The 57,671-nt window shown below is 68.5% G+C and carries 50 protein-coding genes (2 of these 50 cut by a window edge); 31 read left to right on the forward strand and 19 right to left on the reverse strand.

Translation table 11 applies throughout. The features are described from left to right. The 5 genes from ABZ823_RS05360 to ABZ823_RS05380 all read left to right on the forward strand — a co-directional run. Positions 1-63, forward strand: the 3' end of a protein-coding gene (locus tag ABZ823_RS05360) for a phage holin family protein (protein WP_361653869.1). The gene continues 318 nt to the left of window position 1, outside the view; 63 of the gene's 381 nt are visible here — the last part of the coding sequence; the start codon falls outside the window, past its left edge; the stop codon is at positions 61-63. Between the two features lie 9 nt (positions 64-72). Next, positions 73-564, forward strand: coding sequence for a low molecular weight protein-tyrosine-phosphatase (locus ABZ823_RS05365; protein WP_361653872.1), 492 nt, complete (start codon positions 73-75; stop codon positions 562-564). Continuing rightward, complete coding sequence (locus ABZ823_RS05370) at positions 561-1,724, forward strand: cystathionine gamma-lyase (protein ID WP_361653875.1); 1,164 nt, start codon at positions 561-563, stop codon at positions 1,722-1,724. The genes ABZ823_RS05365 and ABZ823_RS05370 overlap by 4 nt, the downstream gene beginning before the upstream one ends. 258 nt (positions 1,725-1,982) lie before the next feature. Beyond that, positions 1,983-2,888 (forward strand): LysR family transcriptional regulator, encoded by a 906-nt coding sequence (locus ABZ823_RS05375; protein WP_361653877.1) that lies wholly within the window; start codon positions 1,983-1,985, stop codon positions 2,886-2,888. A 161-nt stretch (positions 2,889-3,049) separates the two neighbouring features. Next, entirely contained in the window at positions 3,050-3,532 is a 483-nt protein-coding gene (locus ABZ823_RS05380; protein WP_361653879.1) for an NUDIX hydrolase, read from the forward strand. Between the two features lie 34 nt (positions 3,533-3,566). Here the strand turns inward: ABZ823_RS05380 and ABZ823_RS05385 are convergent, their stop codons facing one another. Further along, the gene (locus tag ABZ823_RS05385) at positions 3,567-5,276 is read right to left on the reverse strand and encodes a globin domain-containing protein (protein WP_361653882.1); all 1,710 of its coding nucleotides are present in this window, start codon (positions 5,274-5,276) and stop codon (positions 3,567-3,569) included. A gap of 576 nt (positions 5,277-5,852) precedes the next feature. Between ABZ823_RS05385 and ABZ823_RS05390 the strand changes: the two genes are divergently transcribed. The 3 genes from ABZ823_RS05390 (at position 5,853) to ABZ823_RS05400 (ending at position 8,013) form a co-directional block, all read left to right on the forward strand. Then, complete coding sequence (locus tag ABZ823_RS05390; protein ID WP_361653885.1) at positions 5,853-6,719, forward strand: GNAT family N-acetyltransferase; 867 nt, start codon at positions 5,853-5,855, stop codon at positions 6,717-6,719. Between the two features lie 328 nt (positions 6,720-7,047). After that, entirely contained in the window at positions 7,048-7,551 is a 504-nt protein-coding gene (locus ABZ823_RS05395; protein ID WP_361653888.1) for a MarR family transcriptional regulator, read from the forward strand. Positions 7,552-7,560: 9 nt separating this feature from the next. Then, positions 7,561-8,013 (forward strand): GNAT family N-acetyltransferase, encoded by a 453-nt coding sequence (locus tag ABZ823_RS05400; protein ID WP_361653891.1) that lies wholly within the window; start codon positions 7,561-7,563, stop codon positions 8,011-8,013. A gap of 99 nt (positions 8,014-8,112) precedes the next feature. Here the strand turns inward: ABZ823_RS05400 and ABZ823_RS05405 are convergent, their stop codons facing one another. After that, positions 8,113-9,498, reverse strand: coding sequence for a serine hydrolase domain-containing protein (locus tag ABZ823_RS05405; protein WP_361653894.1), 1,386 nt, complete (start codon positions 9,496-9,498; stop codon positions 8,113-8,115). 118 nt (positions 9,499-9,616) lie between these two features. Then, positions 9,617-11,092, reverse strand: a complete 1,476-nt coding sequence (gene dnaB / locus ABZ823_RS05410; RefSeq protein WP_361653897.1) for a replicative DNA helicase — start codon at positions 11,090-11,092, stop codon at positions 9,617-9,619. Between the two features lie 458 nt (positions 11,093-11,550). Between dnaB and ABZ823_RS05415 the strand changes: the two genes are divergently transcribed. Next, complete coding sequence (locus tag ABZ823_RS05415) at positions 11,551-12,888, forward strand: MATE family efflux transporter (protein ID WP_361653900.1); 1,338 nt, start codon at positions 11,551-11,553, stop codon at positions 12,886-12,888. A gap of 134 nt (positions 12,889-13,022) precedes the next feature. Here the strand turns inward: ABZ823_RS05415 and rplI are convergent, their stop codons facing one another. The 4 genes from rplI to rpsF form a co-directional block, all read right to left on the reverse strand. Then, a complete protein-coding gene (gene rplI, locus ABZ823_RS05420; protein WP_361653903.1) occupies positions 13,023-13,469 on the reverse strand; it encodes a 50S ribosomal protein L9 in 447 nt (148 codons plus the stop codon). A gap of 18 nt (positions 13,470-13,487) precedes the next feature. After that, complete coding sequence (gene rpsR, locus ABZ823_RS05425; protein WP_003949403.1) at positions 13,488-13,724, reverse strand: 30S ribosomal protein S18; 237 nt, start codon at positions 13,722-13,724, stop codon at positions 13,488-13,490. Positions 13,725-13,805: 81 nt separating this feature from the next. After that, a complete protein-coding gene (locus ABZ823_RS05430) occupies positions 13,806-14,375 on the reverse strand; it encodes a single-stranded DNA-binding protein (RefSeq protein ID WP_361653906.1) in 570 nt (189 codons plus the stop codon). A 76-nt stretch (positions 14,376-14,451) separates the two neighbouring features. Then, on the reverse strand, positions 14,452-14,742 hold the full coding sequence (gene rpsF / locus ABZ823_RS05435; RefSeq protein ID WP_004985983.1) for a 30S ribosomal protein S6: 291 nt from the start codon (positions 14,740-14,742) through the stop codon (positions 14,452-14,454). Between the two features lie 275 nt (positions 14,743-15,017). Between rpsF and ABZ823_RS05440 the strand changes: the two genes are divergently transcribed. The 3 genes from ABZ823_RS05440 to ABZ823_RS05450 all read left to right on the forward strand — a co-directional run bounded on the left by ABZ823_RS05440 (position 15,018) and on the right by ABZ823_RS05450 (position 17,774). Further along, positions 15,018-15,338 carry a hypothetical protein gene (locus tag ABZ823_RS05440; protein WP_361653909.1) on the forward strand — a complete coding sequence of 107 codons (321 nt, stop codon included), beginning with the start codon at positions 15,018-15,020 and terminating at the stop codon, positions 15,336-15,338. A 161-nt stretch (positions 15,339-15,499) separates the two neighbouring features. Further along, positions 15,500-16,618, forward strand: coding sequence for a peptidoglycan bridge formation glycyltransferase FemX (femX, locus tag ABZ823_RS05445; protein WP_361653912.1), 1,119 nt, complete (start codon positions 15,500-15,502; stop codon positions 16,616-16,618). 124 nt (positions 16,619-16,742) lie between these two features. Beyond that, on the forward strand, positions 16,743-17,774 hold the full coding sequence (locus ABZ823_RS05450; RefSeq protein ID WP_361653915.1) for an alanine racemase: 1,032 nt from the start codon (positions 16,743-16,745) through the stop codon (positions 17,772-17,774). Positions 17,775-17,855: 81 nt separating this feature from the next. On the opposite strand, the gene ABZ823_RS05455 is transcribed toward ABZ823_RS05450, so the two are convergent. Beyond that, positions 17,856-19,373 carry a glycosyltransferase 87 family protein gene (locus ABZ823_RS05455; RefSeq protein ID WP_361653918.1) on the reverse strand — a complete coding sequence of 506 codons (1,518 nt, stop codon included), beginning with the start codon at positions 19,371-19,373 and terminating at the stop codon, positions 17,856-17,858. Positions 19,374-19,493: 120 nt separating this feature from the next. Beyond that, positions 19,494-22,154 (reverse strand): transglycosylase domain-containing protein, encoded by a 2,661-nt coding sequence (locus ABZ823_RS05460; RefSeq protein WP_361653921.1) that lies wholly within the window; start codon positions 22,152-22,154, stop codon positions 19,494-19,496. A 374-nt stretch (positions 22,155-22,528) separates the two neighbouring features. Between ABZ823_RS05460 and ABZ823_RS05465 the strand changes: the two genes are divergently transcribed. The 4 genes from ABZ823_RS05465 (at position 22,529) to ABZ823_RS05480 (ending at position 26,307) form a co-directional block, all read left to right on the forward strand. Continuing rightward, positions 22,529-23,209, forward strand: a complete 681-nt coding sequence (locus ABZ823_RS05465; protein WP_361653924.1) for a helix-turn-helix transcriptional regulator — start codon at positions 22,529-22,531, stop codon at positions 23,207-23,209. Between the two features lie 44 nt (positions 23,210-23,253). Continuing rightward, complete coding sequence (locus ABZ823_RS05470) at positions 23,254-24,336, forward strand: inositol-3-phosphate synthase (RefSeq protein ID WP_361653927.1); 1,083 nt, start codon at positions 23,254-23,256, stop codon at positions 24,334-24,336. Between the two features lie 79 nt (positions 24,337-24,415). Next, on the forward strand, positions 24,416-25,678 hold the full coding sequence (locus tag ABZ823_RS05475; protein ID WP_361653930.1) for an MFS transporter: 1,263 nt from the start codon (positions 24,416-24,418) through the stop codon (positions 25,676-25,678). Between the two features lie 116 nt (positions 25,679-25,794). Next, a complete protein-coding gene (locus ABZ823_RS05480; RefSeq protein ID WP_361653933.1) occupies positions 25,795-26,307 on the forward strand; it encodes a hypothetical protein in 513 nt (170 codons plus the stop codon). A 104-nt stretch (positions 26,308-26,411) separates the two neighbouring features. Here the strand turns inward: ABZ823_RS05480 and ABZ823_RS05485 are convergent, their stop codons facing one another. After that, on the reverse strand, positions 26,412-27,881 hold the full coding sequence (locus tag ABZ823_RS05485) for a CCA tRNA nucleotidyltransferase (protein ID WP_361653936.1): 1,470 nt from the start codon (positions 27,879-27,881) through the stop codon (positions 26,412-26,414). A 243-nt stretch (positions 27,882-28,124) separates the two neighbouring features. Here ABZ823_RS05485 and ABZ823_RS05490 point away from each other — a divergent pair, with 243 nt between their 5' ends. The 7 genes from ABZ823_RS05490 (at position 28,125) to trxA (ending at position 37,918) form a co-directional block, all read left to right on the forward strand. Continuing rightward, positions 28,125-30,551, forward strand: a complete 2,427-nt coding sequence (locus ABZ823_RS05490) for a DUF6049 family protein (protein ID WP_361653939.1) — start codon at positions 28,125-28,127, stop codon at positions 30,549-30,551. Positions 30,552-30,597: 46 nt separating this feature from the next. Next, on the forward strand, positions 30,598-32,898 hold the full coding sequence (murJ, locus tag ABZ823_RS05495; protein ID WP_361653942.1) for a murein biosynthesis integral membrane protein MurJ: 2,301 nt from the start codon (positions 30,598-30,600) through the stop codon (positions 32,896-32,898). A 118-nt stretch (positions 32,899-33,016) separates the two neighbouring features. Then, positions 33,017-34,723, forward strand: coding sequence for a protein kinase family protein (locus tag ABZ823_RS05500; RefSeq protein WP_361653945.1), 1,707 nt, complete (start codon positions 33,017-33,019; stop codon positions 34,721-34,723). Between the two features lie 28 nt (positions 34,724-34,751). Then, the gene (gene sigM / locus ABZ823_RS05505; RefSeq protein WP_361653948.1) at positions 34,752-35,465 is read left to right on the forward strand and encodes an RNA polymerase sigma factor SigM; all 714 of its coding nucleotides are present in this window, start codon (positions 34,752-34,754) and stop codon (positions 35,463-35,465) included. Next, positions 35,462-36,388 (forward strand): hypothetical protein, encoded by a 927-nt coding sequence (locus tag ABZ823_RS05510; RefSeq protein ID WP_361653951.1) that lies wholly within the window; start codon positions 35,462-35,464, stop codon positions 36,386-36,388. Before sigM ends, ABZ823_RS05510 begins: the two co-directional genes overlap by 4 nt. Positions 36,389-36,572: 184 nt before the next feature. Next, positions 36,573-37,544 (forward strand): thioredoxin-disulfide reductase, encoded by a 972-nt coding sequence (gene trxB / locus ABZ823_RS05515; RefSeq protein WP_361653954.1) that lies wholly within the window; start codon positions 36,573-36,575, stop codon positions 37,542-37,544. A 41-nt stretch (positions 37,545-37,585) separates the two neighbouring features. Then, entirely contained in the window at positions 37,586-37,918 is a 333-nt protein-coding gene (gene trxA, locus ABZ823_RS05520; protein ID WP_361653957.1) for a thioredoxin, read from the forward strand. An 85-nt stretch (positions 37,919-38,003) separates the two neighbouring features. Here trxA and ABZ823_RS05525 read toward each other — a convergent pair whose 3' ends face one another. From ABZ823_RS05525 to rpmH, 9 genes are all read right to left on the reverse strand, one after another. After that, positions 38,004-38,621 (reverse strand): GNAT family N-acetyltransferase, encoded by a 618-nt coding sequence (locus tag ABZ823_RS05525; protein WP_361653961.1) that lies wholly within the window; start codon positions 38,619-38,621, stop codon positions 38,004-38,006. Between the two features lie 345 nt (positions 38,622-38,966). Then, the gene (locus ABZ823_RS05530; RefSeq protein WP_361653964.1) at positions 38,967-40,070 is read right to left on the reverse strand and encodes a ParB/RepB/Spo0J family partition protein; all 1,104 of its coding nucleotides are present in this window, start codon (positions 40,068-40,070) and stop codon (positions 38,967-38,969) included. After that, complete coding sequence (locus ABZ823_RS05535; protein ID WP_361654754.1) at positions 40,067-41,140, reverse strand: ParA family protein; 1,074 nt, start codon at positions 41,138-41,140, stop codon at positions 40,067-40,069. Before ABZ823_RS05535 ends, ABZ823_RS05530 begins: the two co-directional genes overlap by 4 nt. A 396-nt stretch (positions 41,141-41,536) precedes the next feature. Continuing rightward, positions 41,537-42,253, reverse strand: a complete 717-nt coding sequence (gene rsmG / locus ABZ823_RS05540; RefSeq protein ID WP_361653967.1) for a 16S rRNA (guanine(527)-N(7))-methyltransferase RsmG — start codon at positions 42,251-42,253, stop codon at positions 41,537-41,539. 164 nt (positions 42,254-42,417) lie between these two features. Further along, positions 42,418-42,930 carry a R3H domain-containing nucleic acid-binding protein gene (locus tag ABZ823_RS05545; protein WP_361653970.1) on the reverse strand — a complete coding sequence of 171 codons (513 nt, stop codon included), beginning with the start codon at positions 42,928-42,930 and terminating at the stop codon, positions 42,418-42,420. A 15-nt stretch (positions 42,931-42,945) separates the two neighbouring features. Then, a complete protein-coding gene (gene yidC, locus ABZ823_RS05550) occupies positions 42,946-44,229 on the reverse strand; it encodes a membrane protein insertase YidC (RefSeq protein WP_361653973.1) in 1,284 nt (427 codons plus the stop codon). A gap of 3 nt (positions 44,230-44,232) precedes the next feature. After that, complete coding sequence (yidD, locus tag ABZ823_RS05555) at positions 44,233-44,586, reverse strand: membrane protein insertion efficiency factor YidD (protein ID WP_361653976.1); 354 nt, start codon at positions 44,584-44,586, stop codon at positions 44,233-44,235. Then, the gene (rnpA, locus tag ABZ823_RS05560) at positions 44,583-44,957 is read right to left on the reverse strand and encodes a ribonuclease P protein component (protein ID WP_361653978.1); all 375 of its coding nucleotides are present in this window, start codon (positions 44,955-44,957) and stop codon (positions 44,583-44,585) included. Before rnpA ends, yidD begins: the two co-directional genes overlap by 4 nt. A gap of 18 nt (positions 44,958-44,975) precedes the next feature. Further along, positions 44,976-45,113 carry a 50S ribosomal protein L34 gene (rpmH, locus tag ABZ823_RS05565; protein ID WP_003956500.1) on the reverse strand — a complete coding sequence of 46 codons (138 nt, stop codon included), beginning with the start codon at positions 45,111-45,113 and terminating at the stop codon, positions 44,976-44,978. 422 nt (positions 45,114-45,535) lie between these two features. Between rpmH and dnaA the strand changes: the two genes are divergently transcribed. The 8 genes from dnaA to ABZ823_RS05605 form a co-directional block, all read left to right on the forward strand. After that, a complete protein-coding gene (dnaA, locus tag ABZ823_RS05570; protein ID WP_361653981.1) occupies positions 45,536-47,416 on the forward strand; it encodes a chromosomal replication initiator protein DnaA in 1,881 nt (626 codons plus the stop codon). Positions 47,417-48,462: 1,046 nt separating this feature from the next. Then, positions 48,463-49,593: a DNA polymerase III subunit beta gene (gene dnaN / locus ABZ823_RS05575; RefSeq protein ID WP_361653983.1), complete on the forward strand. Its 1,131-nt coding sequence runs from the start codon at positions 48,463-48,465 to the stop codon at positions 49,591-49,593. A gap of 177 nt (positions 49,594-49,770) precedes the next feature. Continuing rightward, entirely contained in the window at positions 49,771-50,646 is an 876-nt protein-coding gene (gene gnd, locus ABZ823_RS05580; protein ID WP_361653986.1) for a phosphogluconate dehydrogenase (NAD(+)-dependent, decarboxylating), read from the forward strand. Positions 50,647-50,699: 53 nt separating this feature from the next. Continuing rightward, entirely contained in the window at positions 50,700-51,821 is a 1,122-nt protein-coding gene (gene recF, locus ABZ823_RS05585) for a DNA replication/repair protein RecF (RefSeq protein WP_361653989.1), read from the forward strand. Continuing rightward, positions 51,818-52,351 (forward strand): DciA family protein, encoded by a 534-nt coding sequence (locus ABZ823_RS05590; protein ID WP_361653992.1) that lies wholly within the window; start codon positions 51,818-51,820, stop codon positions 52,349-52,351. The genes recF and ABZ823_RS05590 overlap by 4 nt, the downstream gene beginning before the upstream one ends. Positions 52,352-52,736: 385 nt before the next feature. After that, entirely contained in the window at positions 52,737-54,788 is a 2,052-nt protein-coding gene (gyrB, locus tag ABZ823_RS05595) for a DNA topoisomerase (ATP-hydrolyzing) subunit B (protein ID WP_361653995.1), read from the forward strand. A 42-nt stretch (positions 54,789-54,830) separates the two neighbouring features. Next, entirely contained in the window at positions 54,831-57,425 is a 2,595-nt protein-coding gene (gene gyrA, locus ABZ823_RS05600) for a DNA gyrase subunit A (protein WP_361653998.1), read from the forward strand. 18 nt (positions 57,426-57,443) lie between these two features. Then, positions 57,444-57,671: the start of a DUF3566 domain-containing protein gene (locus tag ABZ823_RS05605; RefSeq protein WP_361654001.1), read on the forward strand. It continues 489 nt past the right edge of the window; only the first 228 of its 717 coding nucleotides appear in the window; it begins with the start codon at positions 57,444-57,446; the stop codon falls past the right edge of the window.

Below are 57,671 nucleotides of genomic sequence, written 5' to 3' on the forward strand. Positions count from 1 at the left end.
GCCCTGATCGTCTCGATCGTCTCCTGGGCGCTGAACCTCGTACTCCCCGACGGCGAGGACTGAGTGAGCCGTATGACCTATCGCGTCTGCTTCGTCTGCACCGGCAACATCTGCCGCTCACCGATGGCGGAGTCCGTTTTCCGCGCCCGCGTGGAGGAGGCCGGCCTCGGCGACCTGGTCGAGGTCGACAGCGCGGGCACGGGCGGCTGGCACGAGGGCGACGGGGCCGATCCGCGCACGGTGGCCGTCTTGGAGGAGAACGGCTACGGCAGCGACCACACTGCACGCCAGTTCCAGCTCTCCTGGTTCTCCCGGCTCGATCTCGTGATCGCCCTGGACTCCGGCCATCTGAAGGCCCTGCGCCGTCTGGCTCCCACCCCTGAGGACGAGGACAAGGTCAGGCTTCTGCGCTCGTACGACCCGGCCGCCGGCGAGGACCTCGACGTGCCGGACCCGTACTACGGGGGGATGGACGGTTTCGAGGAGTGCCTTGAGATGGTGGAAGCGGCGAGCCCAGGCCTGCTCGCCGCGGTACGAGAGCATGTGGAGGGACGGGCGGCATGAGCACAGGGGACACATGGGATGCCGGTGCGTCCTCCGAGGGGATCGGCGACGGGACGCGTGCGGTGCGGGCGGGGCTGCCCGAGCCGGTCAAGCACGAGCCGACGCTGCCTGGCCCGGTCTTCGCCGCACACTTCCACCTGCCCGGCGAGCCGACCGGCCCGTATGCCTACGGACGGGACGAGAACCCCACCTGGACGCATCTGGAGCGCGCCATCGGCGAGCTCGAGGCGCCCGGAGACGAGGGCGCCGAGACGCTCACCTTCGCCTCCGGCATGGCCGCGATCTCCGCGGTCCTCTTCTCCCAGCTGCGCGCCGGCGACACCGTGGTGCTGCCCTCGGACGGCTACCAGGTACTGCCGCTGGTGGGCGAGCAACTGACCGCGTACGGCATCGAAGTGCGCACCGCGCCGACCGGTGCCGACGCCCAGCTCGGTGCCCTGAAGGGTGCGAAGCTGCTGTGGATCGAGACCCCGTCGAACCCGGGGCTCGACGTCTGTGACGTGCGACGGCTCGTGGCGGCGGCCCACGCGCAGGGCACCCTCGTCGCCGTCGACAACACCCTGGCGACACCCCTTGGCCAGCGGCCCTTGGAACTGGGCGCCGACTTCTCGGTCGCGAGCGGGACGAAGATGCTCACCGGGCACGGGGACATCCTGCTCGGATATGTGGCGTCCGGGAATGCCGAGCTGATGACCGCCGTGCGGCGCTGGCGCAAGATCGTCGGAGCGATCCCGGGTCCCATGGAGGCCTGGCTCGCGCATCGCTCGCTGGCCACCCTGAGGCTGCGCGCGGACCGGCAGTCGGCCAACGCGCTCCTGATCGCCGAGGCACTGCGCGGTCGGCCCGAGGTGACCGCGCTGCGGTATCCGGGCCTGCCCGACGACCCCTCGCACAAGATCGCCGCGCAGCAGATGCGGCGCTTCGGGTGCGTGGTGTCGTTCTCGCTGCCCACACGCGCGCGTGCCGACCGTTTTCTGGACGCACTTCGCATCGTCGACGACGCGACCAGTTTCGGAGGCGTACGGTCCACCGCCGAGCGGCGGGGACGCTGGGGCGGCGACGCGGTCCCGGAGGGCTTCATCCGCTTCTCCGTCGGTGCCGAGGATCCCGAGGACCTGGTGGCCGATGTGCTGCGCGCGCTCGACGAGTCGGCGGAATGACCACGTCCTGAGCCGCGGCCCCGGCCTCGGTACGCACATCCGGGGAGGCGATGCTGCTTTCCGGGCGGCCCCTCTACGGACAATGGGCGGTCCGAGCCTCCCCCCTCGTGGCTCGGACCGCCACGGTTCTCCACTCGAAGAACCGCGCAGCCAAGGCTAGTTGACTCTATGTCAGTGTCCAATCACGGTAGCGACAGAGAGCTATCGACTTATTTATAGTTGGGATGGTCCCGGGGTGCCGTGAGGGGAGGGAGCACCATGGATCTGGCCCTGTTGCGCACCTTTGTGACGGTGCACCGGGCCGGTTCCTTCACCCGCGCCGCGGCACTCCTCGGCCTCTCGCAGCCGGCAGTCACCTCCCAGATACGCACCCTCGAACGGCAGCTTGGCCGCCCCCTCTTCCTGCGCCAGGCCCGCGGGGTGACCCCCACGTCCATCGGCGACGAACTCGCCCACAAGGCCGCTCCGCATCTCGACGCCCTGGTCGAGATCGCCGAGACCGGTCTGGACGAGCAGTCGTCGTTGCGCACCCTCCATCTGGCGGGGCCTCCGGAGTTCACCGCCGAGCGTGCCCTGCCCGCGCTGGCCGAGCTGACCGGCGGGGACGGCCAGGGTCTGGCCCTGCGCGCCTCCTTCGGGAAGGCCGAGGAGACGCTGGAGGGGCTCGCCGCCGGACACCACGACCTGGCCATCACCACCGCCCGGCCACGCGGCGCCCTGCTCACGGCGACCCCGCTCTGCGACGAGGAACACGTCCTGGTCGGGGCCCCCCGCTGGGCCGCCCGTATCGGCCCCGGCAAGGTGCGCCGCAGAGGCGCACACATGCTGGAGAACCTTCCGGTGGTGGAGGTGCACGAGTCGCTGCCCTTCGTCTCCCGCTACTGGGCCTCCGTCTTCGACTCCCGACCGGCCGCCTCCGGCACCGTCGTCGTCCCCGACCTGCGGGCGGTGCTCGCCTGCGCCATCACCGGAGCCGGACTCGCCGTACTTCCGCGCTACCTCTGCGCCTCCGCTCTGGGGCGGGGCGATGTCGTGGCACTTCATGAACCGGCGGTGCCCCCGCTGCGGACATACTTCCTCGTGGTCCGCACCGGGACTCTGGCCATGCCCCATATCGCTCGCGCCCACGAGTGGCTGTTGCGGTCCGCGGCCGCCTGGGGCTGAGGACGGCGCGGTCCGCGGCCGCCTGGGGCTGAGACCCGGGGGAGGACGAGGCGGTCCGCTGGCCGGGCCCCGCGCCGGGGCCACCCAGCGTTCACTCGGGCGTCGGCTCCATGTGGGGTGTGGGAGGTTTCACGTGGAACGCGCTGGGCCACATTTCACCCATGACCGTTCGCCCCGTGGTCAAGCGCACTGCCCGCGCCATCCTGCTGGATGGTGACGACCTGATTCTGATCAAGCGGACCAAGCCCGGAGTCGATCCCTACTGGCTCACACCGGGCGGCGGGGTCGAGCCGACAGACGCGACCGTTGTCGACGCTCTCCACCGTGAAGTGCACGAGGAACTCGGGGCCAAGATCATCGATGTGGTGCCCTGTTTCGTGGACACGGTCGAGCACATCGGCGAGAACGGCGGGGCCACCGGTGTGAAGGTCCAGCACTTCTTCGTCTGCCGTCTCGAGTCCATGGACGAGCGTCTGCGACACGGCCCCGAGGTCGAGGAGCCCGCCGGCGAGTACGAGATCGTACGGGTGCCCTTCACCCGCGTCGGCATCGCGTCCGTCCATCTCGTACCGCTGTCTCTACGGCACTACCTGGACGGGAACATCGAGGGAGTACGCGCGATGCACGCGCCCGACCTCGGCTGACGCCGCGTCCATGGTCCGGGCGGCTCCGCGAGGGCTACGCCTCGGCCAGGACCAGCTCCTCCACCGCGTCGTGACGGATGCGTGCCGACGGGACACCGATGTTTCGCAGCGCGTGCACACCGCTGCGGATCATGCCAGGCGGACCCGAGAGATACACGTCGTACTCGTTCCACGGCCCGTACTCGCGGATGACGTCCGGCAACTGCAGATGTGCCTGCTCATCGATGATCGGGCGGACGGAAAGCCAGGGGTGGCTCTGTTGCAGTCGCAGCATGGTGTCGATGTCGTACAGGTCGTGGCCGGTCCGGGCGCCGTAGAAGACCTCGACGAGGCGCCGCTCACCGTGCTCGGCGACATCCTCGACCAGGGCCTTGATGGGCGCTATGCCGGTGCCGCCGCCGAGGCAGAGCAGTCCGCTGTCCGTCGTGTGGTCGACGGTCATCGTGCCGACGGGCGGACCGAGCCGGACGATGTCCCCGGGGCGGGCCCGGTGGACCAGCGCATTGGACACCCAGCCCGCCGGGACCGCCTTCACATGGAACGTGAGCAGTCCGTCGGAGCGCGGTGCCGAGGCGAAGGAGTAGTGGCGCCACACCCGCGGCCACCACGGGGTCTCCACGCTCGTGTACTGACCGGCCAGGAACGGGTACGGCTGGTCGGGGCGGACCGTGATCACCGCGATGTCCGGGGTCCGGAGGTCGTGCGAGACGACTTCCGCGTACCACCAGGCCGGGGCCCGCAACTCGTCCGCCGCCGCCGCGTCGATCATCACCTGGGAGATGGTCGTGTATGTCCGCACCCAGGCGGCTTCGGTCTTCTCGTCCCAGATCGCGGAGGCGTACTTGCTCAGTGCTCCGATGAGGCACTCCCCGACGGCCGGGTAGTGCTCGGCCCGGGTGCCGTACTTACGGTGCCCGCGGCCGAGGTTCTGCAGGTACGCGACCAGGACCTCGGTGTTGTCGATGTGCTCCGCCGCGGTCAGCAGGGCTTTGAGCAGCCGGTCCCGCTGGGTGTCCATCGCGGCGGGGAACAGCGATCGCAGGTCGGGGTGGCGTACGAAGAGCAGCGCGTAGAAGTACGAGGTGACCTTGTCGGCGACGGGTCCGACCTCGGCCATGGTGCGCCGGACAAGCACGGCGTCGGGGGATGCCCCGGGATCCGGGGCCGATCGCTGAGTGGGCACCGGTGACTGGGGCTGACCGCCGGACCGGGGACCCTCTGAGGCCGGCCGGGCGGGGAAGGCCTCCGCCGGTGCCTCCCGTGGCAAAGCGGAGGCCGACTGGGCGGGAGCGGTCTGTGGGACTCCGACGGCGAAACCGGAGGTCGGCGGGGAGCCGACGGCGGAAGGATCACCACTTTGGGGATAGCCGACCCCGGCAGGGCCACCACTTTGGGGATAGCCGGGCGTCCTCCCGTTCGAGGATGCAGCCGGGGTCGCTGCCCCATGGGAAGGTTCCGGTTCGGCGAGAGGGCGTTCCGGTTCGGCGAGAGGGCGTTGCTGCGAAGTGGTCACCGGCGCGGGACGACGTATTCGCGACGGCTCGCTGTCCGCACCGGGAGTTTGCCGCCCGACGGGGCGCATCGCCGCCAGGCGGCTGCCCTCGGGTATCTCCTGCTCTCCGCTCGGGGGTGTCTGGGGCTGCTTGCGGGGCGTGAACCAGCCGCCCTCGCCGCCGCCACCGGACGTGCCGTTGTCGGCCGACGTGGTGGTCGGAGCGTCCATGGTGTGCCTCGCCTCGAACATCTTTCAGTCGGTCTACGCACTTCCCTGTCGGCGGGCGTCAGTTTCCGCGCCGTAGGGCCCTGCCTTTTCCCCGTTCAGTTCCTGGTGGTCAATGCGGCCACATTCAAGCCCCGTTCCCGTCGCGTACCGACAAGTAAGGCAAGAGTGTGACATCGGCCGCAGTACCCGGACCGCAGCATCGCACTCCTGACCCTTCCTCGGCCGCGTAACAGAAAAATGCGGGCCTTCGATCTCTCCGTCCCGTTAGGCTGCATTGGCCTGCGTACGCGCGTTGCGGAACGCACGCACATCACACCGGCGAACCGGACTCGACCATACCGGCCACCGTCTCATACACAAGTACCCCCTTGGGCCGACCTCAAGGGACGGCCGCCCAAGGCAGGCAATTCCCTCAACTGCCGGTGACGGGCCACCAATTCAAGACGGCTGTTCCGGAACGGCCATGTTCCGGTCCCTCACTGTTTCACGTGAAACGCCTGCCTTAGTGCTGTGTTGGAGCACAACGTGGCTTAAAGGGTGTGCGTTCGACCGGGAACCGGTGGACGTCGGTAGCCGGTGTCGGACAGCCTGACCTGCGTGTCGACAGCTCCCCTCAACGCTCTGCCCATCCGCCGCCTGACGCCCCGCGATCTCAACGCCTGCGCCGACTTGTCCGAGGACCGGGGGTGGCCCCGGGAGGAAGACAAATGGGGCCTGCTCCTGGCCGCCGGAAAGGGCTACGGCATCGACGACCCCGAGGGCGGACTCGTCACGGCCTGCGTCGTGACCGAGTACGGGTCACGGTACCGTCCGGATCTCTGCGGAATCGGCATGGTGCTCGTCGCCCAACGACACGCACGCCAGGGTGTGGGGCGCCGGCTGATGCGCCATGTGGTGGCGGAGATGGGCGACAGTCCGCTCACGCTGTACGCGACCCCCTACGGGCGTCCCCTCTATGAGGAACTGGGATTCAAGGTCACCGGCAGCTCCGAGATGGTGCTGGGACACTTCATGGCCGATGGGCCGCCGTCCCCCGTCCTCACCCGCCCGGCCACCGCGGAGGACCTCGCCACGCTCGTCCGGCTCGACGAAGAGGTCTTCGGCGCCGACCGCACTCATGTGATCACTCGACTGCCTGCCTTCGCCGACCAGTTGCGCGTCGCCGAGGAGGGTGGGCGGATCACCGGATACGCGGCTGCCTGGCCCAATATGGACACGCACGTCGTGGGTCCGCTCATCGCCCGTGACACGGAAACGGCCCAGGCACTCGTCGCGTCTCTTGCCGCCCATACCGACCGCCCGCTGCGCACGGACGTCGACGTACGGCACGAGGAGCTGCTGACCTGGCTGAAGGAGCGCGGGCTCGCCTCCGTCGGCACGAACGCGGTCATGACGTACGGCATCCCGGATCTGCCCGGCGACTGGACGAGGCGCTTCGCTCCGGTGACGGTGGCGGCGGGCTGAGCCCACCCACAGGGAAGCGTGTGCCTCCGACGGGTCGTAGGCACACGCTTGGGATCGCTCTGGCGGGCCCGCTCAGCGGTGCCAAGCGGCCTGGCGTCGGCTCGGCACTCCTCCCGCCAGGACGGAGCCAGAGGCCGTCTCACGAGACTCCGGAGCGGTCGAGAGGAACGCAAGCTGCGCGAGCGGCATGGGGCTCCACCGTTCAGAGACTGCATTGAGCGCGTTCCTCACAGCACAATAATTGCAGACGCCTGATACCTGCGACAGCAGTCTATTGCGCTGGTGCTCTATCCTGGGAAGAAGCCGCTCCGGGACCGAGGAGAACGCCATGACAGCGACGGACCCCGCGCTCACCGCCCTGGCCCAGGGGTGGTGCGCCCTCTCCCTGCTGCACGGGAGAATCGAGGCCCACATGGAGCGAGCCCTACAGGCCAAGCACGGACTGAGCGTGCGGGAGTACTCCCTGCTCGACGTGCTCAGCCGACAGCACAACGGTGTGGGCGGCATGCTGCAGATGAAGCAGGTTGCCGACGCGGTGGTCCTCAGCCAGAGCGCCACGACCCGGCTGGTCACCAGGCTCGAGGACCGCGGACTGCTCGCGCGCTACCTCTGCCCGACCGACCGCCGCGGCATCTACACCAACGTCAGCGAGGCAGGTCTCAAGCTCCTCGAAGAGGCACGCCCCACCAATGACGCCGCTCTGCGCGAAGCGCTGGACGAGGCGGCGAAGAACCCCGAGCTCGAGCCCCTCGTCCGCGTGGTCGAGTCGCTGAACGTGCCCGACTGGAACCGCCTGCTGCCCGCACGGCCCGGGACGCCCGGCCCCGCATAGGCTGCCGGTATGGGAGATCTTGAGATACGACGCGTCGTCGCGGAGGACGTACCCGCGATCGTCGGCATGCTCGCGGACGACCCGCTCGGCGCTCAGCGGGAGTCACCAGACGACCTGACCCCCTATATGGCCGCGCTGGACCGGGTGAGCAGCGCTCCGAACCAGCATCTGATGGTCGCCGTCCGGGACGGAAGCGTCATCGGTACCCTTCAGCTCACGATCATCCCGGGGCTGTCCCGCAAGGGGACGACCCGCTCGATCATCGAGGCGGTACGCATCCACGCCGACGAGCGCGGTAGCGGCCTCGGTACCCAGCTCATCCAGTGGGCCATCGATGAATCCCGGCGTCAGGGCTGCGCCTTGGTCCAGCTCACCTCCGACACCAGTCGTACCGAGGCGCACCGCTTCTACGAGCGTCTGGGCTTCGAGGCCTCGCATGTGGGTTTCAAGCTCCACCTCTGAACGGCTGTGTCCCTGCCGGACGAAGCGAACGGTCCTGTTTCACGGTCCTGTTTCACGTGAAACAGGACCCTTGGCCGGCGACACCCCCGAGGGCGGTGTCTAACCGACCCCTCGCCATCCCTCCGGATCGACCCCGCCGGGCACCGCGGCCCCCTTGTCATACGGCTGACGCGTGAAGACGAACGATCCGAGGTCCAGATGACTCACGGACCCGTCCGCACGCCGTACGGCCCGCAGCCGCTCTCCGGCGTAGTAGCCCTCCAGCCCCGTCCATGTGCCGTCACCGTTCACCCGGAAGCGTGAGCGTCGGCCGGTACCGGACAGCGGCTCCAGCGAGACGAACCCGTCCGCCGTGCACCGCAGGCCGAAGCCATGCGTTCCCCAATACCACTGCCCCGCCAGCTCCAGTACGGACGGATCGACGTCCCGGAGCGGGCGCCAGGGCTCGGGGATCCTGGGTTCGGCCTCGGCCACGATACGGACGAGGTCGGCACCCACGGCCGACACCAACGGGCCGGAGGTGCAGTTGGCCAGGACGACGGCTGCGACATCGTCCTCCACGCTGAGAGTGAGGCAGGCGAGAAACCCCGGCAGGGACCCCGTGTGCCCAATAAGGAGCCGTCCGCCCGAACGGCGGATCTCCAGCCCCAGGCAGTAGGCGTACCCGGCGGCCACGTCCGCGGCTTCGGGCGGAGCCGCCGGAGTGCGCATCTCCAGCAGCGACTCTGCGCTCAGCACCCGGTCGTCGCCCTTGGCCAGGAAGGCCGCGAAGCGCGCCAGATCCCCCGCGGTGGACCAGAGCTGCCCGGCCGGGGCCATCCGGCCGAGGTCCTCGAGCGGCTCGGACAGCATGACATCGGCCCAGGGATGCACCGCCCAGCCGCCCGCGTGCGGTGCCTGCGGACGCGCACTCGTGCGATGCAGGCTCAGGGGTTCGAGCACTTCACGCCGAAGGACCTCCTCCCACGGCGCTCCGCGCAGCTCCTCGACCAGAGCCCCCAGCAGCGTGTAGCCGGGATTCGAATAGTGGAACCGCCGTCCGGCCGGATGCAGGAACGGCTGCTGACCGAGGACATCGGCGAGCTCCGGACGCAGCGAGCCCGGCGTGCGTTCCCACCACGGAGCGGGCGACTCGGCCGCCAGTCCGCCCGTGTGGGCGAGCAGTTCGGCAACGGTCGCCTCCCCCGCCCCGGTGCCGGGCAGATGCTTTTCCAGCGGGTCGCCGAGGTCCAGGACGCCCTCGTCGCGCAGTCGCAGGACGAGGACCGCGGTGAAGGTCTTGGTGATCGAGCCGATCCGGTACTGCACGTTTTCGTCCGGGGCGTGGCCGTCCACGGAGGTGCGCGAGCCGTTCCACACCGTCCGGCCGTCCCGGACGACCGCGGCGACCAGTGAGGGCGCCCGCCCCTCGGCCTGGGCCACGGCGATGCGGTGCAGCAGAGCCCGGCGCGTGGCGGGCAGCAGTTCTTCCTGCGATGTCGTCATGGATCCCAGTCCACCCGGCGCGGAATCCCGCGTCGAGTCCATTTCCCCGGGCGTCTTCCCCTGTGACTTTCCTGACGTCGCGACTCGAAGGGGTCGGCCACCCACCCGGGTCGGTCCCTCAGGTCTGGGCCATGTCCACGAAGCGGGAGTAGTGCCCCTGGAAGGCGACCGTGATCGTGGCCGTCGGGCCATTGCGGTGCTTGCCGACGATGATGTCCGCCTCGCCCGCCCGCGGCGACTCCTTCTCGTACGCGTCCTCGCGGTGCAGCAGGATCACCATGTCGGCGTCCTGCTCAATCGATCCGGACTCACGCAGGTCGGACACCATGGGCTTCTTGTCCGTCCGCTGCTCGGGGCCTCGGTTGAGCTGGGACAGCGCGATCACCGGCAGCTCCAGCTCCTTGGCCAGCAGCTTCAGGTTTCGCGACATCTCGGAGACCTCCTGCTGTCGGCTCTCGGACCGCTTGGAGCCGGACTGCATCAGCTGGAGATAGTCGATGACGACCAGCTTCAGGTCATTGCGCTGCTTGAGGCGCCGGCACTTGGCGCGGATCTCCATCATCGACAGGTTCGGCGAGTCGTCGATGTAGAGGGGCGCGGCCGACACGTCCGGCATGCGGCGGGCGAGACGGGTCCAGTCCTCGTCCGTCATCGTTCCGGAGCGCATGTGGTGCAGAGCCACACGTGCCTCGGCGGACAACAGACGCATCGCGATCTCGTTGCGGCCCATTTCGAGCGAGAAGATCACGCTCGGCAGGTTGTGCTTGATGGACGCCGCACGCGCGAAGTCCAGGGCCAGCGTCGACTTACCCATGGCGGGACGGGCCGCGATAATGATCATCTGGCCGGGGTGCAGACCGTTGGTGAGCTGGTCGAGGTCCGTGAAGCCGGTCGGCACACCGGTCATCTCCCCCGAGCGTGAACCGATCGCCTCGATCTCGTCGAGCGCGCCCTCCATGATCTCGCTGAGCGGCAGGTAGTCCTCGGCCGTCCGCTGCTCGGTGACCGCGAAGATCTCGGCCTGGGCGCTGTTGACGATCTCGTCGATGTCCCCGTCGGCCGCGTAGCCCATCTGGGTGATGCGCGTGCCGGCCTCGACCAGTCGGCGCAGGACCGCCCGCTCATGCACGATCTGCGCGTAGTACTCGGCGTTGGCCGCGGTCGGGACCGTCTGCACCAGGGTGTGCAGATAAGGGGCGCCGCCGACCTTGGTGATCTCGCCCCGCTTCGTCAGCTCGGCGGCGACCGTGATGGGGTCGGCCGGCTCGCCCTTCGCGTACAGATCGAGGATCGCCAGGTAGATCGTCTCGTGCGCGGGCCGGTAGAAGTCATGGCCCTTGAGGACCTCGACGACATCGGCGATCGCGTCCTTGGACAGGAGCATTCCGCCGAGGACCGACTGCTCGGCGTCCAGGTCCTGGGGCGGGACACGCTCGAAGGAGGAGCCTCCGCCGTCCCAGGCACCGCTGTCGTTACCGCGGTCGTGCTGCTCGTCACGGCCTCGGCCGCCGTCACGGCCCCGGCGGGAAGCGGGAACACGATCGCTGGGACCGCTGTCGGCCCACGGATCGTCCAAGGGCTCGGAAATGCTCACCGGGCCGCCTCCTCCCGTCCGCCGTGCGGACCTCGCCGTGCCCCTCATTTCTAGGGCACGACACTGACAAAGCGAGAAGCCCAGCTCCGGTTCGTACGCGTCTTTTCGCGAGCTTTCCAAAGGCGGAGGGGGAGCGGGCGCCGCACCACGTTAGGCCTGTCGGGAGCGTCAGCCAATCTGGTTATCCACAGGCCATGTGGACGAGGGCCCCGATGCTGTGGAGAACTCAGCAAAACCTGTGCACGACACGGTGGACAGCCCTGTGAACAAGCCCTCAACAGCTCCCGAGAACACCATCTGACCTGCATCTTTCCCATCCACCGGCTGTGCAGAAGAAAAACTTCACCAGTCGGATCAAGATCACCGCAAGAGGTGCACGAGACCACGTCCCGCACAAGCCGAGGTAAGGGACAATAGCGCGTTGCGTCGCTTACCTGTGGACGATTAGATTGGTGGCCATGACACAGACTCCCGCGCCACCCGGCGCCACCCGACGTCGGCATGACCGGGAGATCATCGGCCTGGCCGTTCCGGCCTTCGGAGCGCTCGTCGCAGAGCCCCTGTTCGTGATGGCCGACAGCGCGATCGTCGGCCATCTCGGCACCCTTCAGCTGGCCGGGCTCGGCGTCGCCTCGGCACTCCTCACCACCATGGTGAGCGTCTTCGTGTTCCTGGCCTACGCCACCACGGCCGCCGTCGCCCGCCGCGTCGGCGCGGGTGATCTGAAGGCCGCCATCCGCCAGGGCATGGACGGCATCTGGCTGGCCCTGCTGATCGGGGCGGCCGCCATCGCCGCCGTTGTCCCCACGGCGCCCGGCCTCGTGGAACTCCTCGGCTCCTCGCCGACGGCTGCCCCCTACGCGACGACCTATCTGAGGATCTCCATACTCGGGGTTCCCGCCATGCTGGTCGTCCTCGCCGCGACCGGCGTACTACGTGGTCTTCAGGACACCAGGACACCGCTGTACGTCGCCGTCGCAGGCTTCGTCGCCAACGCCGCCCTCAACGCCGGCCTCGTCTACGGGGCCGACTGGGGGATCGCCGGCTCCGCCTGGGGCACCGTCATCGCCCAGTGCGGCATGGCCGGCGCCTATCTGTACGTGGTCGTCCGCGGCGCCCGCCGGCATGGCGCCTCGCTACGGCCGGACGCTGCGGGCATCCGCGCCTCCGCACAAGCAGGAGTGCCCCTGTTGGTGCGGACGCTCTCACTGCGGGCGATCCTGATGATCGCCACTGCCGTCGCCGCCCGGCTCGGGGACGCGGACATCGCCGCGCACCAGATCATCCTGTCCCTGTGGAGTCTGCTGGCTTTCGCCTTGGACGCTATCGCCATCGCCGGGCAGGCCATCATCGGACGATATCTGGGCGCAGGCGACACACAGGGCGCCCGCGAAGCCTGCCGCCGCATGGTCCAGTGGGGAATCGTCACCGGTCTGGCCCTCGGCCTGCTCGTCCTCGTGGGCCGCCCGCTCTTCCTTCCGTTGTTCACCAGCGACACAGCGGTTCACCGCACGGCCCTGCCCGCTCTGGTGCTCGTGGCGGTCTCCCAGCCCGTCTGCGGCATCGTCTTCGTACTGGACGGCGTGCTGATGGGTGCCGGTGACGGCCGCTATCTCGCCTGGGCGATGTTGCTGACCCTGGCCGTCTTCGTCCCCGTGGCCCTGCTGGTCCCGGTCCTCGGTGGCGGACTCACCGCGCTGTGGGCGGCGATGACACTGATGATGACCGTGCGGATGCTCACGCTGTGGGTCCGTGCCCGTTCGGGCCGCTGGATCGTGACGGGAGCCACGCGCTGAGCAAGCTCGCGACCTGACGACATCGTCCTGTTTCACGTGAAACGGCGCTCGGCAGACTACCGCCGAACGCGAGGAAGGGGCCGTACCCCGCAGGGTACGGCCCTTTCTCTCAACTGCTCAGACAGAGCCCGGCATCAGGCCGAGACGACCTCGATGTTGACCTTGGCGGCAACCTCGGGGTGCAGACGCACGGACGTCTCGTGGGCGCCCAGCGTCTTGATCGGCGTACCCAGCTCGATGCGACGCTTGTCGACCTCGGGGCCACCGGACGCCTTGATCGCCGAGGCGATGTCGGCCGGGGTGACGGAGCCGAAGAGACGGCCGGAGTCGCCGGAACGAACGGCCAGGCGAACCTTCACGCCCTCAAGCTGGGCCTTGACCTGGTTGGCCTGCTCGATGGTCTGGATCTCGTGGATCTTGCGGGCGCGGCGGATCTGCTCGACGTCCTTCTCGCCACCCTTGGTCCAGCGGATCGCGAACTTCCGCGGAATCAGGTAGTTGCGAGCGTAACCGTCCTTGACGTCGACGACGTCACCCGCGGCGCCGAGGCCGGAGACCTCGTGGGTCAGGATGATCTTCATGAGTCGGTCACCCTTTCCTTAGCGCGCGGTGGACGTGTAGGGCAGCAGCGCCATCTCACGGCTGTTCTTGACGGCCGTGGCGACGTCACGCTGGTGCTGCGTGCAGTTGCCGGTCACGCGGCGGGCACGGATCTTGCCGCGGTCGGAAATGAACTTCCGCAGCATGTTCGTGTCCTTGTAGTCCACGTACGTGACCTTGTCCTTGCAGAAAGCGCAGACCTTCTTCTTCGGCTTGCGCACAGGCGGCTTCGCCATGGTGTTTCTCCTGTGTGATCAAGAAGTTGGGGATACGGCCCACCTTCGACCCGTCCGGGCCCGGAGACCCGGCACTAAGGCCTAGAAGGGGGGCTCGTCCGAGTAGCCGCCGCCACCGCCGGAGCCGCCGCCCCAGCCGCCACCGCCCTGCTGGCCGCCGGCCGGAGCGCCGGTCGCCCAGGGGTCGTCGGCCGGAGCACCGCCCTGCTGGCCGCCGCCGGGGCCGCCACCCCAGCCGCCGCCACCCTGGCCGCCACCGCCGCTGTAGCCACCCTGGCCACTGCGGCCTGCGGTCTTGGTGACCTTGGCCGTGGCGTTGCGCAGGCTCGCGCCGACCTCGTCGACGTCGAGTTCGTAGACCGTGCGCTTGACGCCCTCACGGTCCTCGTAGGACCGCTGCTTCAGCCGGCCCTGCACGATGACGCGCATGCCTCGCTGAAGCGACTCGGCGACGTTCTCCGCCGCCTGGCGCCAGACCGAGCAGGTCAGGAAGAGGCTCTCGCCGTCCTTCCACTCGTTCGTCTGGCGGTCGAAGGTGCGGGGAGTGGACGCGACGCGGAACTTCGCGACCGCCGCACCGGACGGGGTGAAGCGCAGCTCGGGGTCATCGACAAGGTTGCCGACGACCGTGATGACGGTCTCGCCTGCCATTGGGGGAACCTCTCGGCGGGTTTGCTGCTGGCTGCTTGTGCTGCTACTCGAATCCCGAGATCAGCTGAGCGGAAGCTCAGTGGGTCTCGGGGCGGAGGACCTTGGTCCGGAGGACCGACTCGTTCAGGTTCATCTGGCGGTCGAGCTCCTTGACGACCGCAGGCTCGGCCTGCAGGTCGATGACCGAGTAGATGCCCTCGGGCTTCTTCTTGATCTCGTACGAGAGACGACGACGGCCCCAGGTGTCGACCTTCTCGACCTTTCCGCCACCGTCACGGACGACGGAAAGGAAGTTCTCGATCAGCGGGGAGACAGCGCGCTCCTCCAGATCGGGGTCGAGGATGACCATCACCTCGTAGTGACGCATGTGGAACCCACCTCCTTTGGACTCAGCGGCCACGGTCGTTCCGTGGCAGGAGGGTCGTGATGCGTACGCAACAGTGCCCGTCACTGAATCAGCCGCCACCGACAATCGGGGTCGGTCGACGGTTGACGCGGCTTGGCCTGGGCAGACACCGGTGCAGACGGTACAGAGTACCCGCACACGAGCTTCCGGTTGAAATCCGGCCGCGAAGGCCGTCAATCTGTACACATCGGGTGTGTATGGCGCTACGATGCGCCGCCTTCCGCAGGAGGTGCCACATGGCACAGGTATTGCGACCCAACACCACCGGTTCCCTACTGGCCACGGACGGCAAGGCCCATCCCGTCCAGGACACCTTTCTCCTGGTGACCCTGGTGCTCGGGGTCACCGCTTTCGTCACGGCGTTGGTGTCCCACGACCTGCATCTGATCAGCTCCTGGGCCGGTCTGGTGGGGATTTTCACCGGCGCGTACGGCCAGTACATCTCCGTCACGACCCGTCAGCGTTTCGGACTGATCCTGGGGCTCGGTGCCGCGGCCATCGGCTTCTTCCTCGGTATGGCCCACGGCGGCCTCTTCGGCGGACTCGTCGGCAGCTGACCGGGGGAGGTCGCCGGCCGGGCCGCGGGGCCGGCCGGCGACCTCATGGGCACACAGGTTCCATACGGCCAGACGGGGCGCTCGCGGGGCGCAGTAGGCTTCGGCGCGAGAGCCGGAGCCCCTGTACCCATGGGGACACACCAGCCCGAGGAGCGCCCCGTATGAGCCTGACCCTGAGGACGATCAGTCGCGAGCAGCATCTGGCGTACATCCAGAGCCTGCCGGCGGCGAGCCACATGCAGGTCCCGGCCTGGGCAGACGTCAAGGCGGAGTGGCGCTCCGAGAACCTCGGCTGGTTCGACAAGAACGGCGAACTGGTGGGCGCCGGACTGGTGTTGTACCGCCAGTTGCCCAAGATCAAGCGCTATCTCGCCTACCTTCCCGAGGGCCCGGTCATCAACTGGTTCGCGCCGAACCTGGACGACTGGATCCAGCCGATGCTCGCGCACCTCAAGCACCAGGGCGCGTTCTCCGTGAAGATGGGCCCGCCGGTGATCATCCGGCGCTGGGAGGCCAACTCCATCAAGCAGGGCATCCAGGACCCGGACGTGAAGCGACTGCGCGACATCGAGGCCGACTTCATCGAGCCGCGCGCCTTCGAGGTGGCCGACAAGCTGCGCCGCATGGGCTGGCAGCAGGGCGAGGACGGCGGCGCCGGCTTCGGCGATGTGCAGCCCCGCTACGTCTTCCAGGTGCCGCTCGCCAACCGTTCTCTGGAAGAAGTTCACAAGAACTTCAACCAGCTGTGGCGCCGCAACATCAAGAAGGCCGAGAAGGCTGGTGTCGAGGTCGTCCAGGGCGGTTACCACGACCTCGAGGAATGGCAGCGGCTCTACGAGATCACGGCCGTGCGCGACCACTTCCGGCCCCGCCCGCTGTCGTACTTCCAGCGCATGTGGACGGCCCTCAACACCGAGGACCCCAACCGCATGCGGCTCTACTTCGCCCGGCACAACGGAGTGAACCTGTCGGCGGCGACGATGCTGATCGTCGGCGGGCACGTCTGGTACTCCTACGGCGCCTCCGACAACATCGGCCGCGAGGTCCGTCCCTCCAACGCGATGCAGTGGCGGATGCTGCGCGACGCCTACGCGCTCGGCGCGACCGTCTACGACCTGCGCGGCATCTCCGACTCGCTGGACGAGACCGACCACCTCTTCGGCCTGATCCAGTTCAAGGTGGGCACGGGCGGGCAGGCCGCCGAATACCTCGGCGAGTGGGACTTCCCGCTGAACAAGCTGCTCCACAAGGCGCTCGACATCTACATGTCGCGCCGCTGACGCCGGAGCCCCGTGGCGGACCGGCCCGAGCCGTCTGCGTCACCCGTCGGCCCGGCGGATCCGTCACAATTCCCTCTCAGACCCCTGATACACCGCAGCCACGAGAAAGGTTCCGGGACCGGCCATGGCGCTCACGCTCTACGTCGACACCGCGCGCTGGCGGGCACACCACAAGCACGTCCAGGAGCAGTTCCCGGGGCTCGTCCCGGTCTGCAAGGGCAACGGCTACGGCTTCGGCCACGAGCGGCTGGCGGAGGAGGCCACGCGGCTGGGCTCGGACGTCCTCGCCGTGGGCACGACGTACGAGGCGGCCCGGATCAAGGACTGGTTCGGTGGCGACCTGCTCGTGCTGACGCCGTTCCGGCGCGGCGAGGAGCCGGTACCGCTGCCGGACCGCGTCATCCGGTCGGTGTCGTCCGTGGACGGCGTGTACGGCCTCGTGGGTGCCCGTGTGGTCATCGAGGTGATGTCCTCGATGAAACGGCACGGGGTGAGCGAGCAGGACCTGCCGCAGCTGCACGCTGCCATAGAGAACATCCGGCTCGAGGGCTTCGCCATCCACCTTCCGCTGGACCGCACGGACGGCTCGGACGCCGTCGAGGAGGTCATCGGCTGGATGGACCGGCTGCGTGCGGCCCGGCTTCCGCTGCACACGATGTTCGTCAGCCACCTCAAGGCGGAGGAGCTGTTCCGCCTTCAGCAGCAGTTCCCGCAGACTCGTTTCCGGGCCCGTATCGGCACCCGGCTGTGGCTGGGGGACCACGAGGCGACCGAGTACCGCGGGGCGGTCCTGGACGTCACGCGTGTCTCCAAGGGCGAGCGCTTCGGCTACCGGCAGCAGAAGGCGGCCTCGGACGGCTTCCTGGTCGTCGTGGCGGGCGGAACGTCCCATGGGGTGGGTCTGGAGGCCCCCAAGGCCCTGCACGGCGTCATGCCGCGCGCCAAGGGCGTCGCCCGGGCCGGGCTCGCGACGGTGAACCGGAATCTCTCGCCGTTCGTCTGGGCGGGCAAGCAGCGCTGGTTCGCCGAACCTCCCCATATGCAGGTCTCGATCCTGTTCGTCCCCGCGGACGCCACGGAGCCGAAGGTGGGGGACGAACTGGTGGCCCATCTACGGCACACCACCACCCAGTTCGACCGGCTCGTCGACCGCTGACCCGGAACGGAACAGCAGCAAGGCCGTACACGGAATCCCGCGTACGGCCTTGTGCGTGGCACCCCACCAGGGGGTGTTCGCTCAGGGCGAACCATCCTTGGGGGGTTCTGCGTCTCGGCTGCCCCACTCGACGTGGGGCCCCTCGAGGTGCGCCGAGTGCCGCGGCGGATGTGCGGCGGCGCCCAGCACGAAGACATCCTCCGCGCCGTCCAGCACACCGCCGGACGGGTCGTCGTCACCGGACCTGCGCACCATGTCCCGTTCCGGCAGGAAGATGTCCCGCACGACGACGGCACACAGATAGAGCGTCCCCAGCAGGTGGACGACGATGGCGACTTGGTAGCCGTCCGTCGGCAGGCCCTTGTGGGCGTCTCCGCTGGTCGTGTACGCGAGGTATGTCCAGATTCCGAGGAAGTACGCCACCTCGCAGGCCTGCCAGACGAGGAAGTCCCGCCAGCGCGGCCGGGCCAGCGCGGCGAGGGGAATCAGCCACAGGACGTACTGGGGCGAGTACACCTTGTTGGTGAGGATGAACGCCGCCACGATCAGAAAGGCGAGCTGAGCGAAACGCGGGCGGCGCGGCGCCGTCAGGGCGATCGCCGCGATGCCCGCGCAGGCGGCCACCATCATGAACATCGCCCAGGCATTGGCCGTGTCCGCGGTGATCTCGATGTTGAGCCAGCGCGAGACGAACAGGAAGATCGATCCGAAGTCGACCCCGCGTTCCCTGCTGAAGCTGTAGAACTTCGACCAGCCCTGCGGAGCGAGGAACATCACCGGCACATTGACCACGAGCCAGGCCCCCACGGCGCCCAGCAGGGCGGTGGAGAACGCGCGCCACTTGCCGGCCCGCCAGCACAGCACGAGGAGCGGTCCGAGCACCAGGAACGGATAGAACTTGGCGGCCGTGGCGAGCCCCACCAGGATCCCGAAGGCAAGGGCGCGACCGCGTGACCACATCAGCATCGCGGCGGCCAGCAGGGCCACGGCGAGCAGGTCCCAGTTGATGGTCGCCGTCAGCGCGAAGGCGGGCGCCAGGGCGACCAGCAGGCCGTCCCAGGGCCGTCGGCGGTGGATCCGCGCGGTGCACACGGCGATGACCACGGCGCACACCAGGAGCATCCCGGCGTTGACCATCCAGTACGTCTGCTCCCGGGACTGCAGGGTGCCGCTGCCCGGGGTCAGCCAGGAGGCGACCTCCATGAACACACCGGTGAGCACCGGGTACTCGAGGTAGTCCATGTCGCCGGGAAGCTTGTCGAAGTAGGGCACGAGCCCATCGGCGAAACCGCGGCCCTGGTAGAGGTGCGGGATGTCCGAGTAGCAGGCGTGCGTGTACTGCGAGCTGGCGCCGAAGAACCAGCCGCTGTCGTAGCAAGGCAGCTTCTGCACCATACCGAGGGCGAACAAGCCGATGGCGACGAGCGCCACGACCCGCACGGGAGTCCACCAGGACCTCCCGAGCAGTGCGCGTCGTCCGATGGGACCACCGATCAGCTGGCTCCCCGCCGCGGCGACCTCGTCATCCCGGGTCGGCCGCACCAGGTCCGGCTCGTGGACGCTCGCTGGCGTCGTCTCTGCACTGGGCATGGGGGCCATCCTGCCGCATGCACTCAGGAAAAAGCCGAGGGCCGCCCCACCTGATCGGTGGGACGGCCCCTCTTCGGCCGATGTTTCACGTGAAACGGAGAGTTTCACGTGAAACACGATCCGTGACCGCTATCCGTTCGGGCCGGCGAAGATACCTCCATTGCCGTTACCCCGGGTGCTTCCGTTCCCGGTGCTCTCCGTCGGGCTCGAGGTCACCCCGCCCGTGCTGCCGGCGTCGGTGCCGCCGGCGGCGCCACCGTTGCCGTTGCCGCAGTTCCAGCCGAAGTTGCCACAGGTGTCGCTGGGCGTCGGCGTGGGGGAGGTGAGCGTCTCACTCGGCGTCGGGGTCGGTGTCGGGCTCTGCGTGACGCTCGGCGTAGGCGTGGGGGTCACGCTCGGGCTCGGGGTGTCGTTCACGACCACGCCGATGGGCTCGGGCGTCGGGAAGTTCTTCACCGGCTCATTCTTGAGCGCCTGCAGCATGTAGTCGTGCCAGATCTCGGCCGGGAACGAGGCGCCGTGGATCTCCTTCTGGCCGCCTGTTCCGTACATCTTCAGGAACTCGCGGGACTTGTTGTTCTCGTTGTCGTCCATCCGGAACATGCCCACCGCGGTCGACAGCTGCGGGGTGTACCCGACGAACCACGCTGACTTGTTGCCGTCCGTCGTACCGGTCTTGCCCGCGACCTGTCGGCCGGGAAGCTGCGCGGCGGTGCCGGTGCCCTTCTCGACCACGGTCCTCAGAACGTCGGTGACATTGTCGGCGACCTTCGAGGTGAAGGCGTCCCGGGGCTTGGCCTTGTGCTCGAAGACGGTGCCGTCCTTGCTCGTGACCTTCGTGACCGAGTACGGGTCGTTCTGCTGGCCGCTGGCCGCGAAGGTGGCATAGGCGCCGGCCATGCGGATCGCGCTGGGGTCGGAGGTTCCGATGGAGAACGAGGGGTAGTTGGCGCTCGCAAGACTGGCCTTGAGGATGCCCGCGTTCAGAGCCGCCTCCTTGACCTTGTCCAGACCGACGTCCATGCCGAGCTGGACGTAGGCGGAGTTGACCGAGAACTGCATGGCCTCACGAAGGTCGATCTTGTAGTCCGGCGGGTGGCCGACCGACTCATCGCCGTCGTTCGCCTGAAGCCACTCCTCGCCCTTCTCGTTCTTCCAGATCGTGTGGTTGTACTCCTGGATCTTCAGTTTGTTCTTGCCGCTGTACAGGCTCTTCGGCGAGACGATGGTGCGCTCGTCCTGTGCCTGCGACTCACCGAGGTCCGGGTTGCGCTTGCCCCATGACATCGCCGCCGCCAGCACGAACGGCTTGAACGTCGAGCCCACCTGCGCACCGGTCTGGTCGGCGTTGTTGGTGAAGTGCCTGGTCGCGTCCTCACCGCCGTAGATCGCCTTGAGGGCACCTGTGGACGGATCCACGGAAGCCCCACCGAACTGGACGTATTTGTCTGTTTTCGGGCGCAGATCGGGCTTGATGTTGGCCTTCTGGACCTTCTTCACCGCGGCCTCGAGCTGCTCGACCTTCTTCTTGTCGAATGTCGTGTAGATCGAGTAACCGCCCTGTTGCAGATCGTTGGGCGTGATGTCCGTGTTGTTGATCAGGTACGCCTTGGCGAGGTCGACGAGATAGCCGATCTGGCCGCTCAGCCGGCTGTTCGACCGCGGGTTCTGGACCTTGGGCAGCTTGGTGTACTTGGCCCGCTCCGCGGAATCGAGATGGCCGTACTCCACCATCTTGTTCAGGGTGTCCTGCATCTGGACCAAGGCCCGCTTGCTGTTGGCCTGGGCCGTGGCCTTGGGATCGAGGGACGTCGCCCCGGCCGGGTCGTAGTACGTGGCGCCCTTGAGCATCGCCGCCAGGAAGGCGCACTCGCCTGCATCCAGATCGGTGGCGTCCTTGTTGAAGTACGCCCGCGAGGCTGCCTGAAGCCCGTAGGCGTTGCGCCCGTAGTACGCAGAGTTCAGGTAGCCGGCCATGATGTCCTCCTTGTGGACCTCGGCCCCTACCTTGATCGCGACGAAGATCTCCTTGAACTTCCTGGAGACCGTCTGTGACTGGTCGTCCAGCATCGCGTTCTTCACGTACTGCTGGGTGATGGTCGAGCCACCCTGCGTCTGACCGCCCCGGGCCATGTTGAACACGGCGCGTGCGATGCCCTTCGGGTCGACGCCGCTGTCGGTCTCGAAGGTCTTGTTCTCCTGGGAGATGACGGCGTACCGCATGTTCTTGGGAATCTGCGCGTAGTTGATGCTCTGGCGGTTGACCTCACCGCCGGTGGCGACCATCTGGCTGCCGTCCGACCAGTAGAAGACGTTGTTCTGGGCCGTCGCCGTCTTGGCCACGTCCGGAATGGTCACCATCGCGTATGCGACACCCGCGACCACCACCAGGCTCCCTATGAAGCCGATGAACAGGCCCGTCATCTGCTTCCACGACGGTACCCAGCGGCCGAAGCCGGACTTGCCCGCTCGCGGGTAGTCGATAAAGCGCTTCCGGGAGGGAGGGCTGTTGCGCCCCCTGCCCCTGCCTGGTCCGGCCGCCCCTGCGGGGCCATGCCCCGGGGCGTCGGCCGTTCTGCGCCGGCCGCCACCATTTCTCTGGGCCGCCCGCCGGGCCTCTGCACGGCCACCGTACGGGCGGTCCTCACCTCCCGCTCCATAGGAGTCGGAAGGAGACCCGGTGGCGCCTCGCGGTGACGCGCGGCGGCCGGAGGACGCCGATTGGCCGCGTCGGGCCGCGGCACGTCCGCCTCCCTGCGGCGGCGGCGGTTTGCGACGGTGCTCGCTCATCGAACGATTACTCCTCGGGCAGGCGCATCCTTGCGCGCCTGGAAACGGCGGCTGGTTTCCGGTCCCCCCGAAGTACGGATGCGGTCGTTTTCGCATTCATCCGTACTGCACCAAGAACGAGGACGTCCCCCGGCGTCACTCGGTTCCCGGTGATGTGCATGCCGCACAGACTACGCACCGCCAAAACCCTCCTAGCCCTGAAGTTCACCCCAAATCAGGCAACTTGCATCCTGCGAATCGGTGATGTGACCCCGTTCACCCTGCCCCCTCTTGCCGCATCCGGAGGGGCGTTCTATCGTGCTGATGTATCGAGCCGATACATCAGCACGACATAAAGACCGTGTGGACACCACAGCGGCAGGAGGGAGGCGCACATGACCCGGCGTTCCGGGATCCTTGAGTTCGCCGTCCTCGGCCTGCTCCGTGAGTCCCCGATGCACGGCTACGAGCTGCGCAAACGGCTCAATACGTCATTGGGTGTATTCCGCGCGTTCAGCTACGGGACGCTCTACCCGTGCCTCAAGACGCTGGTCGCCAACGGCTGGTTGATCGAGGAGACCGGCAGTACCCCCGACGATGCCCACGCGACTCCGCTCGCGGGGCGCCGTGCCAAGATCGTCTACCGGTTGACGGCGGAAGGTAAGGAGCACTTCGAGGAGCTGCTCTCGCAGACGGGCCCCGACGTGTACGAGGACGAGCACTTCGCCGCTCGCTTCGCCTTCTTCGGGCAGACGTCCCGCGACGTGCGCATGCGCGTCCTCGAGGGCCGCCGCAGCCGCCTGGAGGAACGCCTGGAGAAGATGCGGGCCTCCCTGGCGCGCACCCGGGAGCGCCTCGACGACTACACCCTCGAGCTCCAGCGCCACGGGATGGAGTCCGTGGAGCGCGAAGTGCGCTGGCTGAACGAGCTCATCGAAAGTGAGCGGGCCGGACGGGACCTCAGGGGTTCCACCGCCGACGGCACCGCTCACGGCAGCACATCTGGGGAAACGGGCGGCCTGCCCCGGCACCGGGACAGCACCCGGCCGGATCCGTCCGACGACACCACCACGTGAGGTCCAGTCGGGGCTTCACCTCGCACACACAGGGAGCAACCGGAATGGGTTCGGTTCGCGTAGCCATCGTCGGCGTGGGCAACTGCGCCGCATCGCTGGTGCAGGGAGTCGAGTACTACAAGGACGCCGACCCGGCGTCCAAGGTGCCGGGTCTGATGCATGTCCAGTTCGGCGACTACCACGTCCGTGACGTCGAGTTCGTCGCCGCGTTCGACGTGGACGCCAAGAAGGTCGGCCTCGACCTGGCGGACGCCATCGGCGCCTCGGAGAACAACACCATCAAGATCTGCGACGTCCCCTCCACCGGCGTGACGGTCCAGCGCGGCCACACCCTCGACGGTCTCGGCAAGTACTACCGCGCAACCATCGAGGAGTCCGCCGAGGAGCCGGTCGACATCGTCAAGGTCCTGAAGGACAAGCAGGTCGACGTCCTCGTCTGCTACCTGCCCGTCGGCTCCGAGGACGCGGCGAAGTTCTACGCCCAGTGCGCCATCGACGCCAAGGTCGCCTTCGTCAACGCGCTTCCGGTCTTCATCGCCGGCACCAAGGAGTGGGCCGACAAGTTCACCGAGGCGGGCGTCCCGATCGTCGGTGACGACATCAAGTCGCAGGTCGGAGCCACCATCACGCACCGCGTGATGGCGAAGCTGTTCGAGGACCGCGGTGTCGTCCTGGACCGCACGATGCAGCTGAACGTCGGCGGCAACATGGACTTCAAGAACATGCTCGAGCGCGAGCGCCTCGAGTCCAAGAAGATCTCCAAGACTCAGGCCGTGACCTCCCAGATCCCCGACCGGGACCTCGGTGAGAAGAACGTGCACATCGGCCCGTCCGACTACGTGGCCTGGCTCGACGACCGCAAGTGGGCGTACGTCCGCCTCGAGGGCCGTGCCTTCGGCGATGTCCCGCTGAACCTCGAGTACAAGCTCGAGGTCTGGGACTCCCCGAACTCCGCGGGTGTCATCATCGACGCCCTGCGCGCAGCGAAGATCGCCAAGGACCGCGGCATCGGCGGTCCGATCCTCTCGGCGTCCTCGTACTTCATGAAGTCCCCGCCGGTCCAGTACTTCGACGACGAGGCCCGCGAGAACGTCGAGAAGTTCATCAAGGGCGAAGTCGACCGCTGAGGCACGCGTTCGCCTGCGAACGGTGAGGGTCCCCAGGCCGTGTGCCCGGGGACCCTTCCGGTATGTGAGGCTGGGCCCCATGTCCGTCGTGCGCGACCTGAGCGTCCTCCTGCGCTTCCAGGACTTCCGCCGTCTGCTCGCCGTGCGGCTGCTGTCCCAGGGAGCCGACGGCGTCTACCAGATCGCGCTCGCCGCCTATGTCGTCTTCTCTCCGGAGAAACAGACCTCGGCCGCGGCCATCGCCTCCGCGATGGCGGTGCTGCTTCTGCCGTACTCCCTCGTCGGCCCCTTCGCGGGAATCCTGCTGGACCGCTGGCGGCGGCGCCAGGTCTTCCTCTACGGCAACCTGCTGCGCTCCCTGCTGGCCTGCGCGACAGCCGCTCTGATGCTGGGTCACGTCCCGGACTGGCTCTTCTACGTCTCCGCGCTCTGCGTCACGGCGGTCAATCGCTTCGTCCTCGCGGGCCTGTCGGCGGCGCTGCCCCACGTGGTCGACGGCGAACGCCTGGTGATGGCCAACTCGCTCTCGCCGACGGCCGGCACGCTTGCCGCGACCGCGGGCGGCGGGCTCGCCTTCCTGGTGCGCCTGGTGGCCTCGGGCTCCGCCGCGGCCGTGGTCCTACTGGGCGCGGCGCTGTATCTGGGGTCGGCCCTCGTCTCGCTCAGCCTGGCACCGGACCTGCTGGGCCCCGACCGGGAGCCGGAGCAACCGCGGCTGGGCAGGGCTCTCGCCGGCACCCTGCGCGACCTGGCGGCGGGCGTACGTCATCTGGCCGAGCCTCCGCGCCGGGAGGCCGCCTGGGCACTCACCGCGATGACACTGATGCGGTTCTGCTACGGGGCTCTGCTGGTCCTGCTGCTCATGCTGTGCCGGTACGCCCTGGCCTCGGACCCGGCCCACGGTCTCGCCTTGCTGGGACTGGCGCTCGGGATGTCCGGTGCCGGATTCTTCGCCGCGGCTGTGGTGACTCCGTGGGCGGCGGGACGGCTCGGTCCCGGCCGCTGGATCGTCGTCTGCGCCGCGGCGGCCGCGGTGCTGGAGCCCGCGCTCGGCCTTCCGTTCGCCACCGGACCCATGCTGGTGGCGGCCTTCGTCCTGGGGCTGATCACCCAGGGCGCCAAGATCTCCACGGACACGATCGTCCAGTCGGCGGTCGAGGATGCCTTCCGTGGCCGGATCTTCTCGGTGTACGACGTGCTGTTCAACGCCGCCTTCGTCGCCGCCGCCGGGCTCGCCGCCCTGATGCTGCCTCCTGACGGCCGCTCAGCCACCTTGGTGGTCACGGTCGCCGTAATCTACGCGGCAGTTACTGCGGCTATGTCCCGCTTCGAACACCGGTAAGTGTCACATCAAGGCTACGGAGCCCTCCTGAGCTTCAGTGTTGTCAGTGGGGACCGGTAACTTACGTGCGTCTTATTTCGCACATGACATATCCACGTTCGAGGGGGATCCCCGCAGTGACCACTCCGCCGCCCCAGGGCGCGAACCCGTACGCCGAGCAGCCCACCACACCGATGGGGCAGCAGCCCGGTCAGCCCGGAGTTCCGCCGCAGCAGGCCGGCCACCCCGGAGCCCCCTATGCCCCGTTCCCGAACCAGGGGGCTCCCGCCCCGATACCGCCGCAGGCGGGTCCCGGCAAGCGCGCGGGAAAGAAGGCGCTGCGCATTGTCGGGGCCATCATCGTCGGCATCCTCGTCCTGGGTGTGAAGTTCGGCATCGGCTGGTGGGCGAACCAGACGGACGCCGAGACCACGTCGGTGGGCGCCTGCATGCACAACGACGGTTCGGACTCCAAGGCGGATCTGAACGAGGTCGACTGCTCCTCCAGCGAGGCCCAGTACAAGGTCGTCCAGAAGTTTGACGACAGCACCGATGACAGCAAGTGCCAGGCCGTCAAGGAGGCGACCAGCGCCTACGTGCAGTACGGCAACGGCCACGATGTGGTGCTCTGCCTGGCGGAGAACAAGTAACACGTCGGCCTGCACAGGCCGGAGGGGCGATGTTTCACGTGAAACATCGCCCCTCTGCATGCCCGGGGTCATGTTTCACGTGAAACATGCGCCGGCTCCCCGCTTCAGAAGCCCTGCTCGGCCCACCACTCCTTGAGTGCCGTCACTGCGGCGTCGTGTTCCATGGGCCCGTTCTCCAGCCGGAGCTCCAGCAGGAACTTGTACGCCTGCCCGACGGCAGGGCCGGGGCGGACCCCCAGGATCTCCATGATCTGGTTGCCGTCCAGGTCGGGACGGATCGCGTCCAGCTCCTCCTTTTCCTGGAGCTGAGCGATGCGCTCCTCCAGCCCGTCGTAGGCACGGGAGAGCGCCGCCGCCTTGCGCTTGTTGCGGGTGGTGCAGTCGGAGCGGGTCAGCTTGTGGAGGCGGTCCAGGAGCGGGCCCGCGTCACGGACATACCGGCGCACCGCCGAGTCCGTCCACTCTCCGGTGCCGTAGCCATGGAAGCGCAGATGGAGCTCGACCAGCCGGGAGACGTCCTTCACCAGGTCATTGGGGTACTTGAGCGCCATCATTCGCTTCTTGGTCATCTTGGCGCCCACCACCTCGTGATGATGGAAGGAGACACGGCCGTCCTTCTCGAAGCGGCGCGTCCTCGGCTTGCCGATGTCGTGCAGCAGAGCGGCGAGCCGCAGGGTCAGGTCCGGGCCCTCGTCCTCGAGCGCCATCGCCTGCTCCAGCACGATCAACGTGTGGTCGTAGACATCCTTGTGCCGGTGGTGCTCGTCACGCTCCAGCCGCAGCGCGGGAAGCTCCGGGAGGACGTGATCCGCAAGCCCCGTCTCGGCCAGCAGCGACAGCCCCTTGCGCGGGTGCGCCGACAGAAGCAGCTTGTTCAGCTCGTCCCGCACACGCTCAGCGGACACGATCTCGATGCGCCCGGCCATCTCCTTCATCGCCGTGACGACCTCGGGAGCGACCTCGAAGTCCAGCTGGGCCGCGAACCGGGCGGCCCGCATCATCCGCAGCGGGTCGTCGGAGAACGACTCCTCGGGCGTGCCCGGTGTGCGCAGCACCCGGGCGGCGAGGTCGTCGAGCCCCTGATGCGGATCGATGAACTCCTTCTCGGGCAGCGCGACGGCCATGGCGTTCACCGTGAAGTCGCGGCGGACCAGGTCCTGCTCGATCGAGTCGCCGTAGGACACCTCGGGCTTGCGCGAGGTCCGGTCGTACGCCTCGGACCGGTACGTCGTCACCTCGATCTGAAAGCGCTGAACAGCATCTCCGACGCGGGCGTCCTTCTGGGCGCCGACCGTCCCGAAGGCGATACCGACCTCCCACGTGGCGTCCGCCCACGGCCGCACGATCTTCAGCACGTCCTCGGGGCGGGCGTCGGTCGTGAAATCCAGATCATTGCCGAGTCTGCCGAGGAGGGCATCCCGTACCGAGCCGCCGACCAGGGCCAGCGAGAACCCGGCCTCCTGGAAACGGCGGGCGAGGTCGTCGGCGACAGGCGACACCCGCAGCAGTTCACTCACGGCACGGTGCTGCACCTGGCTCAGGGCACTGGGATTGTCTTCGTTGGCGTTCGGCACAACAGAAAAGGGTACGTGGCCCGGACGGGCGGGGGCGCCTCCATTAAACGGGCACAAGCTTTCCGTAGTCACGCATAAGCGCCGCGTACGGAATCCCTGCTCGATACGCCTTCATACAGGACAGGCCGCCCTCGGTTCCGATCTTGGGAGGCGGACCGCGGCACTTCCCCTCCGCGCGCATCGTTACCATGCCTGGACGCACATTCCGACGACCACTGACGACGACGAGGGACGGGCGAGCGCGTGGCCGAGGCGGCAGACTTCCAGGGGATGAGTCCCTCACCTGCCCGCCGGTGGCTCCGGCGTACCGGAGCACTGCTTGCGGGTGCGCCCCTGCTGGCCGGTCTGCTGCAGCTGCCCGCCACGCCGATGGCGCACGCCGCCGAGAAGAGCGCTCCGATGGCGGCGAGCGGCTCCCGCACGGTCAGCGTCTCCCTCGACTCCGTCAGCCCCAACGCTCCGACCGACGGCGACACCCTCACGGTCTCCGGCACGGTCACCAACAACGGCAAGCAGGCAGTCACGGACGCACACGTGGGCCTGCGGGTCGGCCCCTCCCTGAACAGCCGCGGGTCGATCGACAGCGCCGCTCGGCGCACCGGCTTCGCACCAGATGCCGACGGCACCGAGATCGGCGGCAAGTACGTCGAGAAGTTCCCCAAGCTCGCCCCCGGGGTCGCGCAGGCCTTCACCCTCTCCGTGCCCGTCAAACAGCTGCACCTGGGCTCCGACGGGGTCTACCAGCTCGGCGTCTCGCTCTCCGGCCAGACCTCCACACAGCCCTACGAGCAGGTCCTCGGCATCCAGCGCACATTCCTGCCCTGGGAGCCGGACGGCGCCACCGCCAAGACGAAGACGACCTACCTCTGGCCGCTGATCTCCTCCGTCCATATGAGCGCGGAGACCCTCCCCAATCAGCAGCAGACACCCGTCTTCCAGAACGACGACCTGGCCAAGGAGATCGCTCCGGGCGGCCGGCTCTCCCAGCTCCTGTCGCTGGGCAAGGACCTGGACGTCACCTGGGTGATCGATCCCGACCTGCTCGCCTCCGTGGACGCCATGGCGGGCAGCTACAGCGTCAAGGGCGACGGCGACTCGGTCACTGCGGGCAAGAGCCAGGCGGTCGCCAAGCAGTGGCTCGCCGAGCTCGAGCAGGCGGTCCAGAACAAAGAGGTCGTGGCCCTGCCCTTCGCCGACCCCGACCTCGCCTCGCTCGCTCACGACGGCAAGAACGTCACCGGCTCCCTGAGCCACCTCAAGGACGCCACCGACGTGGCCGGGAGCACCGTGGAGACCATCCTCCACGTGAAGCCCGAGACCGACTTCGCCTGGCCCGTGAACGGCGCGATCGACCCCTCGATCGTGAAGGTCGCCACATCCGCCGGTGCCGACAAGATCATCGCCCGCAGCGACAGCCTCCAGGAGACCGGGGGCCTGCCCTACACCCCGACCTCGGCGCGCCCCATCGGCGGCGGCACCACGGCGGTGGTCGCGGACGCCGGCCTGTCGACCGCGTTCGAGGGCGATGTGTCCTCCACCGGCGGCGCCACACTGGCGGTGCAGAGGTTCCTGGCCCAGAGCCTCATGACCAACCTGGAGGAACCGCAGAAGCAGCGCAGCATCGTGGTCGCCCCGCAGCGGATGCCGTCCGCGAGCCAGGCACAGTCGATGGCGCAGGCGCTGAAGGCGCTCCAGGACGGCAACTGGTCACAGTCCGCAGAGCTGTCCGCGGCCGCCGACGCCAAGCCGGACCCGCGGGCCGCGACACGTGTGCCGTCCACCTCCCGCTACCCCTCGTCGCTGCGCAGGGAGCAGCTGCCGCGGTCCGCGTTCCAGCAGATCGAGGACACGCAGGACAAGCTCGACAACTTCCAGGTGATCCTCACCGACCCCGCGCGGGTCGTCACCCCCTTCGGGCGGGCCATAGACCGGGCCATGTCCACCTCCTGGCGAGGGCACCCCACCGAGGCGTCGGACTTCCGCCAGGACGTGGAGTCGTACCTCGACGGGCTGACCGCCCAGGTCCGGCTGATCCAGAAGTCGGAGACCAAGCTTTCGGGCCGCAGTGCCACGATCCCCGTGACGGTTCAGAACAACCTCATGCAAGGGGTCGACCACCTGGTGCTGCGGCTCACCTCGCAGCAGCCGACCCGCCTCAAGATCGGCAACGGCCCCTACGCGGAGCAGCCCATCACCGTCTCGGGCGGGCACAGCCAGTCCGTGAAGTTCACCACCACGGCCAACGCCAACGGCCGGGCCACTGTGGTGGCCCAGCTCTTCACGGAGGACGGCCAGGCGTACGGCCCCGCCGTCACCTTCGACGTGAACGTCACCGAGATCACGCCCACGGTGATGCTGGTCATCGCGGGCGGTGTGCTGCTGCTGGTCCTCGCCGGATTCCGTATGTACACCCAGCGCAAGCGCCTGGCCGCACAGCAGGCCGAGGAGGAGCAGAACGACCCGCAAGCCACCCCCCGGGAGGGGGGTCTGAACGACTCCGCGGACGGCACCGTAGACACTGGAGACACCGACGGCGTCGCCACCGGACCCGAACAGGAGTCGGACACGGAGCCCGGGGCAGACGCCCCGGAGCAGCCGAGTGACCCGGCACCGGACACCGCACCCGAAAGCGCCGACCCGTCCAGCACGGGTGAGAGAGTGGACCGTTGAGCGACGTCGTGGCCGGTCGGCCCGGGGACAATGAGGTGGGGTAACCATGAACGCGCCGTACGACGGTGACCACGGCCAGGGCGCCGTGGGCAGCTCGGGTTACCCCGAGGGCCCGCCGCCGCACGAGCCCGGCCAGGTCCCGCCGCAGCCCCCCGCCGACATGTACCTCCAGGACGCCTACCAGCAGGACCCCTACCGGGCGCAGGACCTCTCCGCCCAGGATCCGGTCACCGAGGCCCTCTACGACCGCGCCGCGCACCCCCCGCCGCCCCCGGGCACCTACCAGCCGCAGCAGCCGCTCTACGGGCAGCCGCCGACGCCGCAGTACGCCCCGGACCCCCGCGTGTGGGCCCAGCCGCCCGCGCCCGAGCCGGAGGGACCGACGCAGTACCTGCCCTACGGCGACGACCCCCGCACGACCCGGTTCGTGGGCGTCGACGACCTGGTCACCCAGGCCGGCGAGGAACGCCACGAGCCGGACGCCTTCGCCCACCTCTTCCGTGACCAGCAGCAGGGCGGCGGACAGCCGTACGCCCAGTCGGCGTCCGTGCCCGCCCCGGGGCAGGGCCCCGCGGGTCGTTACCAGGAACCGGCCCACGCCCCCGCGGCCGCCCAGACCGGGGCGTACGCACCCACGCCCGGTGCGGCCCCTGAAGCAGCTCCCGTGACCCCACCGGCCGCCGCCGCACCCGCGGCCCCGGCCAAGAAGGGCGGGCGGGCCTCGGGCCTGCTGAAGTCCAGCGCGGTGATGGCGGCCGGCACGATGGTGTCCCGGCTCACGGGCTTCATCCGCTCGGCAATGATCGTCTCGGCCCTCGGCGTCGGCGTGCTCGGCGACACCTTCCAGGTCGCCTACCAGCTCCCGACGATGATCTACATCCTCACGGTCGGCGGCGGCCTGAACTCCGTGTTCGTACCGCAGCTCGTCCGTGCGATGAAGGAGGACGAGGACGGCGGCGAGTCCTACGCGAACCGTCTGCTCACGCTCGTGATGGTGGCGCTGGGCCTGCTGACGGCGCTCGCGATGCTCGCGGCGCCGCTGCTGGTCCGGGTGTTGTCGAACTCAGTGGCCACCAACCCCCAGGCCAATGAGGTCGCTGTCACCTTCACCCGGTACTTCCTGCCCTCGATCTTCTTCATGGGCATCCATGTGGTGATGGGTCAGATCCTCAACGCCCGCGGAAAGTTCGGCGCGATGATGTGGACTCCGGTCCTGAACAACATCGTCATCATCGTGACGCTGGGCATGTTCCTCTGGGTCTACGGCAGCGCCGCGAACTCCGGGATGACGGTGGACAACATCCCGCCGGAGGGCCGGCGGCTCCTCGGCGTGGGTGTGCTGCTCGGCCTCGTCGTCCAGGCCCTCGCCATGATTCCCTATCTGCGCGAGACCGGCTTCCGGCTGCGCCTGCGCTTCGACTGGAAGGGCCACGGCCTGGGCAAGGCCGCCATGCTCGCCAAGTGGACCGTCCTCTTCGTCCTGGCGAACCAGGCGGGTGCCATGGTCGTCAGCCAGCTGTCCACCGCCGCGGGCGAGCACGCCGGCAAGGAGTTCCCCGGCACCGGCTTCGCCGCCTACGCCAACGCCCAGCTGATCTGGGGCCTTCCGCAGGCCATCATCACCGTCTCCCTGATGGCCGCCCTGCTGCCGCGCATCTCGCGCTCCGCCGCCGAGGGCGACGGCGGGGCCGTCCGGGACGACATCTCCCAGGGGCTGCGCACGACTGCCGTCGCGATCGTGCCGGTCGCCTTCGGCTTCCTCGCGCTCGGCATCCCGATGTGCACCCTGATCTTCGGCTCCTCGGGCACCGGTTCCGCGACCAACATGGGATACATGCTGATGGCCTTCGGCCTCGGCCTGATCCCCTACTCGGTGCAGTACGTGGTGCTGCGCGCCTTCTATGCGTACGAGGACACCCGCACCCCGTTCTACAACACGGTCATCGTGGCCGCCGTGAACGCGGGCGCCTCGGCCGCCTGCTACCTCCTGCTTCCGGCCCGCTGGGCCGTGATCGGCATGGCGGCCTCCTACGGCCTCGCCTACGCGATCGGCGTCGGGGTCGCCTGGGCACGGCTGCGCAAACGGCTGGGCGGCGATCTGGACGGCGCACGGGTGCTGCGTACGTACGCACGGCTCGGGATCGCCTCGGTACCGGCAGCTCTGCTGAGCGGGGCGGCCTGCTACGAAATCGGCCACACGCTGGGCCAGGGCGTCGGCGGTTCGCTCGCCGCCCTGCTCGGCGGTGGGGCCCTTCTCCTCGGTGTCTTCTACGTCGCCGCACGCAAGATGCGCATCGAGGAGCTGAACTCAATGGTCGGCATGGTCCGCGGGCGCCTGGGGCGCTGAAGCGGGGGTACGCGCACAACCATCGTGCGTCGCCGTGTGTCGTGCATAGCGGCGGACTGTGGGCACAATTGGGTTCTGCGTCGGACAGCGCGCAACGGATGGGGAGGCAGGAACGACGGTGGCGGAACGGAGCACGGCTGCCGTCGACGTGGCAGACAACAGCGGCGACGAGCCGCTGACCGCCAAGGCGGACCAGTCCACGTCCGACGGGGTGGCCAAGGAGCGGGACACGGACGGCGACGACTCGCAGGGGGGCGGAGGGATCGAGCATCCCGGGAAGGCCGCACCACCCGACTTGCACAGCGGCCACAAACTCGCCAGACGTTACCGTCTCGAGGAGTGCCTCACCCGTCTGGACGGTTTCAGCAGTTGGCGTGCGGTGGACGAGAAGCTCCGCCGAGCCGTCGGTGTGCATATCCTCCCCGCGGACCACGCGCGGGCCCGTTCCGTGCTGGCCGCGGCCCGCTCCACCGCCCTGCTCGGCGACCCCCGCTTCGTGCAGGTCCTGGACGCCGTCGAGGAGAACGACCTCGTCTATGTGGTGCACGAGTGGCTGCCCGACGCCACCGAACTGACCACGCTGCTCGCCTCGGGGCCGCTGGAGGCTCATGACGCCTACCAGATGGTCACCCATGTCTCCCAGGCGATGGCCGCCGCCCATCGCGAGGGGCTCTCCCATCTGCGCCTGAACCCGGGCACCGTGCTGCGCACCTCCTCCGGCCAATGGCGCATCCGTGGCCTCGCGGTGAACGCCGCCCTGCGGGGCATCGGGTCCGGCACCCCGCAGCGCACCGACACGGAGGCCATCGGCGCTCTCCTGTATGCCGCCCTCACCCGGCGCTGGCCGTACGAGGTCGACGCCTACGGCCTGTCCGGGCTGCCCAAGGGCGTCGGCCTGATCGCCCCCGACCAGGTGCGCGCCGGCGTCCACCGCGGCCTGTCCGAACTCGCCATGCGTGCACTGGCAAACAACGGCGCCACCGCCTCCCGGCACGAGTCCCCGTGCACCACGCCCGAGGAACTGGCGAAGGCGATCGCCGACATGCCCCGTATCCGTCCCCCGGAGCCCGCGTTCGCGGCGCCGCCCGAGTACCAGCGCACGACGTATCAGCAGGGCACCTACGGCCGTACCCCGGGCCTCACGCAGCCCGTGCAGGCGCCCCCGCCCCCGCTGCAGAGCCGTACCGGCAAGGCCCTCAAGTGGGTTGTGTCCGCACTGCTGATCGCCGCGCTGGGACTGGGTAGCTGGCAGCTGGCCGAGGCGTTGATGGACCAGGGCGAAAAGTCCAACGACACCCACCAGACGCAGACGAACGACGGGAACGACAAGAACGCCGGCGGGCTTAAGCCCGCCACTCGGATCACGGTCCAGGACGCCAGGGAGTTCGTGGCGAAGGGCGATGCACAGCACCCCGCCGACGTCGCCAAGACCTACGACGGCGACAGCTCCACCTTCTGGAAGACCAACACCTTCCTGGAGGGCCCGACTCTCGCGCCGTACAAGCCGGGCGTCGGCATCGTCTACGACCTCGGATCGGCCCGGAAGCTCGCCACGGCGTCCATCGGGCTCCGGTACGGCGGCGATCACACGACGGTCGATCTGTACGCGGCCGACTCACTGACGCCGTCGTCGCTGGACTCGATGACCAAGATCGGCTCCATCACCACGAGTGGTACCACCGCCACGGTGAAGATCACCAAGTCCGTGAAGAAGCAGTACGTGCTCGTGTGGCTCACCGCCGTGCCGTACTCGGGCTCGGATGCCAGCGCGTACACCGGCGCCGGTTACAAGCAGGCCATCACCGACGTGAAGTTCACGGGCTGAGCAGACGTCCAGGGGGAGGGGGGGTCCGGTGGCGGACGAAGCCGCATACGGCGATGCAAGCGATCAGGACCTCCTCTCCCGCCATGTGGAGGGCGACACCGACGCCTTCGGTGAGCTGGTGCGGCGCCACCGTGACCGGCTCTGGGCCGTGGCTCTTCGGACGCTGGGGGACCGCGAGGAGGCCGCGGACGCCGTCCAGGACGCCCTCGTCTCCGCCTACCGGGCCGCCCATACCTTCCGCGGACAGTCGGCCGTCACGACCTGGCTCCACCGGATCACGGTGAACGCCTGCCTCGACCGTGCCCGCAAGGCCGCGTCCAGGAAGATCTCGCCCGTCGACGACACGGAACGGCTGGAGCAGCTTCTGGAGCCGCACGAGTCGGCATCCGCCCCGGCCGAGCGCAACGATCTGCACCGGGAGCTGCTGGAGGCCCTGGGCACCCTTCCGGTCGACCAGCGGGCAGCCCTGGTCCTGGTGGACATGCAGGGCTACCCGGTGGCGGAGGCCGCCCGCGTCCTCGACGTGCCGACCGGCACGGTGAAGAGCCGCTGCGCCCGCGGCAGAGCCAGACTGCTGCCGCTGCTCGCCCATCTGCGCACGGAGGGCAGCGGTACGGACGGCAAGAAGTCCGGCGGCGGGCGGAACCGGACGCAGGGGGCGTCCGTCCCACCCGCAGCAGGACCACGTGACCCAGGGTCGAGCGATTCAGCTGCTGTGAAGGGCGGAGGTGGGCGAGCGTGACATCCACGACCGGTACGGCCGGGCACCCGGACGTCGAGGAGCTCTCCGACCTCAGTGAGGGTCTCCTGCCACCGTCTCGAACCGCGGACGTCCGACAGCATCTGGAAGGCTGCGCTCTCTGCGCTGACGTCTACGACTCCCTCGAGGAGATTCGCGGTCTGCTCGGCACCCTGCCCGCGCCCGAGCGCATGCCGGACGACGTGGCGGGCCGCATCGACGCCGCACTTGCCGCGGAGGCCCTGCTGGACGCGAGCGCGCCCGCCGCCGCGAAGGCTCCCTCCGCAGAGCCGGCGGCCACGCGTGTTTCACGTGAAACATCGTCCGTGTCTCCGGCCGACCGCCCGTCGGGCCACGGCCGCGCGGCGACGGGGCCCGGTCGTGCCAAGCGCACGCGGCGCGGCGGCCGCAAGGCCTTGGTGCTGGGGGCGGTCTTCACCCTCGCGGCCTTTGGCCTGGGCGGCCTGTTGGTGCACACCCTGGGCGATGACACGAGCAGGACCCCGCATACAGCCACAGGGCAGCACACGGATGCGGCCCACACATACGCCGGGGGCAGCCTGGAGAAGCAGGTGACCGATCTGCTCGCCGGGCAGAAGACGGGCGGCCGTGTAGGCAGCGCCAAGCCCTGGGGAATCGAGTCCGAAGACGGCGCATCGGGGTCCGCAGGCATGCAGCCCAACAGGACCTTCCAGGACACCACCGCCAACCTGCCGGGCTGCATCGAGCAGGCCATTCGCACCCAGCAGCCCGTGCTCGCCGCCGACAAGGGCGTGTACCAGGGAACCTCGGTTTTCCTCGTCGTCACCCCCGACGCCTCCGACACCACCAAGGTCACGGCCTACCTCGTCGATGCCGCCTGTGTGAAGAAGGCATCGGTCGCCCCCGGCACGGTACTCCTGACCCGTTCCTACGCACGTCCCTGAGGCCCCCGCCCGGGACGGTTCCGCCCGGATTCCGGTTGGTATCTGTGTGCGGTGCCGGGTACTCCGTGTGCCCGGGCACACCGGGAATGCGGGCCCCTTAGGATCCGTTGGGTGGGGTGAGAGTACTGAGAGATGCTCCCACCGGCAGTAGCAGCAGCAGTCTCCAGAGACGAGGAATCAAGCCGTGAGCGACGTCCGTAACGTGATCATCATCGGCTCCGGGCCCGCCGGCTACACGGCGGCGCTCTACACCGCGCGCGCCTCGCTGAAGCCGCTGGTGTTCGAGGGCGCCGTCACCGCGGGTGGTGCGCTGATGAACACCACCGAAGTGGAGAACTTCCCCGGCTTCCAGGACGGCATCATGGGCCCCGAGCTCATGGACAACATGCGCGCCCAGGCCGAGCGCTTCGGCGCCGAACTGGTTCCCGACGACGTCGTCTCCGTCGACCTCACCGGTGAGATCAAGACCGTCACGGACACCGCCGGCACGGTCCACAAGGCAAAGGCCGTTATCGTCGCCACCGGCTCCCAGCACCGCAAGCTGGGCCTGCCGAACGAGGACGCCCTCTCCGGACGCGGAGTCTCCTGGTGCGCCACCTGCGACGGCTTCTTCTTCAAGGACCAGGACATCGCCGTGATCGGCGGCGGCGACACCGCCATGGAGGAGGCCACCTTCCTCTCCCGCTTCGCCAGGTCGGTCACGATCGTGCACCGCCGTGACACCCTGCGCGCTTCCAAGGCGATGCAGGACCGCGCGTTCGCCGACCCGAAGATCAAGTTCATCTGGGACAGCGAGGTCGCCGAGATCAAGGGTGACCCGAAGCTGGAGAGCCTGACGCTGCGCAATCTGAAGACCGGGGAGCTCACGGAGCTGCCGGCGACCGGTCTGTTCATCGCGATCGGACACGACCCGCGCACCGAACTCTTCAAGGGCCAGCTGGACCTCGACGACGAGGGGTACCTCAAGGTGGACGCCCCCTCGACCCGGACCAACCTGACGGGTGTCTTCGGCGCCGGCGACGTCGTCGACCACACCTACCGTCAGGCGATCACCGCGGCCGGCACCGGCTGCTCCGCCGCCCTGGACGCCGAGCGGTACCTCGCCGCCCTCGCGGACAGCGAGCAGCAGGCCGAACCCGAGAAGACCTCCGTCTGACCCCTTCCGCCCCACTGCACCACCGAGTTAAGGAGCCCCCTGTGGCCGGCACCCTGAAGAACGTGACCGACGACTCTTTCGAGCAGGACGTGCTCAAGAGCGACAAGCCCGTCCTGGTGGACTTCTGGGCCGCCTGGTGCGGCCCGTGCCGCCAGATCGCCCCCTCGCTGGAGGCGATCGCCACCGAGTACGGCGACAAGCTCGAGGTCGTCAAGCTCAACATCGACGAGAACCCGGCCACCGCGGCCAAGTACGGTGTCATGTCGATCCCGACCCTGAACGTCTACCAGGGTGGCGAGGTCGCCAAGACCATCGTCGGTGCCAAGCCGAAGGCCGCGATCGTTCGCGACCTCGAGGACTTCATCGCCGAGTGAGTGAACGACGACATCGCTGAGCCAAAGCGGCGATGTTTCACGTGAAACACGAATGGGCCAGCCCTCCCGGGCCGGCCCATTCGTGTCACAGCGGCCTCAGCGCCGGCTCCTTCTGCACGGCCCCCAGAAGGCGGTCCAGCGCCATCTCGACGTCTTCCTTCCAGGAGAGCGTCGAGCGCAGCTCCAGTCGCAGCCGAGGGTATGTCGGGTGCGGCCGTACCGTCTTGAATCCCACGGCCAGAAGATGGTCGGCGGGAAGCAGGCACGCCGGCTCCTTCCAGCGGGCATCACCGAAGGCCTCGATGGCCTTGAAGCCTCGACGCAGCAAGTCCTTGGCGACGGTCTGGACCATCACACGGCCGAGTCCCTGGCCCTGGTATCCGGGCATGATGAAGGCGGTCATCAAGTGGACCGCGTCCGGCGAGACCGGACTCGTGGGGAACGCCGTGGAGCGCGGGACGTAAGCGGGCGGCGCATACAGCACAAAGCCCACCGGCACATCGTCGACGTAGACCACCCGGCCGCATGAACCCCAGTCCAGCAGAACGGCGGAGATCCACGCCTCCTTCTCGAGGGCGGAGGTCCCGGTCTTTACCGCTGCCTCACCGCTGACGGGGTCCAACTCCCAGAAGACACACGCGCGACAGCGCTTGGGAAGGTCCGAGAGGTTGTCCAGCGTGAGCGGTACAAGCCGACGCCCCATGAAGGCAGTTCCTCACTTCCTTCGCCCGCAGCGCCGCGGGCGGCTGTCAGAGCACTCCGCTCCCTGAGCAGGCTGCCGACGAACCCGCCGACCGCTCCCAGGCTCAAGCCCGCGGTCACCAGTCCGGTACGGCTCATGCTTCGCATGGCCCCCCCCCTCCCCACTGAAGGTACTGCCAGGTGGATGCGCCATACCGCTTCGCATCGTATCCATGATGCGATTCCCTCGATACCGCCTGAAAGCAAAGGGCAGGCCGTGTTCCGGTACACACCGGACACAGCCCGCCCTTCCTCTCGGGATCGATCGGCTCCCGTGGCGCCACGTGGGGCGCAAAGTTCGGAGCTCTTACTCCTCAGGATCCTCAGAGTCGTCGTCCACCAGGCTCCTCTGAAGGACCGGTCCCTCACCGGGCGCGAGCGTGCTCAGGATCCGCTCGAGGTCATCCATCGAAGCGAACTCGACGGTGATCTTGCCCTTCTTCTGACCGAGGTCGACCTTCACCCGGGTCTCGAAGCGGTCGGAGAGCCGGGTCGCCAGATCGCTGAGTGCGGGGGATACACGGGCACCGGCCCGCGGCCCCTTGGAACGCGGAGCGCTCTGCGGCCGGGACCCCATGAGGGTGACGATCTCCTCGACGGCCCGCACGGACAGCCCTTCGGCCACGATGCGGTGAGCCAGCCGGTCCTGCTCCTCCGAGTCCTCCACGGACAGCAGGGCTCGGGCGTGCCCGGCGGACAGCACCCCGGCAGCGACCCGGCGCTGCACCGCCGGCGACAGCTTCAGCAATCGCAGCGTGTTGGACACCTGCGGGCGCGACCGACCGATGCGGTCCGCCAGCTGGTCGTGGGTGCAGTTGAAGTCCTTGAGGAGCTGGTCGTAGGCAGCAGCCTCTTCCAGCGGATTCAGCTGGGCACGGTGCAGGTTCTCCAGAAGGGCATCGAGGAGGAGTTTCTCGTCGTCCGTGGCCCGTACGATCGCCGGAATGGCGTCGAGACCGGCCTCGCGGCAGGCTCGCCAACGCCGCTCGCCCATGATGAGCTCGTAGCGCGAGGGACCCAGCTGACGTACCACGACGGGCTGGAGCAGTCCCACCTCCTTGATGGAGGTGACCAGTTCCGCGAGCGCGTCCTCGTCGAACACCTCGCGGGGCTGCCGCGGGTTCGGGGTGATCGAGTCAAGGGGCAGCTCGGCGAAGTGGGCACCCAGCGGAGACGCGGGCGTCTCACTGATGCCGATCGTCGACGGCTCCTCGGTTTCCTGTGGAACAGACGGAAGCGTGGCCACTTTCGCGGCCGCCACTCCCCGGTCCGTGGTCAGTACCGGCACCGCCCCCGGCGAGACGGACGGGCCGCCGCCCGCCGCAGCCGGGGCCGGGGCCTTCTCCCCTGTCGGGGCGGCAGGGATGAGTGCGCCGAGACCACGGCCCAACCCCCTCCGTCGCTCGCTCACTGGATCCCCTCCACCATGCTCTGTTCCTTCTGAGCGCCGATGTGGGCGTGCTGCGCGTCGTATCCGACGCCGACGCCCTTCAGCGCGATTTCCCGTGCCGCCTCAAGATATGAGAGAGCACCGCTAGACCCTGGATCGTAGGTCAGCACCGTCTGCCCGTAACTCGGCGCCTCCGAGATGCGGACCGAGCGGGGAATGCTCGTCCTCAGCACCTCGTCGCCGAAGTGGCTGCGCACCTCTTCCGCGACCTGGGACGCAAGACGTGTCCGGCCGTCGTACATGGTGAGCAGAATGGTCGACACATGCAGGGCAGGGTTGAGATGTCCCCGCACCAAGTCGACATTGCGCAGCAGCTGGCCCAGGCCCTCCAGTGCGTAGTACTCGCACTGGATCGGGATGAGGACCTCCTGCCCGGCGACCAACGCGTTGACCGTCAGCAGGCCAAGCGAAGGCGGGCAGTCGATGAGGATGTAGTCCAGCGGCTGCTCATAGGCCTGGATCGCCCGTTGCAGTCGGCTCTCCCGTGCCACGAGAGAAACCAACTCGATCTCCGCACCGGCGAGATCGATGGTTGCGGGGGCACAGAAGAGACCCTCGACGTCCGGAACGGGCTGGACCACCTCGGAGAGGGGCTTGCTCTCGACCAAGACATCGTAGATGGAAGGGACTTCGGCGTGATGGTCGATCCCCAGCGCAGTGGACGCATTTCCCTGAGGGTCGAGGTCGATCACCAGGACGCGGCCGCCGTGCAGCGCGAGCGACGCGGCAAGGTTGACCGTTGTGGTGGTCTTGCCCACCCCGCCCTTTTGGTTGGCGACCACGATGACCCGGGTCTGCTCGGGACGGGGCAGGCCCTCGCCGGCGCGACCCAGTGCCTCCACCGCCAGTTGGGCAGCACGACCGATGGGAGTGTCGTCCATCGGGGGCGGTGTTTCACGTGAAACATCCTCCCCCATCGACTCGGTACGGGGACCGGGGACCGGATCGGTCATCGGTCCCGCGATGTTGGCGTCGGACCGCAAGGATTCACTCTCCTCGACTTCAGGCTCGCAATGAACAGAGCCTCCCATGCCTTCGGGGTGGTGAACCAGTGAGGTCCGGTCTTCTGTGGAGAAATCCACCTCTGTGGACAACTCCGTGCCCTTCACAGGGGACAAAGCTCCCGAGGTGGACAGCTCTCCGAGGTTTCCGAGCGGTTTACGGTCGCGGGGTTCGGCCGCAGCGCGGCCCCGACTGATGATGCCGTGCAGCAGTGAGCGACGTTTCACGTGAAACACGATGCACAGTGGCCCTGGCCGGACCTCCGCGACACTCCGAGATGCGTAGGTGGGGCAGCTTGGGTGGAGTACCACGACTCGTCGAGAATGCGCGCACGATCACCGACCCCGGTCGCGCGCATCGGCCGATCACCGACCCGACTCGCACCCTCCGACCGATCACCGAACCCGGTCACACCCGCCGACCGCTCACCGACGCCGTCGCGCCCGCCCCGCCCGGGCCGCCTTGGCCCTCTTGGCCGCGAAGCGCACACCGCCGGGGCTTTCCCCCACCTCCACCCGCACCACGGTCGACAGCGGATCCACGATGCCCTCGCCCACGTGGAGGATGGACGTCCCCACGGCGCCGAGCTTCGTCAGCGCGGTGCCGGCACTCTTCAGCTCCTCCTCCGCGGTGTCGCCCTTCAGGGCGAGCATCTCACCGTAAGGACGCAGCAGCGGAATGCCCCACGTGGCCAGTCGGTCCAACGGGGCCACGGCGCGTGCCGTCACCACATGGACCGGCTGCATCTTGCCCATGACCTCCTCGGCGCGGCCGCGGACGACAGTCACATGGTCGAGCCCCAGCAGCTCGACGACCTCGGTGAGAAAGTTCGTGCGCCGCAGCAACGGCTCCAGCAGCGTGATCTTCAGGTCTTCCCGGACGAGCGCGAGCGGAATGCCCGGCAGTCCGGCGCCGGAGCCCACGTCGCACACGGTCACCCCATCGGGCACGACCTCTGAGAGCACCGCGCAGTTCAGCAGATGGCGCTCCCACAGGCGAGGCACTTCCCGTGGGCCGATAAGACCGCGCTGCACGCCCGCTTCCGCGAGCAGCTCCGCATAGCGGACCGCGTCCGCGAAGCGATCGCCGAACACCTCGCGCGCCTGCTCCGGCGCAGGGGGAAGCTCTGCTGCCTCCGTCACGGGGACCGTCCTTCCGTACCGCAAGAGCGCACTGGGCGCGCAGACCACCAGAACTATCAGGGACTCCCGGCTGCCGCAGGCACAGCCGTGAGGGGAACTACCAGGCTGACAAAGTTCGGCCCCGCCTGCTCAACAGACGGGGCCGGAGGAGGCTACGGACCGATTCAGGCGGGCAGCACGACGACGAAGCGCTGCGGCTCCTCGCCCTCGGACTCGCTGCGCAGGCCCGCGGCCTTGACCGCGTCGTGCACGACCTTGCGCTCGAAGGGCGTCATCGGCTTGAGCTGCACGGGCTCGCCGGAGCTCTTGACCTCGGCCACCGCCTTGGCACCGAGTTCCGAGAGCTCCGCACGCTTCCTGGCGCGGTAGCCCGCGATGTCCAGCATCAGCCGGCTACGGTCGCCGGTCTCCCGGTGCACGGCCAGGCGTGTCAGCTCCTGGAGCGCCTCCAGCACCTCGCCGTCACGGCCGACCAGCTTCTGGAGGTCCCGGCTGGCCGTGTCGCTGATGATCGACACGGACGCACGGTCTGCCTCGACGTCCATGTCGATGTCGCCGTCGAGATCGGCGATGTCCAGCAGACCCTCGAGGTAGTCCGCCGCGATCTCGCCCTCCTGCTCCAGGCGGGTCAGGGTATCTGCACCCTCGGCAGCCGCGGAGGTGGTGCCTTCCGTCACGGGATGGACTCCTTCTTACTTCTTGGACGGGGACTTGGGCCGCTGCGGACCCTTGCGCTGGCCGGACTGGGCCTTGCTGCGGGTGCCGGAGCCGGGCTGCGACGTCGCCTTCTTCGCGTTGCCGGCCGGCTCGGCATCCTGCGGCTCGTCGGACTTGCTCAGCGACGGGGACGAAGACGGCTCCTCGGAACCGCCCACAGGCTTGGCCCCACCGGACTGACGCTGGGCCTTGGTCTGCCGCTTGGGCTGCTGACGCTTGGGGGCCCCGGTGCTCGGCGTACCGTCCTCGACGGTGGCGACGGCCACGGCCTCGCTCTTCATCACGGTGCCGTCCGACTGGGCCGCAAGGCCCGCCTTGGTCAGACCGTTGATGAACCTGCGCTCGAACTCGTTGCGGTCGCGGCCCTTGGCGACGATCGCCTTGACGATGGCCTTCTCACGCCGGTTGCGGGTCTTGCCGTGGTGCGTGACGTGCTTGTACAGGCGCTCGAGGTAGGCGGCCTGGGCCTTGGAACCCGGGGTCGGGTTGTTGTGGATCACATACATCTGCTGGCCCATGGTCCACACGTTGGTGGTCAGCCAGTAGACGAGGACACCAACCGGGAAGTTGATGCCGAAGACGGCGAACATCACCGGGAAGACGTACATCAGCATCTTCTGCTGCTGCATGAACGGCGTCTTCACCGTGGTGTCGACGTTCTTCGTCATCAGCTGGCGCTGCGTATAGAACTGCGACGCCGACATCAGCACGATCATCACCGCAGTGACGACCCGGACGTCGGTCAGCGACGCGTGCAGCGCATGCACCTTGGCCGCGCTGTCCGTGAACTTGGCGGCCAGGGGGGCACCAAAGATGTGCGCCTTCTGGGCGCTCAGCAGCAGCTGGTCGTTGATGACACCGATGGTCTTGCCCGACGCGATGCCGTTGAGCACGTGGTACAGGGCAAAGAAGAAGGGCGACTGCGCCAGGATGGGAAGGCACGAGGAGAGCGGGTTGGTACCCGACTCCTTGTACAGCTTCATCATCTCTTCGGACTGGCGCTGCTTGTCGTTCTTGTAGCGCTCCTGGATCTTCTTCATCTCGGGCTGCAGCGTCTGCATGGCCCGGGTCGCCTTGATCTGCTTCACGAAGAGCGGGATCAGGCAGATACGAATCAGGATCACCAGGGACACGATGGACAGGCCCCAGGCCCATCCGGTGTCAGGGCCGAAGAGGCTGCCGTACACCGTGTGGAACTGGACGATGACCCAGGAGACGGGTGTCGTGATGAAACTGAAGAGGCTGGCAATCGTGTCCACTAATCATGCTCCTTGGGCATGGGACGAGGTCTTCGCGGCCGGGCTCGAAGGGAGGTCTCCTTCGGTGGCCGGTTCGGCGGCGGAGGGCCCGCCCTTGCGTGCGCGCCAGGCGGCGCGCAGCATTTCGTGCCACCGCGGGCGCTTGCGCGGCGGGACATGGTCTACACCGCCGAGCGACCACGGATTGCACCGTAGGATGCGCCAGGCGGTGAGTGCCGTTCCCTTGATCGCACCGTGCCGGTCGATGGCCGTGTAGCCGTAGTGGGAACACGACGGGTAGTACTTGCACACCGGCCCGAGCAGTGGACTGATCGTCCACTGATAGATCTTGATGAGAGCCAGCAATGGGTACTTCATCGCGTGCCCCCTCCTCCCAGCAGCCGCTGAAGCGCAGCATCCAGGTCTCGGGCCAGCTGTGCGTGGTCGGCGTCACCCGCGCCGGGCAGCGCTCGTACGACTACCAGGCTACCGGGGGGCAGCAGGGGCACTCGGTCACGTATCAGGTGGCGAAGCCTGCGCTTCACCTTGTTGCGTACGACTGCGCCGCCCACGGCCTTGCTCACGACGAAACCCGCACGCGTCGGGGGAGCGCTCTCCCCAGGCGCGTGCGGGTCCGTGGCACCGCTTCGAAGGTGGACGACGAGAAGCGGGCGTCCGGCCCGGCGTCCTCGGCGTACCGCGGTCGCGAAGTCCTCGCGCCGCCTCAGCCGATGCTCGGTAGGCAGCACGTCATGACCTGTGCGCGATCAGGCGGACAGACGGGCGCGACCCTTGCTGCGGCGGGACGCCAGGATGGCGCGGCCGGCACGGGTACGCATACGCAGCCGGAAGCCGTGGGTCTTCGCGCGACGACGGTTGTTCGGCTGGAAGGTGCGCTTGCTCACTCGGGGGCTCCAGTAATGATTCGGTGGCTGGCGGGGTGTCGCCTGGCTGTCACCGTGCGCCCACGAGTAGCTCGCATTACGCCCGAGTGCACCGCTTCCCGATCACCGCATGTTCCCTGGTCGGAACACTGGTACGTGATCTGTGCCCATCGGAGGCAGGCGGCAGCAGCCATCGACAACTCGACCTGGTTACGGTACGCGGGGCTGCGCCGTCCGGTCAAACCAGCGCCCCATGAGAGACACTTGTCCACAGCCTGGGGACAACAACTTGAACCACGCCGCTCGCCCTGACTACCGTGACTGGACTCCGATGCGTGCCCATGTCCCCGGCCGAGTTGCCTCGTCCCGGGCCGACCGCCCGATTTGCCTTCCGACCCCTCCCGCGACCACACGTGCGTGGGACCTTTGAGAGAGCGTGCCCTGTGGCTGACGTACCTGCCGATCTTGCCGCAGTGTGGCCACGAGTCCTCGAGCAGCTCCTCGGTGAGGGACCCGGACCGGGTGTCGAGGCGAAGGACGAGCACTGGATCAGGCGCTGCCAGCCGCTGGCGCTGGTCGCCGACACCGCCCTGCTCGCAGTGCCGAACGAATTCGCGAAGGGCGTCCTCGAAGGCCGGCTGGCGCCGGTCGTGAGCGACACGCTCAGCCGCGAGTGCGGCCGCCCCATCCGCATCGCCATCACCGTCGACGACTCCGCTGGCGAGCCCCCGGCGCCGTCCGCGCCCGCCCCGTCGCGCTACGAGGAGCCCGAGCTCCCCGGCCGCGACACCTACGACCGCCAGGGCGGCTACGAGGGATACGGCCGCCATCGCGCGGACGACCACCGAAGGGGCCGCTCCGGCCAGCTGCCCCCGGGCCCCGGCGACCAGCTCCCCTCCCCCCGCGCCGATCAGCTCCCCCCCGCCCGCCCGGCGTATCCGGGTGAGTACCAGCGCCCCGAGCCCGGTGCCTGGCCCCGCTCGTCCCAGGACGACTACGGCTGGCAGCAGCAGCGGCTCGGCTTCCCCGAACGCGACCCGTACGCGACCCCGGCGCCCGACTACCGCACGCAGTCCTTGGAGCGCTCGCCGTACGAGCAGCAACGCCCGGACTACGAGAGCGCGCGGGGCGACTTCGACCAGCAGCGCCCCGACCGGCGCGAGCTCCCGGAGCCTCCCTCCGGCGGCGGACACGCGCACCGGGGCGGTCCGGGCGGCCCCGGTCTGCCCACCACCGGCGCGCCCGGCCCGCTGGCCGCACAGCCCGCGCCGGCGACCGGACCGGGCGAGCCCACCGCGCGGCTCAACCCGAAATACCTCTTCGACACCTTCGTCATCGGCGCCTCGAACCGCTTCGCGCACGCGGCCGCGGTCGCCGTCGCCGAGGCACCGGCGAAGGCGTACAACCCCCTCTTCATCTACGGTGAGTCGGGGCTCGGCAAGACGCACCTGCTGCATGCCATCGGTCACTACGCGCGCAGCCTCTACCCGGGCACCCGCGTGCGGTACGTGAGCTCCGAGGAGTTCACCAACGAGTTCATCAACTCCATCCGCGACGGCAAGGCGGACGCGTTCCGCAAGCGCTACCGCGACATGGACATCCTGCTCGTCGACGACATCCAGTTCCTGGCGCAGAAGGAGTCGACGCAGGAGGAGTTCTTCCACACCTTCAACACGCTCCACAACGCCAACAAGCAGATCGTGCTCTCCTCGGACCGGCCGCCCAAGCAGCTGGTCACCCTGGAGGACCGGCTGCGCAACCGCTTCGAGTGGGGCCTGATCACCGACGTCCAGCCGCCGGAGCTGGAGACGCGCATCGCGATCCTCCGCAAGAAGGCGGTGCAGGAGCAGCTCAACGCGCCGCCCGAGGTGTTGGAATTCATCGCGTCCCGCATCTCGCGCAACATCCGGGAGCTGGAGGGCGCCCTGATCCGGGTGACGGCGTTCGCGTCGCTCAACCGGCAGCCCGTGGACCTGGGTCTGACGGAGATCGTCCTCAAGGACCTGATCCCCGGCGGCGAGGACTCGGCCCCCGAGATCACCGCGACGGCCATCATGGCGGCCACCGCCGACTACTTCGGCCTGACGGTCGAGGACCTGTGCGGCACCTCGCGCGGCCGTGCCCTGGTGACAGCCCGGCAGATCGCGATGTATCTGTGCCGTGAACTGACGGACCTGTCGCTGCCGAAGATCGGCGCCCAGTTCGGCGGACGCGACCACACGACGGTGATGCACGCCGACCGCAAGATCCGCGCCCTGATGGCCGAGCGGCGTTCCATCTACAACCAGGTGACCGAGCTGACGAACCGCATCAAGAACGGCTGACGGCCGCACGCACTCCCGTCGAGGGCGCCCCCGAGAAGGTCCCGGGGGCGCCCTCCGCCGTTCCCGTACCCCGCGAAGGCCCCCGGCCGGCTGCCACCCGCCATGCCGGTGCTCAGACGCCCCGGCACCGCCCCGAGTACACCCGCCGAGGCGCCACCAGCCGCCCCCGAGCCCCTCCGCCGCGCCCGCCGGGCGCCGTCAGCGCTTCTCCCACCCCGCGGGGCGGGCGGTCGGGCGCACCTGCGGCGGCGGCACGTCCGCAACCTGCTGTTCGAATACTCGCCGCGTTACGGCCACTCTCCACAGATTCGGCGACTTTCTTCCGTCCACATGCTGGGGACCGCGAAGTTGTCCAGATCGCGTCCACAGGCAGTGCTGCCGGAAGATCGTCCTGCCAGCTCAGCCGCTTGTGGATTGGTGGATGAACGATCTCCACAGACTGTGGACGACACAAAGATCCACAGTCTGTGCACGGAGTTGTCCACCGACGACCCACAGGCTACGGCCGGTTGTCCCCAGTGTTCCCCGGCTTCTCCACATCCCTGTCCACTGTTCGGCAACGCAACGCGGGCTCTCACCGGACGGAGTGAAAGGCGTCACATCAAGGCGCCCGGTTGGGCTGTGGGAAAGGTGGGTAAAGCTGGGGACGGCACTGGGGAGAAGTGCCCCTGGGCTGTGCACGGGGTGTGCAGAACTTTCCGTTCTCCACAGAGACACCTGGTTGTCCACTGCTGCCGCCCACAGGCCCAGTGGACAAAATCTGGGCGCTGAGCTGGGCAAACGCGGTTATCCACCGTATCCACAGGCCCTACTACTACTCCTACTCAGAGAGAGCGGGGAATTCGTCTGGAAGCGGGGCCTGTGCACAACTCGCTCTCCGGCTCCCGACCGCCCCTCGTCACGACTTGACCCCGAAAGGCGCCGACTGTCAGCGGCGTGCGTCAGACTGGTCCCCGGTGTCCTTCCCGTCACAGGGGCTCTCGACACCGAGTCACGACGAAGGCCAGCAGGGCGAGAACGCCGGCAACAGCAGGAGGCGGCTTACGGTGAAGATCCGGGTGGAACGCGACGTACTCGCGGAGGCAGTGGCCTGGGCGGCGCGCAGCCTCCCGGCCCGTCCGCCGGCGCCTGTCCTCGCCGGCCTGCTGCTGAAGGCCGAGGACGGGCAGCTGAGCCTGTCCAGCTTCGACTACGAGGTCTCGGCGCGCGTGTCGGTGGAGGTCGAGGTCGAGGAGGAGGGCACGGTCCTCGTCTCCGGCCGCCTGCTCGCCGACATCTCCCGTGCCCTCCCCAACCGTCCGGTGGAGATTTCCACAGACGGTGTACGGGCCACGGTGGTCTGCGGCTCCTCCCGGTTCACCCTGCACACCCTCCCCGTGGAGGAGTACCCGGCGCTGCCCCAGATGCCGAACGCGACGGGCACGGTCCCGGGCGAGGTCTTCGCCTCCGCCGTGCAGCAGGTCGCCATTGCCGCGGGCCGCGACGACACGCTGCCCGTCCTCACCGGTGTGCGCATCGAGATCGAGGGCGACACGGTCACGCTGGCCTCCACCGACCGCTACCGCTTCGCGGTCCGCGAGTTCCTGTGGAAGCCGGAGAACCCGGAGGCGTCCGCCGTGGCCCTGGTGCCCGCCAAGACGCTCCTGGACACCGCCAAGGCGCTGACCAGCGGCGACTCCGTGATCCTGGCGCTGTCCGGCTCGGGCGCGGGCGAGGGCCTCATCGGTTTCGAGGGCGCCGGCCGGCGTACGACGACCCGCCTGCTGGAGGGCGACCTCCCGAAGTACCGCACGCTGTTCCCGACGGAGTTCAACTCGGTCGCCACCATCGAGACCGCCCCCTTCGTGGAGGCCGTCAAGCGCGTCGCCCTGGTCGCCGAGCGGAACACTCCGGTGCGGCTCAGCTTCGAGCAGGGCGTGCTGATCCTGGAGGCCGGCTCCAGCGACGACGCACAGGCTGTGGAAAGGGTCGACGCCCAGTTGGAGGGCGACGACATCTCCATCGCCTTCAACCCGACCTTCCTGCTGGACGGTCTGAGCGCCATCGACTCCCCGGTTGCCCAGCTGTCCTTCACCACATCCACGAAGCCCGCCCTGCTGGGCGGCAAGCCGGCCGTGGACGCCGAGGCTGACGAGGCGTACAAGTACCTGATCATGCCGGTGCGGCTCAGCGGCTGACAGCTGTCCACAGGAGGCCCGGGGCTCGGTGGATCACCGGGCTCTTCGGAAGAAGCCGCAGGTGGGAGGGGGTTTCGCATGAGCGCGTAACCCCACAGGTGTGCATGAGCGGCCGGGTTTAGGCTCGGACGCAGGTACGAAAGTGCCCTCATGCCATCGCAACCTAAGGAACAACTGATGGAGCTCGGTCTCGTCGGCCTCGGCAAGATGGGCGGCAACATGCGCGAGCGGATCCGCCGCGCAGGCCACACCGTCATCGGATACGACCGCAACCCGGACCTCGCCGATGTCCACAGTCTCGAAGAGCTGGTGGGCAAGCTGGAGGGACCGCGAGTGGTGTGGGTGATGGTTCCGGCCGGTGCCCCGACCCAGTCCACCATCGACGAGCTGGCGAGGCTGCTTGAGCCCGGCGACGTCGTCGTGGACGGCGGGAACTCCCGCTGGACGGACGACGAGAAGCACGCCGAGGAACTCGCGGCCAAGGGCATCGGTTTCGTCGACTGCGGTGTCTCCGGCGGCGTGTGGGGCCTCGAGAACGGCTACGCCCTGATGTACGGCGGCGACGCCCGGGACGTCGCCAAGGTGCAGCCGGTCTTCGACGCCCTCAAGCCCGAGGGCGCGTTCGGCTCGGTGCACGCCGGCAAGGTCGGCGCGGGCCACTTCGCGAAGATGGTCCACAACGGCATCGAGTACGCGATGATGCAGGCCTACGCCGAGGGCTGGGAGCTGCTGGAGAAGGTCGACTCCGTGGAGAACGTCCGCGAGGTCTTCCGCTCCTGGCAGGAGGGCACGGTCATCCGCTCCTGGCTGCTGGACCTCGCGGTCAACGCCCTCGAGGAGGACGAGCACCTGGACAAGCTGCGCGGCTGGGCGGCCGACTCCGGCGAGGGCCGCTGGACCGTGGAGGCCGCCATCGACAACGCGGTGCCGCTCCCGGCGATCACGGCGTCGCTGTTCGCGCGGTTCAGCTCGCGGCAGGACGACTCGCCGCAGATGAAGATGATCGCGGCGCTGCGGAACCAGTTCGGCGGCCACGCGGTCGAGAAGAAGTAGTCCACAGGGCCGCCCGGCGGTCCACAACCCTTGGGGGAGGTCGGCGGACGACCATGCATGTGACGCATCTGTCGCTGGCCGACTTCCGCTCGTACGCCCGGGTCGAGGTCGCGCTCGACCCGGGCGTGACCGCCTTCGTCGGCCCCAACGGGCACGGCAAGACGAACCTGGTGGAGGCGGTCGGCTACCTCGCCACCCTCGGCAGCCACCGCGTCTCCTCCGACGCCCCCCTCGTTCGTATGGGCGCCGAACGCGCGATCATCCGGGCGCAGGTCAGACAGGGTGAGCGGCAGCAGCTGGTCGAGCTGGAGCTGAATCCCGGCAAGGCCAATCGCGCCCGCATCAACAGGTCCTCGCAGGTCAGGCCCCGCGATGTGCTCGGCATCGTGCGCAGTGTGCTGTTCGCACCCGAGGACCTCGCGCTGGTCAAGGGCGACCCCGGCGAGCGGCGCCGCTTCCTCGACGAGCTGATCACCGCCCGCTCCCCGCGCATGGCGGGCGTCCGCTCCGACTACGAGCGTGTCCTCAGGCAGCGCAACACTCTCCTGAAGACGGCCGCGCTGGCCCGCCGCCACGGTGGGCGCTCCCTGGACCTGTCCACCCTCGATGTATGGGACCAGCACCTCGCCCGCGCCGGCGCCGAGCTGCTCGCCCAGCGCCTCGAACTGATCGCGGCGCTCCAGCCGCTCGCCGACAAGGCCTATGAGCAGCTGGCACCCGGTGGCGGCCCGGTCGCCCTGGAGTACAAGCCGTCCGCGCCCGGTGAGGCCCACACCCGGGAGGCCCTCTACGAGCAGCTGATGTCCGCGCTCGCCGAGGCCCGCAAACAGGAGATCGAGCGCGGCGTCACCCTGGTGGGCCCCCATCGCGACGATCTGCTCCTCAAGCTCGGTCAGCTGCCCGCCAAGGGATACGCCTCCCATGGCGAGTCCTGGTCGTACGCGCTGGCGCTGCGCCTGGCGTCGTACGACCTCCTGCGCGCGGAGGGCAACGAGCCGGTGCTCGTCCTGGACGACGTCTTCGCCGAGCTGGACACCCGCCGCCGTGCGCGCCTGGCCGAACTGGTGGTGCCGGGCGAGCAGGTCCTGGTCACCGCCGCGGTCGACGACGACGTACCGCACATACTGACGGGGACGCGGTACTCCGTGTCCGACGGCACCGTGGAGCGCGCATGAGCACCGACGAGCCCGCCCCGAAGAAGGCTCCCGAGCTGTCGGGCGTGGACCTCGCGCGTGTGGCGCTGAGGGCCGCGAAGGAACAGGCACGCGCGCGGGGAGACGCGGCGCAGCAGAAGAAGCAGGCGCGGCGCGGCGGTCTGCGCTCCGGCGCACGCGCCGACCGCCGCGACCCCATGGCGCTCGGGGCGGCCATCAACCGGCTGATCACCGAGCGCGGCTGGGAGACCCCGGCCGCGGTGGGCGGTGTGATGGGCCGCTGGCCGCAGATCGTCGGCGAGGACCTCGCCAAGCACTGCGTCCCGCAGCGGTACGACGAGGACGAACGCGTCCTGACGGTGGTGTGCGACTCCACGGTGTGGGCCACGCAGCTGCGGTTGCTGGCCCCCCAGCTGGTCGCTCGCCTCAACGAGGACCTCGGACACGGCACGGTCCGTTTGATCAAGGTCCATGGCCCCGGCGGCCCCGCCCGCCGCTTCGGCCCTCTGCGTGCCCCGGGGAGCAGGGGCCCCGGCGACACCTACGGGTGACCGACATCACTTCGGGCCGCCGTCCGCATGCGTCGGCGGCCCTTTCGTCGTGCCCGCGCGCGATTGCGAACGTCCGCCGGAGTCCGACGTAGCCAAGGGTTGACAGCCGGAAGCGCTGAGTGCCTCTTAGAGCCTCTTGGAGCCCCGTTCCGCATATAGGGAGTCGGGCGAGACCGGTTGAGGGCGGCACATGCGGAGCCAGGTACCGGCAAACCCCCATCACTGTCGGCGCTACCGGTAGACTGGGAGACAATCCCGCCCCGATCGTGGGGACCGTCCGGGTAACGCTGAGCAACGCTGATCAAGGCTTACCAACGCAACATGCCGCAGCCGCTCCGGCATCCGCCGACGAGCTTGGTTTGCGCCGTGCCAGAAAGGGCGCTTCGTGGCCGATTCCGGCAACCCCAACGAGAACATTCCGTCCACCGACGCCGGCGCGGCGACCAGCTCGAACGGCGAGGTCACCGCGTCGTACGACGCCAGCGCCATCACCGTCCTCGAGGGTCTGGACGCGGTCCGCAAGCGACCCGGCATGTACATCGGCTCGACCGGTGAGCGCGGACTCCACCACCTCGTGTACGAGGTGGTCGACAACGCGGTCGACGAGGCGCTGGCCGGTTATGCCGACACGATCGACGTCACGATCCTCGCCGACGGCGGCGTGCGCGTGATCGACAACGGCCGTGGCATCCCGGTGGACATCCACCCGGTCGAGAAGAAGCCGGCCGTCGAGATCGTGCTGACCGTGCTGCACGCGGGCGGAAAGTTCGGCGGTGGCGGGTACGCCGTCTCCGGCGGTCTGCACGGCGTCGGCGTCTCCGTGGTCAACGCGCTGTCGAACAAGGTGTCCGTCGAGATCAAGCGTGACGGCTACCGCTGGACGCAGGACTACAAGATGGGCGTCCCCACGGCCCCGCTCCAGCGCCATGAGCCGACCGACGAGACCGGCACCTCGGTCACCTTCTGGGCCGACCCGGACATCTTCGAGACGACCGAGTACTCCTTCGAGACGCTCTCCCGGCGCTTCCAGGAGATGGCGTTCCTCAACCGGGGACTGACGATCAAGCTGACCGACGAGCGCGAGTCGGCGAAGGCCACGGCCAAGGCGGACGAGGCGGGTGCGGACGAGACCCCCGAGGTCAAGACCGTCACGTACCACTACGAGGGCGGCATCGTCGACTTCGTGAAGTACCTCAACTCCCGCAAGGGAGACGCGGTGCACCCCACCGTGATCGACCTCGAGGCCGAGGACAGGGACAAGAGCCTGTCCCTCGAGGTCGCGATGCAGTGGAACAGCGGCTACAGCGAAGGCGTGTACTCCTTCGCCAACATCATCCACACCCACGAGGGCGGTACGCACGAAGAGGGCTTCCGGGCCGCGCTGACCTCGCTGATCAACAAGTACGCGCGTGACAAGAAGCTGCTGCGTGACAAGGACGACAACCTCACGGGCGACGACATCCGCGAGGGTCTGACCGCGATCATCTCGGTGAAGCTGAGCGAACCGCAGTTCGAGGGCCAGACCAAGACCAAGCTCGGCAACACCGAGGCGAAGACCTTCGTCCAGAAGGCGGTCTACGAGCACCTCAACGACTGGCTGGACCGCAACCCGAACGAGGCCACGGACATCGTCCGCAAGGGCATCCAGGCGGCCACCGCGCGCGTGGCGGCCCGCAAGGCCCGTGACCTGACCCGCCGCAAGGGCCTCCTGGAGAGCGCGTCCCTGCCGGGCAAGCTCTCCGACTGCCAGTCGAACGACCCCACCAAGTGCGAGATCTTCATCGTCGAGGGTGACTCCGCCGGCGGTTCGGCCAAGTCCGGCCGTAACCCGCAGTACCAGGCGATCCTCCCGATCCGAGGCAAGATCCTCAACGTGGAGAAGGCGCGGATCGACAAGATCCTGCAGAACCAGGAGATCCAGGCGCTGATCTCCGCGTTCGGCACCGGTGTGCACGAGGACTTCGACATCTCGAAGCTCCGCTATCACAAGATCATTCTGATGGCGGACGCCGACGTCGACGGCCAGCACATCAGCACCCTGCTGCTGACCTTCCTGTTCCGCTTCATGCGGCCGCTGGTCGAGGCCGGGCACGTGTACCTCTCCCGTCCTCCGCTGTACAAGATCAAGTGGGGCCGGGACGACACCGAGTACGCGTACTCGGACCGCGAGCGCGACGCGCTCCTCGAAATGGGGCGGCAGCGCGGCAAGCGTGTCCGCGAGGACTCGATCCAGCGCTTCAAGGGTCTCGGCGAGATGAACGCCGAGGAGCTGCGCATCACGACCATGGACCAGGAGCACCGCGTCCTCGGCCAGGTCACGCTCGACGACGCCGCACAGGCCGACGACCTGTTCTCGGTGCTGATGGGCGAGGACGTCGAGGCCCGCCGCGCGTTCATCCAGCGCAACGCCAAGGACGTCCGCTTCCTCGACATCTGAGTCGGTCTCAGCTGACCGCACAGGAAAGGATCTTCACCAGCAATGGCCGACGAGAACACTCCCGTCACCCCTGAAGAGGGCGGCGAACTCGCGATGCGTGTCGAGCCCGTCGGGCTCGAGACGGAGATGCAGCGCTCGTACCTGGACTACGCGATGTCCGTCATCGTGTCCCGTGCGCTGCCCGACGTCCGCGACGGTCTCAAGCCCGTCCACCGCCGTGTGCTGTACGCCATGTACGACGGCGGCTACCGCCCCGACCGCGGCTTCTACAAGTGCGCCCGTGTCGTCGGCGACGTCATGGGCAACTACCACCCGCACGGCGACTCCTCGATCTACGACGCGCTGGTCCGCCTCGCGCAGCCGTGGTCGATGCGGATGCCGCTGGTGGACTCCAACGGCAACTTCGGCTCCCCGGGCAACGACCCGGCGGCCGCCATGCGGTACACCGAGTGCAAGCTCGCGCCGCTGTCGATGGAGATGGTCCGCGACATCGACGAGGAGACCGTCGACTTCACGGACAACTACGACGGCCGCTCCCAGGAGCCGACCGTCCTGCCCGCCCGCTTCCCGAACCTGCTGATCAACGGTTCGGCCGGTATCGCGGTCGGTATGGCGACCAACATCCCGCCGCACAACCTGCGCGAGGTCGCGGCCGGCGCCCAGTGGTACCTGGAGAACCCGGAGGCCACGCACGAGGAGCTCCTCGACGCCCTCATCGAGCGGATCAAGGGCCCCGACTTCCCGACGGGCGCCCTGGTGGTGGGCCGCAAGGGCATCGAGGAGGCCTACCGCACCGGCCGCGGCTCGATCACCATGCGCGCGGTCGTCGAGGTCGAGGAGATCCAGAACCGCCAGTGTCTGGTCGTCACCGAGCTGCCGTACCAGGTCAACCCGGACAACCTGGCGCAGAAGATCGCCGACCTGGTGAAGGACGGCAAGGTCGGCGGTATCGCGGACGTCCGTGACGAGACCTCCTCCCGCACCGGCCAGCGCCTGGTCATCGTGCTCAAGAGGGACGCGGTCGCCAAGGTCGTCCTGAACAACCTCTACAAGCACACCGACCTTCAGACGAACTTCGGCGCCAACATGCTGGCGCTCGTCGACGGCGTGCCGCGCACCCTGTCCCTGGACGCGTTCATCCGGCACTGGGTGACGCACCAGATCGAGGTCGTCGTCCGCCGTACGCGCTTCCGGCTGCGCAAGGCCGAGGAGCGGGCGCACATCCTGCGCGGTCTGCTGAAGGCCCTCGACGCCATCGACGAGGTCATCGCGCTGATCCGGCGCAGCGACACCGTGGATATCGCTCGTGACGGTCTGATGAGCCTGCTGGAGATCGACGACATCCAGGCCAACGCCATCCTCGAGATGCAGCTGCGCCGCCTCGCGGCCCTGGAGCGCCGGAAGATCGTCCAGGAGCACGACGAGCTCCAGGCGAAGATCCAGGAGTACAACGAGATCCTCGCCTCGCCCGTCCGCCAGCGCGGCATCATCAGCGAGGAGCTCGGCGCGATCGTCGAGAAGTTCGGTGAAGACCGCCGCACCCAGCTGGTGCCCTTCGACGGCGACATGTCCATCGAGGACCTCATCGCCGAGGAGGACATCGTCGTCACGGTCACCCGCGGCGGCTACGTCAAGCGCACCAAGACCGACGACTACCGCGCGCAGAAGCGCGGCGGCAAGGGCGTACGCGGCACGAAGCTGAAGGAAGACGACATCGTCGACCACTTCTTCGTGTCGACCACGCACCACTGGCTGCTGTTCTTCACCAACAAGGGCCGCGTCTACCGCGCGAAGGCGTACGAACTGCCCGACGCCGGCCGGGACGCGCGTGGTCAGCACGTCGCGAACCTGCTCGCCTTCCAGCCGGACGAGTCGATCGCGGAGATCCTGGCGATCCGCGACTACGAGGCCGCGCCGTACCTGGTTCTCGCCACCAAGGGCGGTCTGGTCAAGAAGACGCCTCTGAAGGATTACGATTCGCCGCGCTCCGGCGGTGTCATCGCGATCAACCTTCGCGAGACGGCGGACGGATCCGATGACGAACTGATCGGGGCGGAGCTGGTTTCGGCCGATGACGATCTGCTTCTGATCAGCAAGAAGGCGCAGTCGATCCGGTTCACCGCGACCGACGAGTCCCTGCGTCCGATGGGCCGTGCCACCTCGGGCGTCAAGGGCATGAGTTTCCGTGAGGGCGACCAGCTGCTCTCGATGAATGTTGTTCGACCGGGTACGTTCGTGTTCACTGCCACAGACGGCGGGTACGCGAAGCGGACCGACGTCGACGAGTACCGCGTCCAGGGCCGCGGCGGCCTCGGCATCAAGGCTGCCAAGATCGTCGAGGACCGTGGCTCGCTCGTCGGCGCGCTGGTGGTCGAGGAGACCGACGAGATCCTCGCCATCACGCTGTCGGGCGGTGTGATTCGTACGCGAGTCAACGAGGTCAGGGAGACGGGCCGTGACACCATGGGCGTCCAACTGATCAACCTGGGCAAGCGCGATGCCGTGGTCGGTATCGCACGTAACGCCGAGGCGGGGCGCGAGGCGGAGGAAGTCGACGGCGGCGAGGCCGTGGACGAGATCGCCGAGGACGCCCCGGTCATCGGCACGGACGAGGGTGAGGCGCCCTCGGCCGAGTAGCGCGAGGAGTGAGTCAGCGTGAGCGGAGCCACGGGCGCCGGATCGACCGATACGGACACGGACGGCGGCGGCCGTGGCTCGGCCACGGACTCGACCCACTCCCATGACTCTCATGGAACCCAGGGGGGAAGTGTGACGGACACCCGAGGGCCGGGGACCCGGCAGCACGCGGCTGGAGCGGGGCCGGCCGCCGCAGGCGCCGCGCAGCCCGAGCCGGGGGCACAGCCGGCCGCCGCGTCCCCCCTG

The sequence above is a fragment of the Streptomyces sp. NPDC047079 genome, assembly GCF_040643755.1.
Lineage (GTDB): Bacteria > Actinomycetota > Actinomycetes > Streptomycetales > Streptomycetaceae > Streptomyces.

Coding starts and splice junctions, on each gene's coding strand:
- ABZ823_RS05525 (WP_361653961.1), bottom strand. CDS start 38,621: ATGGGGCGTCGGCTTGTACCGCTCACGCTGGACAACCTCTCGGACCTT.
- ABZ823_RS05465 (WP_361653924.1), top strand. CDS start 22,529: ATGACCCGGCGTTCCGGGATCCTTGAGTTCGCCGTCCTCGGCCTGCTC.
- ABZ823_RS05365 (WP_361653872.1), top strand. CDS start 73: ATGACCTATCGCGTCTGCTTCGTCTGCACCGGCAACATCTGCCGCTCA.
- gnd (WP_361653986.1), top strand. CDS start 49,771: ATGGAGCTCGGTCTCGTCGGCCTCGGCAAGATGGGCGGCAACATGCGC.
- gyrA (WP_361653998.1), top strand. CDS start 54,831: ATGGCCGACGAGAACACTCCCGTCACCCCTGAAGAGGGCGGCGAACTC.
- yidD (WP_361653976.1), bottom strand. CDS start 44,586: ATGAAGTACCCATTGCTGGCTCTCATCAAGATCTATCAGTGGACGATC.
- ABZ823_RS05405 (WP_361653894.1), bottom strand. CDS start 9,498: ATGACGACATCGCAGGAAGAACTGCTGCCCGCCACGCGCCGGGCTCTG.
- rpsR (WP_003949403.1), bottom strand. CDS start 13,724: ATGGCGAAGCCGCCTGTGCGCAAGCCGAAGAAGAAGGTCTGCGCTTTC.
- femX (WP_361653912.1), top strand. CDS start 15,500: ATGAGCCTGACCCTGAGGACGATCAGTCGCGAGCAGCATCTGGCGTAC.
- ABZ823_RS05460 (WP_361653921.1), bottom strand. CDS start 22,154: ATGAGCGAGCACCGTCGCAAACCGCCGCCGCCGCAGGGAGGCGGACGT.
- ABZ823_RS05535 (WP_361654754.1), bottom strand. CDS start 41,140: ATGGGAGGCTCTGTTCATTGCGAGCCTGAAGTCGAGGAGAGTGAATCC.
- ABZ823_RS05370 (WP_361653875.1), top strand. CDS start 561: ATGAGCACAGGGGACACATGGGATGCCGGTGCGTCCTCCGAGGGGATC.
- ABZ823_RS05450 (WP_361653915.1), top strand. CDS start 16,743: ATGGCGCTCACGCTCTACGTCGACACCGCGCGCTGGCGGGCACACCAC.
- recF (WP_361653989.1), top strand. CDS start 50,700: ATGCATGTGACGCATCTGTCGCTGGCCGACTTCCGCTCGTACGCCCGG.
- ABZ823_RS05385 (WP_361653882.1), bottom strand. CDS start 5,276: ATGTTCGAGGCGAGGCACACCATGGACGCTCCGACCACCACGTCGGCC.
- ABZ823_RS05415 (WP_361653900.1), top strand. CDS start 11,551: ATGACACAGACTCCCGCGCCACCCGGCGCCACCCGACGTCGGCATGAC.
- ABZ823_RS05590 (WP_361653992.1), top strand. CDS start 51,818: ATGAGCACCGACGAGCCCGCCCCGAAGAAGGCTCCCGAGCTGTCGGGC.
- murJ (WP_361653942.1), top strand. CDS start 30,598: ATGAACGCGCCGTACGACGGTGACCACGGCCAGGGCGCCGTGGGCAGC.
- ABZ823_RS05430 (WP_361653906.1), bottom strand. CDS start 14,375: ATGGCAGGCGAGACCGTCATCACGGTCGTCGGCAACCTTGTCGATGAC.
- rpsF (WP_004985983.1), bottom strand. CDS start 14,742: ATGCGTCACTACGAGGTGATGGTCATCCTCGACCCCGATCTGGAGGAG.
- ABZ823_RS05380 (WP_361653879.1), top strand. CDS start 3,050: ATGACCGTTCGCCCCGTGGTCAAGCGCACTGCCCGCGCCATCCTGCTG.
- ABZ823_RS05470 (WP_361653927.1), top strand. CDS start 23,254: ATGGGTTCGGTTCGCGTAGCCATCGTCGGCGTGGGCAACTGCGCCGCA.
- ABZ823_RS05400 (WP_361653891.1), top strand. CDS start 7,561: ATGGGAGATCTTGAGATACGACGCGTCGTCGCGGAGGACGTACCCGCG.
- ABZ823_RS05475 (WP_361653930.1), top strand. CDS start 24,416: ATGTCCGTCGTGCGCGACCTGAGCGTCCTCCTGCGCTTCCAGGACTTC.
- ABZ823_RS05375 (WP_361653877.1), top strand. CDS start 1,983: ATGGATCTGGCCCTGTTGCGCACCTTTGTGACGGTGCACCGGGCCGGT.
- ABZ823_RS05455 (WP_361653918.1), bottom strand. CDS start 19,373: ATGGCCCCCATGCCCAGTGCAGAGACGACGCCAGCGAGCGTCCACGAG.
- ABZ823_RS05395 (WP_361653888.1), top strand. CDS start 7,048: ATGACAGCGACGGACCCCGCGCTCACCGCCCTGGCCCAGGGGTGGTGC.
- rplI (WP_361653903.1), bottom strand. CDS start 13,469: ATGAAGATCATCCTGACCCACGAGGTCTCCGGCCTCGGCGCCGCGGGT.
- ABZ823_RS05440 (WP_361653909.1), top strand. CDS start 15,018: ATGGCACAGGTATTGCGACCCAACACCACCGGTTCCCTACTGGCCACG.